The sequence below is a fragment of the Rhodococcus sp. NPDC057529 genome, from assembly GCF_042802055.1.
In the GTDB taxonomy this organism is placed as follows: Bacteria; Actinomycetota; Actinomycetes; order Mycobacteriales; family Mycobacteriaceae; genus Rhodococcus_F.
In genome coordinates this window covers 40871-97820 of record NZ_JBHVEY010000021.1, presented here as the reverse complement: position 1 = coordinate 97820, position 56950 = coordinate 40871, and the positions used below count along the sequence as shown (strand labels likewise).

Here is a 56950-nt window from a genome sequence, read left to right as displayed (position 1 = left end):
GAATACCTGTGGGACGCCGAGACGCTGCACTGGGAACTCGTCCCGGACGGCAGCGGCGGCTGCTGGCTGACGCTCACCCACACCGTGGAGGAAGAAGAATCCGCGTACGCGCACGCCGCCGGCTGGCACGCGGGGCTCGAGGTCGTCGAAGCGCAACTGGACGGCCGCGAAGTCGACTGGTCGCTGTGGGACCGGGCCGACGAACTGGCCGAGTCCTACCGCAAGACGTCCTGACCACTCGAATTCACCGACCACCCGAATTCCCCGACGGTAGGGAGTGCGTATCCCGGGCAGCACCACGACACCGGCAGCGACCTTCGTGAAGGAGGTCACCGGCGAGGCGACGCGGCGATGGGGTGTGTACGGCACCGACCTCGGCTGTCCGGTGCGCCTGGCCGACGGCCGGGTCGCGTTCTTCTTCGGCGACACGTTCAGCTCCCGCGGCCGGAGCAGCAGAGGGTGGCGCAGTCCCGTGATGTTGCGCTCCGCCACAACCGATCTCCGCGCCGGCATCGAGTTCGACTCCGCGGCAGGCGGCCGGACGGCGAGGGAGATCCTCCCGAACGCGCACGACGTCGGCGAATCACCCCACCGGGAGTCGGCGGGCAGCGAGTTCACCGTGGTTCCCGCGGACGCCGTCACGATCGGCGACCGGACCTACCTGTCCGTCGTCAGTGTGCATTCGTGGGCGTCGCACGCGTGGCCGACGAACTTCACGTATCTCGCCTGGTCCGACGACGGCGGCGAGCACTGGCACCGGACACGCGCCCGGTGGGACAACCGCGGCGGGTCGCTCGACCAACTGTGGACCATGGAACGGCACGACGGCTACGTCTACGTCGTCTCGAGCGCATTCGACCGCACCAATCCGGGGGGAATGATCCTGCGCCGGGTCCCCGAGGCGCGGATCCTCGAACCGGGAGCCTACGAACACTGGGGCTGGGACCGTGGCACCGGGTGGGCGTGGGGACAGCCCGCGACCCCGATCCTGCCGGGACCCGTCGGGGAGATGTGCCTGCGGCGGATCGACGGCACCTGGGTCCTCGCCTACTTCGACCCCACCGCCTACGCGATCGTCACCCGCACGGCGCAGCGCATCGACGGACTGTGGTCGGAACCGACCGTGCAGGTCGCCGGCGGCGACTGGGGAGCCACGGACGGCACGTGGGCACAGATCTACGGCGGATACATCCACCCGGCGTCCACGGTGGACGAACTGCACCTTCTTGTGTCGCAATGGAACACGACGACCGGGGACCCGTACCGGGTGCTGCAGTTCACCACCCGGCTGGACGCGCCCGTCACCCCACGAGCTCCGACTCCGTCCACCGACCTTCCCCTTCGAGTTCCACACCACGGGAATGGAATTGGTTGAGGGTGCTGCGGTGTCCCACGCTCACCACGATGCTGTCCGGGAGTTCGGCCCTGAGCAGGGTGTAGAGCGTGTGTTCGAGGCCCTCGTCGATCGCCGACGTGGCCTCGTCGAGGAAGATCACCGCGGGACGGGCGATCAGCACCCGTGCGAACGCGAGGCGTTGCTGCTCGCCCGGCGACAGGATGCGCGTCCAGTCCGCGGTCTCGTCGAGACGATCACCCAGATTGCCCAGCGACACCCTCGACAGCGCACCACGCACGACGTCGTCGGACGCCGTCGGCTCCTTCGGGTAGGCCAGCGCGGTGCGCAGCGACCCGAGCGGCAGGTACGGCCGCTGGGACAGGAAGATGGCCTCCCCCGAAGGCCGCGACACCGTGCCGTCGGCGTACGGCCACAGGTCCGCGAGGGTGCGGAGCAACGTGGTCTTGCCCGAGCCGGACGGCCCCTTGACCAGTAGCGACTGCCCCGGCGTCACGGTGAGCGCGAGGCCTTCGATGAGGGTCTCTCCCGTCGGGATGCGCACGTCCAGATTCTCGACCTGCAGATCGTCGCCCGACTTGCCGGTCTCGAGGACCGGAAGTTCTGCAGCGTGCTGGTTGTCGTTGGCCAGACCGTTGAGGCGGATGAGGGTCGCGCGGAAACTGGCGAAGTCGGCGTACGACTCACGGAAGAAGGACAGCGAGTCGTGGACCTGACCGAAGGCCTGCGACGTCTGCATCACGTCACCGAGCGAGACCTGGCCGGTGAACAGCCGCGGCCCCTGCACGAGGAACGGGAAGATGACGGCCGTCTGGTTGACGGCGAGGTTCCAGCCACTGAACTTCAACGTCCGGAAGACGATCTGCCACATGTTCCGGATGACGTCCGCGAACCGTCCGGCGAGGGTGCGACGCTCGACGTTCTCGCCGCGATAGAACGCGATGCTCTCGCCGTACTCCCGCACCCGGATCAGCGCGTAGCGGAAGTTGGCGCCGAGTTTCTCGTTGAGGAAGTTCAGCTTGATGAGGGGCTTGCCGATCCAGAACGCCACCACCGTGGTCACCAGCACGTAGATGTAGACGAGGAAGATCATCGCCCGGGAGATCTCGACGCCGAACACGGTCATCGGGCCGGACAGATCCCACAGGATTCCCGTGAACGACACGATCGACAGCACCGCGGTCACCGCGCCCATCGACAGCGAGCGGGACGTGGTCACGAAGTTGGTGATGTCGGCCTGGATGCGCTGATCCGGGTTGTCGATCGCGTCGCCGAGGAACCGGTCGCGGTAGTAGGCGCGGCTGTCGAGCCAGTCGTCGACGAGATGGTGGTTGAGCCAGGTCCGCCAGTCGATGTCGAGGGTCTGCCCGATCAGGTACTCGACGAGGGCCCGCACCACGTGGACCGTCGCGAGGATGGCGAACACACGGAGGAAGTGCCAGAACGCCGACTGGTCCAGATTCTGGATCGAATCGTAGAAGTCGTTGTACCAGTAGGAGAACAGGACCGTCATGCGCACCGCGAAGACCGTCGACAGCAGCAGCACCGCCAGGATGATCAACGGCTTGAGGCTGCGCCGCGGATTGAAGTACGGCGCGGCGAAGCGCCAGAACTGCCTACCCCATTTGGTGAACCGCGCGAGCAGTATCACCACGACGACGAACGCGACGACAGTCATGACGTATGCCTTGAGCAGCCACATCGAGCTGTCCCATACGACGTTGTTCCAGTCCACGACCCATATCCCCGATCACGAGGTGAAACTCACCAGAAAAGATGGCGAAGTCTAACCCCGGACGCCGGTGATGGGCGAGAGATCCGCGCAGGACACGCGCCGGGGCGGAGACGCAGCCCCCGGAGAGGCGACGGGGATGCTACGAGTCCTTCTCGGATTCAGGCTCTTTCAGATTGCCGTCGTCGTCGACGTAGTCGTCGAAGGCGGTGCCCGACACGGTGCCGTCGGAGCCGGGCAGGACGACCGTCTCGCGGGCGCCCGGCTCGTAGCGGGCGTCGATCTCCTCCACCTTCTTCCTGGCTTCGGCGAGCGCCTCGTCGTCGGGCACGGGAACTTCGCTCTCGGCCTGGCGGCCGGTCTTCTTCTGCTCGGGTTCGTCTGCGCTCATGGTGCACGTCCGTTCCGTCTCGGAGATTCCAGACCGACCATACGCCGCGGCCACCGGTTGAACTACCGTTCAAAGCCGTTCGGTGGCAACGGAATGGCAGCGCCGCTATTGCTTCGGCGGGAAGTGCCGGATGAGGCCCTCCTGGACCACGGTGGCCAGCAACTCCCCCTCGAGGGAGAAGAAGCGCCCGGTCGCGAGACCGCGGGACCCCGCCGCGACCGGCGACTCGGTGGCGTACAACGTCCAGTCGTCGAAGCGGAACGGCCGGTGGAACCAGATGGAATGGTTCACGGTGGCCGCGACGATCCGGTCCAGCCCCCACGACAGTCCGTGGGTGGTGATGATGGAGTCCAGGACCGTGGTGTCCGACGAGTACCCCATGACGGCCACGTGAATGAGTGGGTCGTCCGGAAGGTCGCCGTCCGATTTCATCCAGACCCGGTTGTGGGTGAGTTTCTCCCCCGTGCCCTTCATGATCCACGACGGGTCGTTCGCGTAGCGCATGTCGATCGGCTTGAGCGCGTCGACGAACATCTTCAACCGGTCTTCGTAACCCTGGAAGTGGTCGCCGAGCGGCGGCAGCGTGTCCGGGAACGGGACGTCGGGCACCTCGACCGCATGCTCGAGACCCTTGCCCCAGTCCTGGAACGCCGCCAGCATGACGAACAGTTCCTGACCGTTCTGCAGCGCCGTGACCTGTCGGTTTGCGAATGCCCGACCGTCGCGGTGCCGCTCGACGCGGTACTCGATGGGTTCCTTGACGTTTCCGCCGCGGATGAAGTGGGCGTTGACCGCGTGCACGGCGCGCTCGCCGCTGACGGTGCGGCCGGCGGCGACCAGTGCCTGGGAGATCAACTGGCCGCCGAACGTCCGGCTCCCCACCTGCGCGGGATGCCGACCTCGGTACGTGTCCTCCCCGGTCCTCTCGAGATCGAGAAGTTCGAGCAGGGTCTGGAGATCGGTCTTCGCCGCGACTTCGCTCACCTAGTGGTCCTCTTCGCCGATTCTGTGGACGTGGATCAGGTTGGTCGAGCCTACGGTGCCGGGCGGCGACCCCGCCACGATGACCACGAGTTCACCCTTCTGGTACCGGCCCAGCCCCAGCAACGCGTTGTCGACCTGCCGCACCATCGCATCCGTACTGTCCACCGGATCGACGATGAACGTCTCCGTCCCCCACGTCAACGACAACTGGCTGCGCACCTCCGGCAACGGCGTGAACGCCAGCAACGGCAACGGCGTGTGCAACCGCGCCAACCGCCGCACCGTATCCCCCGACTGCGTGAACGCCACCAACGCCTTCGCATCCAACCGCTCCCCGATGTCGCGGGCCGCGTACGAGATCACCCCCCGCTTGGTCCGCGGCACGTGCGTCAGCGGCGGCACCTGCGTCGACTCGTTCTCCACCGCCTCCACGATCCGCGCCATCGTGCGCACCGTCTCCATCACGTACTTCCCCACCGACGTCTCACCGGACAGCATCACCGCATCCGCACCGTCGAGCACCGCGTTCGCGACATCCGACGCCTCTGCCCGGGTCGGCCGCGAATTCTCGATCATCGACTCCAGCATCTGCGTCGCCACGATCACCGGCTTCGCGTTCTCCCGGGCGATCTGAATCGCCCGCTTCTGCACCAGCGGCACCTGCTCGAGCGGCAACTCCACACCCAGATCACCACGCGCGACCATCACCGCATCGAACGCCAGCACGATCGCCTCGAGGTTGTCGATCGCCTCCGGCTTCTCCAGCTTCGCGATCACCGGGATCCGCCGGCCCACCCGGTCCATCACCGCGTGCACCAACTCCACATCCGCCGGCGACCGCACGAACGACAACGCGATGAAATCGACACCGAGCGCGAGCGCGAACTCCAGGTCGGCGATGTCCTTCTCCGACAACGCCGGAACCGACACGTTCATCCCCGGCAGCGACACACCCTTGTTATTCGACACCGGGCCGCCCTCGGTGACCCGGCAGATCACGTCGTTGCCCTCCACCCCGGAGACGACGAGACCGACCTTGCCGTCGTCCACCAGCAGCCGGTCACCGGGCTTGGCGTCCTCCGCCAATTGCTTGTACGTGGTCGAGACCCGGTCGTGGGTGCCCTCGCACTCGTCGACGGTGATCCGCACCTCCTCACCGTTGGCCCACGTGGTGCGCCCCTCCGCGAACCGGCCCAGCCGGATCTTCGGGCCCTGCAGATCGGCGAGGACACCGACCGCCTTGCCCGTCGCGTCCGAGGCCGCCCTCACGCGTTTGTAGTTCTCCTCGTGGTCGGCGTGCTCGCCGTGGCTGAAATTCAGCCGCGCCACGTCCATACCGCTCTCGACGAGCTCGCGAATACGGTCACCGGTGGCGGTAGCAGGTCCAAGTGTGCATACGATCTTCGTGCGTCGGTTCACGGCCTCGAGCCTAGTCGCCCCGCGCGCCCTTCTCCATTTAGACGACTGCCAGCGGAAGCGCCGTCGGATGCACCGGCGACGGCAGGTCGGACGCCCCGGTCAGGTACACGTCGACGGCGTGCGCCGCGGACCGGCCCTCCGCGATCGCCCACACCACGAGCGACGCGCCGCGATGCGCGTCCCCGCAGACGAAGACCCCGGGTGCGGTGGTCTGCCAGTCCGGGCCGCAGGAGAGCGCACCCCGCCGGGTCGGCGACAACCCGTAGTCGTCGAGCAGCGGACCGAGATCGACGCCCTCGAAGCCGATCGCGAAAAGCGCCAGTTCGCACGGCAATTCGATCTCCTCACCGACCGGTGTGATGATGCGTTTGCCGTCCTCACGGGTGACTTCGACCTCGGCGAGCACCATGGACCGGACGTTCCCGTTCGCGTCGCCGAGGAACCGCTGCACCGCGACCTGGTACCGGCGGACACCGCCCTCCGCGTGCGCGGGCGACGTCCGGAGCACCATCGGCCACGCCGGCCACGGCGTCGCGGCCTCGTCCCGCTCCGTCGGCAACTCCGGGTTGTAGTCCAGTTGGGTCACCGACAGCGCACCCTGACGGTGCGCCGTCCCGAGGCAGTCGGCGCCGGTGTCGCCGCCGCCGATGATGACGACGTGCTTGCCCTTGGCGGTGATGGCCGCGGGACCGTCGCCCTCGCATTCCTTGTTCGAGGTGACGAGATGTTCCATCGCGAGATGGATCCCGTTCAGCTCCCGGCCCTCGACGGTGGTGTTGTCGCGGGCCCGCAGCGCACCGATCGCGAGCACGACCGCGTCGAAGTTCGCGCTCATCTGCTCCACCGTGAGGTCGACTCCGACCTCGCAGTCGGTGACGAAGTGGGTTCCCTCGGCGCGCATCTGCATCAGACGCTGATCGAGAATTGCCTTCTCCATCTTGAATTCCGGGATGCCGTACCGCAGCAGTCCACCGAGCCGGTCGTCGCGCTCGTACACGGTGACGTCGTGCCCCGCCCGGGTCAGCTGCTGAGCCGCCGCCAGACCGGCCGGGCCGGAACCGACCACCGCGACCTTCCGCCCCGTGGAGATCATCGGCGGTGTGGGCACCACCGTGCCCGACTCCCACGCGACGTCCGCGATGGCCTGCTCGATCCGCTCGATCGTGACACTGCCCGTCGTGTGCGTGTCGGCGAGCGAGAGCACACACGCCGACTCGCACGGCGCCGGACACACCCGGCCCGTGAACTCCGGGAAGTTGTTGGTGGCGTGCAGCCGCTCGCTCGCCGCCGACCAGCGGCCGCGTCGCACGAGGTCGTTCCACTCCGGGATCAGGTTGCCCAGCGGGCAGCCCGCACTTCCCGAGTGGCAGAACGGGATTCCGCAGTCCATGCACCGTGCGGCCTGCTCGGACACTTCGGCGGCCCGCTCCGCGGAACTCTGCGGCGCGTACACCTCGTTCCAGTCGTGTATCCGCTCCGCGACCGGACGCTTGCGCGCCTCCTTCTTCACGATGTGCAGAAAGCCCTGGGGATCAGCCACGTGCCGCCTCCATGATCGCAGTGTCGACGTCGAGTCCCTCCGCCTTCGCCATCCGGGTCGCGTCCAGCACCCGCTGGTAGTCCACCGGCATCACCTTGGTGAACAGCGTGGACCGGCGGGGCCAGTCGGCGAGCACCGACGCGGCCACCGCGGAACCGGTCCACCGGTGGTGCCGGGTGACGGCGCCGCGCAACCAGTCCAGGTCGTCGGGGTCTGGTTGCATCAACTTCACCATCGCCGGGTTCACGTCCTCCGGGTCCAGGTCGAGGACGTACGCGATGCCGCCGGACATCCCGGCCGCCATGTTCCGTCCGGTCGGCCCCAGGATCACGACCCGCCCGCCCGTCATGTACTCGCAGGCGTGGTCGCCGACACCCTCCACGACGGCCGACGCACCGGAATTGCGCACCGAGAAGCGTTCACCGACGCGTCCCCGCAGATAGACCTCCCCCGAAGTGGCGCCGTAGAGCAGGGTGTTGCCCGCGATCACCTGCGTCTCCGGGACGAACAGCACGTCGTCGGCGGGACGGACCACGATCCGCCCGCCCGACAATCCCTTCCCGACGTAGTCGTTGGCGTCCCCGGTCAGGTCGACGGTGATGCCCGGCGGCAGGAACGCGCCGAGCGACTGCCCGGCCGAACCGGTGAACGTGAGCCGGATCGTGTCGTCCGGCAGCCCGGCGGCGCCGTAGCGGCGGGTGACCTCCGCGCCCAGCAGCGTGCCGACGGTCCGGTTGACGTTGCGCACCGGCATCTCGATCTCCACGGCGTGGGCGTCCTCGAGGGCACCCTCCGCCAACTGGATGAGCGTGCGGTCCAGCGCCCGGTCCAGTCCGTGGTCCTGGTCGCGGTCCCGGCGCCGCTGCGACAGCGGCTCCCCGTCCGGCCCGGTGGGCACGGCGAAGATCGGGGTGAGGTCGAGGCCGCGGTTCTTCCAGTGGGCGATCCCCTGCGCGGTCTCGAGGACGTCGGCGTGACCGACGGCCTCGTCGATGCTGCGGAACCCGAGGTCCGCCAGGTACCGGCGCACGTCCTCGGCGACGAACCGGAAGAACTCCTCCACGAACTCCGGTTTGCCGGTGTACCGCTTGCGCAGTTCCGGGTTCTGGGTGGCGACGCCGACCGGGCAGGTGTCGAGGTGGCACACCCGCATCATGATGCAGCCCGCCACGATCAGCGGGGCCGTGGAGAATCCGAACTCCTCCGCACCCAGCAGTGCCGCGACCACGACGTCCCGTCCGGTGCGCATCCCGCCGTCGCACTGGACCGTGATGCGGTCGCGGAGCCCGTTGAGCACGAGTGTCTGCTGGGCGTCGGCCAGCCCGATCTCCCACGGCGCCCCCGCATGCTTCATCGACGTCAGCGGGGTGGCCCCGGTACCGCCGTCGTTGCCGGAGATGAGGACCACGTCGGCGTGCGCCTTGCTGACGCCGGCGGCGACGGTTCCCACCCCCACCGAGCTGACCAGCTTCACGTGGACCCGGGCCCGATCGTTGGCGTTCTTCAGATCGTGGATCAGCTGCGCGAGATCCTCGATCGAGTAGATGTCGTGGTGCGGCGGCGGGGAGATCAGCCCGACCCCCGGCGTCGAGTGCCGGGTCTCCGCGACCCACGGGTACACCTTGTACGCCGGCAACTGGCCGCCCTCGCCGGGCTTGGCGCCCTGCGCCATCTTGATCTGGATGTCGCTGGCGTTGATCAGGTAGTCGCTGGTGACGCCGAACCGCCCGCTCGCCACCTGCTTGACGGCGCTGCGCCGTGACGGATCGTAGAGCCGGTCGACGTTCTCGCCGCCCTCCCCGGAGTTGGAGCGTCCGCCGAGATTGTTCATCGCGACGGCCATCGTCTCGTGGGCCTCGGCGGAGATGGAGCCGTAGCTCATCGCGCCCGTGTTGAACCGGGTGACGATCCGCTCGACCGGTTCCACCTCGTCCAGCGGCACCGGCGGCCGCACCCCCGCGCGGAACGTGAACAGGCCGCGCAGGGCGCCACCGGCCTCGGCGAGACGATTCACCTCGTCGCTGTACTTGGCGAACACCTCGTGCCGACCGGTGCGGGTGGCGTGCTGCAGCAGGAACACCGTCTCCGGGGTGAACAGGTGCAGTTCGCCGTCGCGGCGGAACTGGTACTCGCCGCCGTCCTCGAGGCGCCGGTGGGCGAACTCGGCCGGGTTGTCCGGGTACGCCTGCCGGTGGCGGACGGTGACCTCGCGGGCGATCTCGTCGAGACCGGCGCCGCCCAGCTTGCTGACCGTGCCCGTGAAGTACTCCTGGACGAGGTCGCGGTCCAGGCCGATCGCCTCGAACACCTGCGCCGCGGTGTACGAGCCGACGGTGGAGATGCCCATCTTCGACATCACCTTGAGCACACCCTTGCCGAGCGCGGTGAGGTAGTTCCGGACGGCGATCGTGTGCTCGACGCCGGTGAGTTCGCCCTCGGACACGAGGTCCTCGATCGACTCCATCGCGAGGTAGGGGTTGACGGCGGCGGCGCCGTACCCGATGAGCAACGCCAGGTGGTGGACCTCGCGGGCGTCACCGGATTCGACGACCAGCGCCACCTTGGTGCGTTCCTTGGTCCGCACCAGGTGGTGGTGCACCGCGGCCACCGCGAGCAGTGACGGGATCGGCGCCCGCGTGTGGTCGGAGTCCCGGTCCGAGATCACCAGCGTCCGGTAGCCGTCCGCGATGGCGGCGCTCGCCTGCGCCCGCAACTCCTCGATCGCCTCGGCCATCCCCGCACCGCCGCGCTCCACGTCGTACAGCGCGCGCAGCACCGCCGCGGCGAGACCGGGATGGTTGCCGTCCGCGTTCACGTGGATGATCTTGTTCAGCTCTTCGTTGTCGAGCACCGGCCACGGCAGCACGATCTGCCTGCACGACGCGGCGGTCGGCTCGAGCAGATTCTGCTCCGGACCCATGACCCGCGACAGCGACGTGACGATCTCCTCGCGGATCGCGTCGAGCGGCGGATTCGTGACCTGCGCGAACAGTTCGACGAAGTAGTCGTAGAGCAGCCGCGACCGCTGCGACATGACGGCGATCGGCGTGTCAGTCCCCATCGAACCGAGAGGCTCGCCGCCGGACGTGGCCATCGGGGCGAGCAGGATGCGCAGATCCTCCTCGGTGTACCCGAACGCCACCTGCCGCCGCACCACCGACTCGTGGTTGTGCTGCGCGTGCGGACGATCCGGCAGCGTCTTCAGTTCGAGCAGCCCGGCGTACAGCCACTCGGCGTACGGCCGCTCCGCCGCGAGCCGCATCTTGATCTCCTCGTCGGGCACGATGCGGCCTTCCGACGTGTCGACCAGGAACATCTGCCCCGGCTCGAGGCGGCCCTTGGCCACCACCTCCGACTGCGGGACGTCGAGGACACCGCTCTCGCTCGCGAGGACCACCCGCCCGTCGACGGTCTGCCACCAGCGTCCCGGGCGCAGGCCGTTGCGGTCCAGCACGGCGCCGACGACGGTCCCGTCGGTGAACGTCACACACGCGGGCCCGTCCCACGCCTCCATCAGCGACGCGTGGAACTGGTAGAACGCCCGACGGTCCGGGCACATCGACGTGTCGTTCTCCCACGCCTCCGGCACCATCATCATCACGACGTGCGGCACGCTGCGGCCCGCGAGGTGCAGCAATTCGAGCACCTCGTCGAACGACGCCGAATCCGAGGCGTCGGGGGTGCAGATCGGATAGACCCTGCGCAGGTCGCCCGGGATCACCGCACTCGACAGCAACGCCTCACGGGCCCGCATGCGGTTCCGGTTGCCGCGGACCGTGTTGATCTCCCCGTTGTGCGCCACGAACCGGAACGGATGCGCGAGCGGCCAGGACGGGAACGTGTTGGTCGAGAACCGGCTGTGCACGATCGCGATCGCGCTCGCCATCCGCGGGTCGCGCAGGTCCGGGAAGTACCGCGCCAACTGGGACGTGGTGAGCATTCCCTTGTAGACGATCGTCCGGCTCGACAGCGACGGGAAGTACACGCCGCTGCCCTCCGCCTCGATGTCGTCGGTGACCTGCTCGGCCCGCTTGCGCAGCGGGTAGACGAGGCGGTCGAGGTCGAGCCCGCCGGGCCGGATCCCGCCGACGGCGGGTGCGGCGACGAACAACTGGCTCATGTGCGGGGCGCACGCGCGGGCCGTGGAGCCGACGTCCGCACCGTCCGGATCGACGGGCACCGGACGCCAGCCGAGGATCTGGAGACCCTCCTCGTCCGCGAGGTCGGACACGCGTCGTTGCGCGGCCGCCCGTGCCTGCGGGTCCTGTGGGAGGAAGCAGATGCCCGCCGCGTACGTGCTGCTGCCGTCGTCCAGGGGCGCCGGGAGGTCGAACGGGGCGAGAGCCCCGAAGAATTCGGTGGGGAGTTGGAGCAGGATGCCGGCGCCGTCGCCGCTGTTCGGTTCGGATCCCGCCGCGCCGCGGTGCTCGAGATTCTCGAGAGCGAGGAGGCCGTCGGAGACGATGGAGTGGGAGCGGCGGCCGTGCACGTCCGCGACCATGGCGACACCGCAGGAATCGGCTTCCTGGTCCGGGTCGTACAAGCCCTGGGGACCGGGCAACTGAGAGAACAGCACCGATATACCTCCACATCGGCCGGGAAGACCACCAGTGTGTGCGCTCCGCACGTGCTGTCGGCGGCCTCCGCTAGCGGGGTCGCCACGACGGGCGCTAACTGCTTTTCGGGGGTCTACCGGGACAGCATCGGCCCGTGAAGGTTGTAACCGGACATGCATCCGGCGCGCTCAGCTTACCAGGACCGATACCCGGCAAGATATGCCGAATCGGGCCCGCAACGGGCGGTGGCCCGTGTCGCATCAGCAACACGGGCCACACGGTGTCCGGGGATCGTCACTGGTCCCGCAAGGGCCGTCCGTACTGGTCCTTCACACTCCCGGTCAGCATCATGATGCCGTCGACCAGCGGCCAGATGCCGCCGATTCCACAGGTCAGCCACGTCACGGCGATCTGCGCCACGGCGATGCCGGGCTGGTTGAGGTAGAACCGCCCGACGCCGAACGCGCCGAGGAAGATCTGCAGCAGCCCGGCAGTCAACTTGGACTTGTCGGAGTACGGCTCACCCGTCAGCGGATGCCTGCCGAACGGCGCCGACGGATCGGCGTACGCGTTGTAGCCGGGGGCGTACCCGGGCGGCGGGTACCCCTGCTGGGGGTAACCCTGCTGCTGTCCGTACCCCGGCTGCTGGTACCCGGGCTGCTGGTAGTCCTGCGGCGATTGCGGAGCCGCCCCGTACTGCGCGCCGTAATTCGGATCCGGCGCCCCGTACGTCGGACCGTCCGGCTGCTGGGGCTTCTGGTACCCGGAGTACGGCGCGGTCGGCGACGTCGACTCGCCCACATTCGGGAACGGGGCCGTCGGCTCGGTTCCGCCCGGCGACGGGTAGGTGGGCGTCGACCCCCAGCCCGGGCCGTTACCGACACCCGAATAGGTGTCCCAGCCCGGTCCCGTCCCGGACGACCCCGGTGACGGCGTCGCGTCGGACGTGGCGGGCGGCTGGGACAGCGAGGCCTCGGCGGTGGCGTCGTAGTCGAAGGGCGAGCCGAATTCCGGCGGCAGGCTCGAGTCGCTGCTGCTCTCGGTGCCGTCGCTGCTCTTCCCCAGGTCGACCTTGTGTGCGTCCTCGGATGCACCCGTGCCGGAATCGTCGGATGCTTTCCCCGGTTCACTCATTCGCGTCATCCTTCTTGCTGTCGATGGTCTTCGTGCCCGCGTCGCCGCCTGCACTCGCAGTACTCGCGGCCTTGTCGTCCGATACCGACTCCGATGCAGACGCCTTCCCGTCCTCGTCCCTGCCCTCGACCTTCTTCTCCCCCACCGGTGCGGGCTCGTCCGCGACCGGTTCGCCGTCGGCTGGCCGCAGGTCCGCCGGATCCTCGCGCCCCTTCGTGGCGGCGAAGAAATACACCACGGCCGCGACGAACACCAGGGCGGAGGTGAACGAGTTCACACGGACACCGGCGATGAGGCTCGCGTGGTCGCTGCGCATCAGTTCGATCCAGAAGCGCCCGGCGCAGTACCCGGCCACGTACAGGGCGAAGAGGCGGCCGTGCCCGATGCGGAACCGGCGATCGACCCACACGAGCAGGATCACGATCAGCACGTTCCACAACGCCTCGTACAGGAACGTCGGATGCACCACGAACGCGACCTCGCCGGTGGACACCCCGTCGATCAGCTGCGGCGACACCTGTCCGACGTCGTTGCGGCGGTCGAATATCTCGAGCCCCCACGGAACCTCGGTCTCGCGACCGTAGAGTTCCTGGTTGAAGTAGTTTCCGAGCCGCCCGATCGCTTGCGCGAGCAGGATCGCCGGCGCGACCGCGTCGCCCAGCGCCGGCAGGGGGATGCCGCGGCGACGGCACCCGATCCAGGCGCCGACACCGCCGAGCGCCACGGCGCCCCAGATGCCGAGGCCGCCCTGCCACACCTTCAGGGCGTCGACGGGATCGCCGCCCTCCCCGAAATACGTCGGCCAGTCGGTCATCACGTGGTAGAGGCGGCCGCCGATCAGGCCGAACGGCACCGCCCAGATGGCGATGTCGAGGACGGTGCCCTTCTCGCCGCCGCGGGCGACCCAGCGACGGTCGCCCCACACGATCGCGACGACGATCCCGACGATGATGAACAGCGCGTACGCGCGCAGGGCCACCGGTCCGACATACCAGACACCTTGGGGCGGACTCGGAATGTAGGCCAGTACGTCCACAGTGGAAGTCACGACGCCACGGTAGCGGAGCGAACGCCCTCGGCGAGTTCCTCCGTCAGCGAGCGCACCGCGTCCAGACCACTCTCCGCGGCGGTGACCAGCGCGGATCCGACGATGACCGCGTCTGCGTAGGCGGCGATCTCGGCTGCCTGCGCACCGGAGCGGACACCCAGTCCGACACCCACCGGAATGTCCGAGTGGGCGCGGATGCGGGCCGTCAGTTCGGGTGCCATCGACGACACGGCGTCACGGGCGCCGGTGACGCCCATCGTGGACGCGGCATAGACGAACCCGCTGCTGGCGTCGAGGGTGATCGCGAGACGCTCCTCCGTCGACGACGGCGCGACGAGGAAGATCCGGTCGAGGTCGTGTTCCTTCGACGCGGCGATCCACTCACCCGCTTCCTCGGGGATGAGGTTGGGGGTGATCAGGCCGAGACCGCCTGCGCCGGCCAGATCGCGGGCGAACTTGTCGACGCCGTACTGCAGAACCGGATTCCAGTACGTCATCACGACGGCCTTGCCGCCGACGGAGGCGATCGCCTCGACGACCGTGAACACGTCACGCACCCGGACACCGTTCTGCAGCGCCGTCTCCGCCGCCGCCTGAATCGTGGGTCCGTCCATCACCGGGTCGGAGTAGGCGATGCCGACCTCGACGATGTCGCAACCGGATTCGACCATCGCCGTGAACACGTCGATGGATTCCTGCACGGTGGGGAACCCGGCCGGGAGGTACCCGACGAGCGCGGCGCGCTTCTCCTCGCGGCACTGCGCGAACGTCGGGGCGAGGCGCGAGAGTCGTTCGCTCACTTGGCCGAACCTTCCTTGTCAGTCGTGGTGGTCTCGGTCGAGTCGTCCGGATCGAACAGCCCGAACCACTTGGCCGCCGTGTCCATGTCCTTGTCGCCGCGCCCGGACAGGCTGACGACGATGATCGCGCCCTCCCCCAGTTCGCGGCCCAGTCGCAGTGCACCGGCGACGGCGTGGGCGGACTCGATGGCCGGGATGATGCCCTCACGCTCGGACAGCAGACGAAGCGCGTCCATGGCCTCCGAGTCGGTGACCGGCTCGTAGGTGGCGCGGCCGATGTCCTTGAGGAGCGCATGTTCCGGGCCGACCCCGGGGTAGTCGAGTCCCGCGGAGATGGAGTGTGACTCGATGGTCTGGCCGTCCTCGTCCTGCAGCAGGTACGAGTACGCGCCCTGGAACGCGCCCGGGGTGCCTCCCGCGAACGTGGCGGCGTGCCTTCCGGTCTCGACGCCGTCACCGGCGGCCTCGTATCCGACCAGCCGCACGGACGGGTCGTCGAGGAAGGCGTGGAAGATGCCGATGGCGTTGGAGCCGCCGCCGACGCATGCGGTCACGGCGTCGGGCAGCCTGCCCGTCAGCGCCTGCACCTGGACTCGCGTCTCCAGACCGACGACGCGCTGGAAGTCGCGGACGATGGTCGGGAACGGGTGCGGTCCGGCGGCGGTGCCAAAGCAGTAGTAGGTGTTGTGGGCGTTGGTGACCCAGTCGCGCAGCGCCTCGTTGATCGCGTCCTTCAGGGTCCTCGACCCCGACTCGACGGACACCACGGCCGATCCGAGCAGCCGCATGCGGGCGACGTTCAGTGCCTGCCGCTCGGTGTCGACGGCGCCCATGTAGATGATGCATTCCAGACCGAGGAGCGCGCAGGCGGTGGCGGTGGCCACGCCGTGCTGGCCGGCACCGGTCTCCGCGATGATGCGGGTCTTGCCCATGCGCTTGGCGAGCAGCACCTGCCCGAGCACGTTGTTGATCTTGTGCGAGCCGGTGTGGTTGAGATCTTCGCGCTTGAGGATCAGCCGCGCCCCGCCGGCGAATTCGCTCATCCGCGTCGCCTCGAAGATCGGGGACGGACGGCCGGTGTAGTCGCGCTGGAGGCGATCGAGTTCGTTCAGGAACGATTCGTCGCCGCGCGCCTTCTCGTACTCGGCGGTGACCTCCTCGATCACCGCCATCAGGGCCTCCGGCACGTGCCGTCCGCCGTACACGCCGAAGTGCCCTCCGGCATCGGGGTCGTGCGTGGTGCGCTCGGCGATTCCGGCGCTGGCAGTCGGCAGATTGCCACCCTTGAAGACGGTTTCCTGATTACGTGAAGTCACAGGTCCAGTCTGCCTCGAGGCCGGGTTCCGCCGCCGTCCGGGTCAGGTCCGCCGGGGCTACCTCAGCGCGACGGCTTGGGGCAGGACGGGTGCGCGCCTGCGTTGACCAGATCGGCCACCGCCTTGCGCGGATCACCGCTGGTGACGAGGCCTTCGCCGACCAGTACCGCGTCGGCTCCCGCACCGGCGTACGCCAGCAGGTCGGCCGTGCCGCGCACCCCGGACTCCGCGATCTTGATGATCTCGGTGGGGAGCCCGGGAGCGATCTCGCCGAACGTGTTCTTGTCGACCTCGAGCGTCTTGAGGTTGCGCGCGTTGACACCGATGACCTTGGCGCCCGCCTCGATCGCCCGGTTCGCTTCTTCCTCGGTGTGGACCTCGACGAGGGCCGTCATTCCCAGCGACTCCGTCCGGTCGATCAGCGACGCGAGCGCGTCCTGCTCGAGGGCGGCGACGATGAGCAGCACCATGTCGGCGCCGTGCGCGCGGGCCTCGTGGATCTGATACGGCCCGACGATGAAGTCCTTGCGGAGGATCGGGATGCTCACCGCGCGGCGGACGGCGTCGAGGTCCGCGAGGGACCCCTGGAACCGGCGCTCCTCGGTGAGCACGCTGATCACGCGGGCGCCACCGGCCTGGTAGGCGGCGGCCAGTTCGGCGGGATCGGCGATGTCGGCGAGCGCACCCTTCGAGGGGCTGGCGCGCTTGACCTCGGCGATGACTCCGATGCCCGGCTCGAGCAGGGCGGCCGCGGCATCCAGGGCCGGCGGTGCGGCGGCGGCGGCAGCCTTGACTGCGGCGAAGTCAAGGACGGCTTCGCGGGCGGCGACGTCGGCGCGCACCCCGTCGAGAATCGAGTCGAGAACGGTCATCGTGGCCCGAGTCCTTTCTGGGCAGAAACCCGATGTGAGGAACATCATCAGGGGTGAAGCCAGCCTAGATGGCACTCTGATTGTGTTTACGTCCGGGTACCCGGGTCCTCGTCCGAACCGTCAACTTGGTCGACAGGTTCGGTCCTCTTGTCGTCCACCGTGGGGTCCTCCCCCGCGTCCAGGGCGTCCCAGAGCATGCGCTGGGTGACGGGACCGTCGGCCGAATCGGCACCGGCCTTCTTCGCCGCCTCACGTCGCGCACCGGGGCTGTCGTACTTGGAGGACAGCCCCGCCCGCACCCGCGGCCTGCGGACCAGTTCCACCGCGGCGGCGAGCGCCGCCAGGGCCCCCACCAGCACGAGAACCGCCGGTCCGGCGTGCACCGACACCGACTGGACCTCGGCCCGGCCCGGCAACTCGGCCAGCCGCGCCGCCTCGTCGTCGGAGGCGCCGGACACGAGCAACCCCACCGCCGGGACCGCGGCCGCGACGGCCACCACCGCGACGAGCACACCCAGCACGCGCAGGGCCCAGCCCTTCACGGCGAACGACGCGGCGATCGCGGCGACCAGGGTCAGCGCCAGCGGCGTGAGCGCCGCCGCCCACGTGCCGCCCACGAGCACCGACGTGCGCTCCTCGCCGAGCCCGTCGGAGGAGGTGACCTCCACCCACGTCATCCGTGAGGCGCCCCACAGGCTGACTGCGGCGACCGCGAGGAGCAGCACCGCGAACATCGATCGGCGACGCCCCGCCCGCGCGGGGTCCCGGGCCGGCTCCGACGAGTCGCTCACTGCGTGTCGCCTCCCAGGGTCTTCAGCGTGTGCGCCGCCGCGATCGCGCTGAGCACCGCCATCGCCTTGTTCCGCGCCTCGGTGTCCTCGTATTCGGGGTTCGAGTCGGCGACGACGCCCGCGCCCGCCTGGACGTACCCGATGCCGTCCTTGATCAGGGCGGTGCGGATCGCGATGGCCGTGTCGGCGTCACCGGCGAAGTCGAGGTACCCGATGATGCCGCCGTAGATGCCGCGGCGGGTGGGTTCGAGTTCCTCGATCAGCTGCATCGCCCGGACCTTCGGCGCGCCCGACAGGGTGCCGGCCGGGAAGCAGGCGGTGACGGCGTCGAGGGCCTGCTTGCCGTCCGCGAGGTGACCGGTGACGGTGGAGACGAGATGCATCACGTGGCTGTACCGCTCGATGTGGCGGTAGTCGTGGACCTTCACCGTGCCCGGTTCGCAGACGCGGCCGAGGTCGTTGCGGCCCAGGTCCACGAGCATCAGGTGCTCCGCGTTCTCCTTCTCGTCGGCGAGCAGGTCCTTCTCGAGGAGGATGTCCTCCTCCTCGGTGTGCCCGCGCCACCGGGTGCCCGCGATCGGGTGCGTGGTGGCCACACCTTCCGACACGGTCACCAGCGCCTCCGGGCTCGATCCGACGATCGAGAACGCGGTCTCGTCGTCACCGTTCGGCACGTTGAGGAGGTACATGTACGGGCTGGGGTTGGACGCGCGCAGCATCCGGTAGACGTCGATCGGGTCGGCGGTGCAGTCGATCTCGAAGCGCTGCGACAGCACCACCTGGAAGGCCTCGCCGGCCTCGATGTCGCCGACGAGTTTCTGCACGTCGGCGCCGAACCCCTCGGTGGTGCGCTGACGGCGGTAGTCGGGGGCGGGTTTCGCGAACGTGGACACGGTCGACGACGCCGGGGCCGACAGGGCGCGCGTCATCCGGTCCAGCCGCTCCACCGCGGAGTCGTAGGCCTCGTCGACGCGTTCGTCCGTGCCGTCCCAGTTGACGGCGTTGGCGATCAGGGTGATGGCACCCTCGTGGTGGTCGACGGCCGCGAGATCCGTCGCCAGCAGCATCACCATCTCGGGGATCTGCAGGTCGTCGGTGGCGTGCTCGCCGATGCGCTCGATGCGCCGCACCGCGTCGTATCCGAGGAAGCCGACCATGCCGCCGGTCAGCGGCGGCAGGTCGGGCAGCCGCTCGCTGCGCAGCAGTTCGAGGGTCTGGCCGAGCGCGGCGATCGGATCGCCGCCGGACGGCGCGCCTGCGGGAACGTTGCCGTACCAGGCGGCTTCACCGTCGACGACGGTCAGCGCGGCGGGGCTGCCCGCGCCGATGAACGACCATCGGGACCACGATCGGCCGTTCTCCGCCGACTCGAGCAGGAAGGTGCCGGGCCGGTTCGCCGCCAGTTTGGTGTAGGCGGACAGCGGTGTTTCCGCGTCTGCCAGCACCTTGCGCGTCACCGGAACGACCCGGTGTTCGGCGGCGAGAGCGTGGAACTGCTCACGTGTGGTGGTCGAGTCGGACCCGCCGTCGGCCGGGGTGGCGGCGGACTCGGGTGCGGGAATCGTGGTGGGCTCGCCGTGCATGCCGACCATCATCCCAGGCGCACTCGTACCGCCTGCGTGCGCGGGTAGCCTCGGCACCCATGAAGCCAGGTCAGCTCGCACCGGAATTCACCCTGCCCGATCAGGACGGCATCGCACGATCGCTGTCGAGCCTCCTCGAGGACGGCCCCCTGGTGCTGTTCTTCTACCCCGCGGCGTCGACGCCCGTCTGCACCGCCGAGGCCTGCCACTTCCGGGACCTCGGAACGGAGTTCTCCGCCGTGGGAGCGTCGCGGGCCGGAATCAGCACCGATGCGGTGGCGAAGCAGGCGACGTTCGCGCAGGCGCAGTCCTTCGACTACCCGCTGCTGTCGGACGCCGACGGAGCCGTCGCGGAGAAGTTCGGTGTCCGCCGCGGACTGCTCGGCAAACTCGCCCCCGTCAAGCGGTCGACGTTCGTCATCGACACCGACCGCACCGTGCTCGAGGTCATCTCGAGCGAGTTCCGCGCCAACACGCACGGCGATCAGGCACTGGCCTTCCTCCGGACGCGTCAGGCCACCTGAATCGATCGCTTGGCCAGCCCCATCCAGAAACCGTCGATCACCTGCCGGGGAATCTGCTCGGGGTCGCTCGACGCGCCGAGCGTGACGAAGAGCGGCGCGAAGTGCTCGATCGTCGGGTGTGCGTACGGCATGCCCGGCGCGAGCGAGCGGAAATCGATCAGCGAATCCACGTCGCCCGCGGCGAGACGCTCGTCCGCCCAGGCGTCGAACTCCGAGGACCAGCCCGGTGCCTTCGCGTCGGGTGACGGGTCGCGCAGGAACGGCAGTCCGTGGGTGGTGAATCCGGAGCCGACGATCAGCACGCCCTGCTCGCGCAGGGGACGCAGCCGCTCTCCGAGGTGCAGCAGTCGTTGCGGGTCGAGCGTCGGTAGCGAGATCTGGAGGACCGGGATGTCGGCGTCGGGGTACATGACCGTCAACGGCACGTAGGCGCCGTGGTCGAGGCCGCGATGCGGCTGGTGCGACACGGTCTCGTCGTCCGGCATCAGGGACACGACCTGCGCCGCGAGTTCGGGGGCGCCGGGCGACTCGTACGTGGTCCGGTAGAACCGTTCGGGAAAGCCCCCGAAGTCGTAGACGAGGGGGGTGCCGGTGGTCGTGGATCCGATGGTGAGCGGCGCCGATTCCCAATGCGCCGACACCATGAGAATGGCCTTGGGCCGCGGCAGGTCGCCCGCCCACTTCGCCAGCTGCGACACCCACAGGTCGCTGTCCACCAGCGGCGGCGCACCATGGCTGAGGAACAGGGCGGGCATGGGGTTGGTCATCGCGACTCCTTCGGATCGAGGTCCCGCATCGACGAAGAAGCGAACTCGTCACCCGCCGCAATGTTGAACCTTCAAGTTACTATAGGAGTCAACATGCGGGCGCGGCAACTATTCCCCGGGCACGAATCGGCCCCGCGGCGTGCTAACTATGGAGGACACGCTGCACACGCGTGGATCGACGTACGGACGGAGGACACCACCGATGAGTGGCAACGACGAGGGCAAGCCGGACCAGCCCGGCACCCGATGGCTCGACGCAGAGCAGCAGGAGGCCTGGCTCACCCTCATCGCACTGGTCACCCGGCTCCCCGCCGCACTCGACACCCAGCTCCAACGCGACTCCGCACTCACCCACTTCGAATACTTCGTCCTCGCCTCCCTCTCCGGCGAAGCGAACCGGCGCCTGCAGCTGTCCCTGCTCGCCCAGCGCGCCAACGCGTCACTCTCCCGGCTGTCCCACGTCGTCACCAAAATGGAGAAAGCCGGCTGGGTGCGCCGCGAAAGCATCCGCGGCAGCCGCGGCTCCGACGCCGTCCTCACCGACGAAGGCATGGCCAAGGTCGTCGAAGCAGCGCCGCCGCACGTCGAATCCGTCCGGTCACTGATCTTCGACGGCCTCTCCCCCGACCAGGTCCGTCAACTGTCCGAACTGTCCGGCGCCATGCTCACCCAACTCGACAAGAGCATCGCCTCGGGAACCGGCAAAGCCTGACCACCACTCACCCCAGCGGCATCCCGACAGCTCACCCCAGCGGCATCCCGACAGCTCACCCCAGCGGCGTCCCGCCGACACCCCAGCTGTCGCGCGGCACCTCCGTGATCGTCACCCACACCGACGCCGCATTCTTTCCCGTCGCGTCGGCGTACGCCTTCGTGACGGCCTCGATCGTGGCGCGCTTCTGCTCCGCCGTGAGCCCCGGCGTCTGACTGATCTGAATAAGTGGCATGCGGACATCCTGCCCGAGGGCAAACGAACATCCCGCCGAGGGCCGCCGCGTCAGTCGGCGGCGAGCAGGACGTCCGAGTCGAAGCAGGTGTGCGTGCCCGTGTGGCACGCCGCCCCCTCCTGGTCGACGACGAGCAGCACCGTGTCGCCGTCGCAGTCGAGCCGCACCTCGTGGACGTACTGCGTGTGACCGGACGTCTCGCCCTTCACCCAGTACTGCTGACGGGAGCGGGAATAGTACGTGCCCTTACGGGTCTCGAGGGTGCGCGCGAGGGCCTCGTCGTCCATCCACGCCACCATCAGGACGTCGCCCGTCGACCGCTCCTGCGCGACGGCACTGAACAGTCCCGCCTCGTTGCGCTTGAGCCGTGACGCGATGGCCGGGTCGAGACTCATCGGACGGTGATCCCTTCTGCACGCATGGACTTCTTGACGTCGCCGATCGTCATGTCGCCGAAGTGGAAGACGCTGGCGGCGAGGACGGCGTCCGCGCCGGCCCCGACGGCGGGCGCGAAGTGCTCGACGGCGCCCGCTCCCCCGCTGGCGATCACCGGCACGTGCACGGCAGCGCGGACCGCGCGGATCATCGGCAGGTCGAAACCGGCCTTCGTGCCGTCCGCGTCCATCGAGTTGAGCAGGATCTCCCCGACGCCCAGTTCGGCGCCGCGGACCGCCCACTCGACCGCGTCGATGCCGGTGCCGCGCTTGCCGCCGTGGGTCGTGACCTCCCACCCCGACGGAGTGTCCGGTTGGCCCTGCGGCACGGTGCGCGCGTCCACCGACAGCACGATGCACTGGGAGCCGAAGCGTTCGCTCAGTTCGCGGAGCAACTCGGGCCGCGCGATCGCCGCCGTGTTGACGCTCACCTTGTCGGCGCCGGCACGCAGCAACCGGTCGACGTCCTCGACGGTGCGGACACCGCCGCCGACCGTGAGCGGGATGAACACCTGTTCCGCCGTCCGGCTGACCACGTCGAGCATGGTGCCCCGGTCCGCGGTCGACGCGGTGACGTCGAGGAACGTGAGCTCGTCGGCGCCCTGGGCGTCGTACGCGGCCGCCAGTTCGACGGGGTCGCCCGCGTCCCGCAGGTTCTCGAAGTTGACGCCCTTGACGACGCGTCCGGCATCGACGTCCAGACACGGGATCACTCGAACCGCCAGAGTCATTGCGTACGCCCTCCTGAAGGCTCGGAACGGGGATCACCCAGTGATCCGAGGATATCGAGAATTTCGCCGTGCACCCCGGGCGCTCCGGCAAGCACCGAATCGGACGTCACCGTCCAGGGCTTGCCGCCCAGATCGGTCACCACACCGCCCGCGGCGCGCACCAGCGCCACACCGGCCGCGTTGTCCCACGCATTGTGGCCGAACACCACCGCACCACCGAGTATTCCGGCCGCGGTGAACGCGAGGTCGACGCCGGTGGATCCGTGGATCCGGATCCGCGAGGACACCCGGCTGAGCTGCGCGAGGACCTGCAACCGGTACGCGCCGGGGATACGCCCGCGACTGTCGATGTTCAGCGCCCCCAAGCCCACGATCGACGACGCCAGCGACGTGCGGCCGAGCCTCGGCAGCGGCTGACCGCCCTCGAGCAGCGGGCCGTCCGCGACGGCCGCGTAGCGCCGCCCGACGAGCGGCAGCCACGTGAGGCCGAGAACGGGAACCCCGTCGTCGAGGAGCGCGAGCAGCGTGCCCGCGGTGGGCAGACCCGCCGAATAGTTGAAGGTGCCGTCGATGGGGTCGAGCACCCAGACGGGTCCGCTGTCGAGGTCGGGTCCGCCGAACTCCTCGCCGTGGACGTCGATGCCGGTCCGGTCACGCAGTTCGCCGGTCAACCGCTTCTCGAGCTCGAGGTCGACGGCGGTCGCGAAATCGTCGGGGCCCTTGTGGACGGCGCTGGGCGCACCCACCCCGGAGACGAACCGGTCGTGCACTCCGTCGAGCAGCTCACTGGCGACGGCGAGGAGTTCCCGGGGATCGCGGGACAGGACCATGGCGCGAACTCAGCCCGAGACCGCGGCGAGCGCCTCGGGGAGGGTGAACCGCCCCGCGTACAGCGCCTTGCCGACGATGGATCCCTCGACGCCCTGGTCGACGAGTCCGGCGATCGCCCGGAGGTCGTCGATGGTGGACACACCACCCGACGCGACGACGGGCGCGTCGGTGGCCGCGCAGACCTGCGCGAGGAGTTCGAGATTGGGGCCGGTGAGGGTGCCGTCCTTGCTCACGTCGGTGACGACGTAGCGGGAGCAACCGTCCTTGTCGAGCCGGGCGAGGGTCTCCCACAGGTTCCCGCCCTCGGTGACCCAGCCGCGGCCGCGAAGCTGGTATTCGCCGTCGACGAGGCGCACGTCGAGACCGACGGCGATCTTCTCGCCGTACTTGGCGATGGCGCGCGCACACCACTCGGGGTTCTCGATGGCGGCGGTGCCGAGGTTGACGCGACCGCAGCCGGTGGCCAGTGCGGCCTCGAGCGACGCGTCGTCGCGGATTCCGCCGGACAGTTCCACCTGGACGTCGAGTTCCCCCACCACGTCCGCGAGGAGTTCGCGGTTCGAGCCGCGACCGAAGGCGGCGTCGAGGTCGACGATGTGGACCCACTCGGCACCGTCGTTCTGCCATGCGAGGGCGGCATCACGAGGCGAGCCGTATCCGGTCTCGCTTCCTGCCTCCCCCTGGACGAGGCGAACAGCTTCACCGTTGACGACATCTACAGCAGGCAAAAGGACCAGGCTCACGTGCGACAACCCTAGTCGCTCAGCGGTCGGAACCCGGCTTCGGGTCCTCGGGGTCGCGGCCGTAGGCGTTGCGGGTCATGCGTTTCGACACGTAACCCATGGCGGCGATCGCACCGGCGACGCCGAGCAGCCCGACGATCAGCCCGAGGACGGGGCCCGGTTTCAGCACCAGAATGATCGCGGTCGCGAGGACCAGGACCGCGGTGGCGGCACCCATCGCGTACACGGCGAGCCTGCCGATCGACAGGTCGCCGCGCCCGTCCCCGGGTTCGGTCACAGACTGCGAACCCAGTTGCGGAGCAGTTCCGCGCCCGCGTCGCCGGACTTCTCGGGGTGGAACTGGGTGGCGGACAGCGCGCCGTTCTCGACGGCGGCGAGGAACTTGCCGCCGTGATCGGCCCAGGTCAGGGCGGGCGGCGCCAGCCGCTCCGGCGTCGGCAGTTCCCAGGTCTGGGCCGCGTAGGAGTGGACGAAGTAGAACCGGGTGTCGGGATCGATACCGGCGAACAGCGTGCTGTCGGCCGGTGCCTCGACGGTGTTCCACCCCATGTGCGGCAGCACGTCGGCCTGGAGCCGTTCGACGGTGCCGGGCCATTCGCCGCAGCCTTCCGCCTCGACGCCGAACTCGACGCCGCGTTCGAAGAGGATCTGCATGCCGACGCAGATCCCGAGGACCGGCCGCCCGCCGGCCAGACGCTGACCGATGATCCGCTCCCCCCGCACCGCGCGGAGCCCCTCCATACACGCCGAGAAGGCGCCGACGCCGGGGACGACGAGACCGTCGGCCGCGAGTGCGACCTTGTGATCGGACGTGACCTCGACGCGCGCGCCGGTCCGGGCCAGAGCGCGGGTGGCCGAATGCAGGTTGCCGGAGCCGTAGTCGAGGACGGCAATCGTGGAGACGGTCATGACACAACCTTATCCGGCGGCCGAACGACGCCGGAGGGCGCGGCCGACGACCGTTCCGGCGGCCGGGACCACCGCGACCGCCGTCGCCGCGACCCCGAACACCCAGGAATACCCGGCCACCGACGCGACGGCGCCGAGCGCGAGGGAACCGAACCCCGTGCCGGCGTCGAACCCGATGTTCCATCCGGCGCTCGCCGAGCCGAATCGGGCCGGTCCCGCGGCGGTGAAGATCATGACGAGCGACTCGTTCTGCACCGCGCCGAACCCGAATCCGAATGCCAGCGCCGCGCACACCAGGACAGGCACGGGCGCCGCTGTCGCCGCGGCGACGGCGAACAGGACCAGACCGAAGCACACGAACGTCAGGGCGGGAATCAGGGCACGACCCACCCCGAGCCGGTCGGAGAACGATCCCGCGGCGTACCGCCCGATCAGCGTCGCCCCGCTCGACACGGCGAGGATCACCCCGGCGAGCGACGCCCGCTCCGAGATCGCGATCGGCAGCAGGCTGGACAGACCGCCGAACGCGGCCGCCACGATCGCGATCGACAGCCACGGGGTCAGCACGGCGGCGAGCGGGATGCGATCGTGCGACGCGCGGTCCGCGGGGGCGCGGATCGCGGGGAGTCGCGTGACCGCGACGACCGCGAGCGCGGGAATGAGAGCGCCGATCACGAAGACGGGGGTCGCGGACCAGTGCGCCATGATCGCGAGCCCCGCCGGCAGCCCGACCATCTGCGCGGCGGCCACCGCGATTCCCTGCGCACCCGTTGCGCGGCCGAGCATCTGCCGCGGAACGAGTTCCGCGACCAGCGCACTGCTTGCGACGGTGAGCATGCCGAAGCCCGACCCGCGGACCGCCGATACCGCCAGCACCGGAATCGCCTCGGTGGAGAGCAGGAGGAGAAGCGACGGCGGCCCCAGCAGAATGCAGCCGGCGGCGAGCACCCAGCGGTGCCCCCACCGGCGCAGGAGCCGGGGCACGCCGAGTTGGGTGGCGACGGTCGCGGCCATGAACACGGCCGTCACGCTGCCGGCGAGCGTGTCCGAGCCGCCGGACAGCGAGACGATCAGCGGAACGACGGGCAGGAGCACCGCCCAGCCGCCGAACGCCGCGGCGCCCATCAGCATCGCGGTGGGCAGACCGCGGGTGCGGAGCAGGCCGCGGCGCTCCCCCACTGCGACCGGCACTACATCAACCTGAGAACGCCCGCCACGGCTGCCAGCACCGCCAGTGCCAGCAGCACGCCCGAGGCCAGTTTGTTGAACTTCCACATGGAGTACGCGCCGCCCGCCGCGATACCCGCGGCGATGAACAGGACGTAGACGAGGACGACGCTCACGAATGCGTCCGGTTCACAGGCTGCCCTTGGTGGACGGCACGCCCGTGACGCGGGGATCGGGTTCGACGGCCTCACGCAGTGCACGGGCGACGGCCTTGAACTCGGCCTCGGTGATGTGGTGCTGATCGCGCCCGTAGAGCACGCGCACGTGCAGGGCGATGCGCGCGTTGAGCGCGATCGACTCGAACACGTGCCGGTTGATCACGGTCGCGTACGGCACCCCCGGGTATCCGCCGATGACGGCGTGCAGCAGGTGCTCCGGTTCGCCGGTGTGGACGCAGTACGGTCGCCCGGACACGTCGACCGACGCGTGGGCGAGCGTCTCGTCCATCGGGATGAACGCGTCACCGAACCGGCGGATGCCCTTCTTGTCGCCGAGGGCCTGACCGAGCGCCTGTCCGAGCACGATCGACGTGTCCTCCACCGTGTGGTGCGCCTCGATCTCGATGTCGCCCTTCGCGTGGACGGTGAGGTCGAAACTCGCGTGGGAGCCGAGCGCGGTCAGCATGTGGTCGAAGAACGGAACCCCGGTGGAGACGTCGACGATGCCGGTGCCGTCGAGGTTCAGTTCGACGGTGATGCTCGATTCCTTGGTGGTGCGCTCCACGCGGGCGATGCGGTCGGTCATCCTCGGTCTCCTGAGCTGGTGAGTTCGGTGGCGGCGATCTCGTCGCTCGCCACGATGAAGGCGTCGTTCTCGGAGGCCAGCCCGACGGTGGCGCGCAGGTATCCGGGGATCCCGACGTCCCGGATCAGCACTCCGCGGTCGAGGTAGGCCTGCCAGGCGCGGGCACTGTCGGTGAACTCACCGAACAGGATGAAGTTCGCGTCGCTGGGGATGACGTGGAAACCCGTGTCCTCCAATGCCTTCGACACCCGCACCCGCTCCGCGGCGAGGGCGTGCACGCTGGCGAGCGTCTCGTTCGCGTGCCGCAGCGCCGCGCGGGCAGCGGCCTGGGTGACCACCGACAGGTGGTACGGCAGCCGGACCAGGAGCAGTGCCTCGATGAAGGCCGGTGCGGCCGCGAGGTATCCGAGCCTGCCGCCGGCGAACGCGAACGCCTTGCTCATCGTCCGCGACACCACCAGCTTCGACGGGTACTCGTCGATCAGCGTCAGGGCGCTCGGCGCGTCGGAGAATTCGGCGTACGCCTCGTCGACGATCACGATGCCCGGCGCGGCGTCGAGGACCCGGCGCAGTTCCGCGATGCCGACGCTGTGCCCGGTCGGGTTGTTGGGGCTGGTGACGAACACGACGTCCGGCCTGCGTTCGGCGATCGCCGCGGTCGCGGCGTCCACGTCGAGTGCGAAGTCGGCGCGCCGGAAGATCGGCAGCCACTCGGTCTCGGTGCCGTCCGCGATGATCGGGTGCATCGAGTACGACGGCACGAAGCCCATCGCGCTGCGACCGGGACCGCCGAACGCCTGCAGCAGCTGCTGCAGGATCTCGTTGGACCCGTTGGCCGCCCACACGTTGTCGACCGTGACCGGCACCCCGGTCTGGCGGACGAGGTACGCGGCGAGGTCGGTGCGCAGCGCCACCGCGTCGCGGTCCGGGTAGCGGTGCAGTTCGCGTGCGGCCTCCCGCACGGACTCTGCGACGTCGTCGACGAGCGCCTTCGTCGGCGGGTGCGGGTTCTCGTTGGTGTTCAGCTGAACGGGGACCGTCAGCTGCGGTGCCCCGTACGCCGACTTGCCGCGCAGATTCTCCCGGATCGGCAGGGCATCGACCCCGATCGACGAACCGGGCACGTTCGCGGCGGTCACCGCAGCGCCTCGAACCGCAGCCGCACGGCCTCACCGTGTGCGGGCAGGTCCTCGGCGTTCGCGAGCGTGATGACGTGACCGGAGACCTCCTTCAGCGCGGATTCGGAGTAGTCGACCACGTGGATGCCGCGCAGGAACGTCTGCACGCTCAGGCCCGAGGAGTGCCGGGCGCAGCCCGCGGTGGGCAGGACGTGGTTGGACCCGGCGCAGTAGTCGCCGAGGCTGACCGGCGCCCACGGCCCGACGAACACCGCGCCCGCACTGGTCACCTTCGCTGCGACGGCGGTGGCGTTCTCGGTCTGGATCTCGAGGTGCTCGGCGGCGTAGGCGTTGACCACCCGCAGCCCGGCCTCGACGTCGGAGACCAGGACGATGCCCGACTGGGTGCCGGACAGCGCCGCGGTGACGCGCTCCTTGTGCTTGGTGATCTCGAGCTGCGCGGCCAGCGCGGTGTCGACGGCGTCGGCGAGTTCGACGCTGGACGTGACGAGCACGCTCGCGGCCATCACGTCGTGCTCGGCCTGGCTGATCATGTCTGCCGCGACGTGCACCGGGTCGGCGGTGTGGTCGGCGAGGATCGCGATCTCGGTGGGGCCCGCCTCGGCGTCGATGCCGACGAGGCCGCGGCAGAGGCGCTTGGCGGCGGTGACGTAGATATTGCCGGGGCCGGTGATGAGGTCGACGGGGGCGAGTTCGGCACCGTTCGTGTCGGTGCCGCCGTAGGTGAGCAGCGCGACGGCCTGACCGCCGCCGACGGCCCACACCTCGTCGACACCCAGCAGGGCGGCCGCGGCGAGGATCGTCGGGTGCGGCAGACCACCGAACTCGGACTGCGGCGGCGACGCCACCACGAGCGAGCGGACGCCGGCTGCCTGCGCGGGCACCACGTTCATCACGACGCTGGACGGGTAGACGGCGTTGCCGCCCGGGACGTACAGCCCGACGCGGTCGACGGGCACCCAGCGTTCGGTGACGGTGCCGCCCGGGACGACCTCGGTGGTGGTGTCGGTGCGGCGCTGGTCGGCGTGGACCTTTCGGGTGCGTTCGATCGCGACCTCGAGGGCGGCGCGGACTGCGGGGTCGAGTTCGTGGAGGGCGCGGTCCAGTTCGGCCTGGGGCACCCGCACCTGCGCGGGGCGGACGCCGTCGAACTTCTCACTGTATTCGAGGGCGGCGTCGGCGCCGCGTTCACGGACCGCCTCGACGACGGGGCGAACCTGATGCAGGACCGCGTCCACATCCACTCCACCTCGAGGAAGTGCGGCGCGAAGTTCGGCCGTGGAAGGGGTACGACCACGAAGGTCGGTGCGGGCGAGCATGAGAGGTCCTCTCTGCGACTGTCGGGACACGGTGTCTCGGACGAGCGGACTGTTCTGCGGAGAACAGGGCTCGACACCGATTATCCAGGATAGGCGCACCCCGTTTTCACCGGTCGGCGGCCGACCGGGTTTCACGTCGGCGGCTGTGCAAGCAACGGCACCCGCCGGCGTCGTGACGCCGGCGGGTGCCGCGCTGTGCTGCGCGTCGTCCCGGCCGCGGGAGGCCTAGAGGCGGGTCGAGTGCAGGAACCTCCTCGCCAGGTTCTCCTCGGTCGACGCGCCCGGCGTCCACTCGGTGATCCAGGGGCCGGTGCCTTCGCTGGGGTCGACCACTCCCCGCTCCAGCCACGCGTACCGTCCTTCGAGGATCGAGTGCGCGACCTGCTTGTCGGCGTCGTCGGTGTTGTGCCACAGACCGTCGAACAACTTCTCGACCCGCAGCGCCGCCTGTCGGCAGAACACGTCGGCGAGTTCGTAGGCCGCGGCGCCCTCGGCCTCGTTCTCCTCCCGCTGCATCTCCGCCTTGACGCAGGTGGCGGACATCGCGAACAGTTCGGCGCCGATGTCGACGACCCGGCCGAGGAAACCCTGCTGCTTCTCCAGTGCAGCCTGCCACCGGGCCATGCCGTAGAACGTGGAGCGGGCCAGCTTGCGGGAGTGCCGCTCGACGAAACGCAGGTGCTTGGCCAGGACGCCGAATTCGCCGAACGACGTCGGCACCTGCCCCTTGCCCGCCACGAGTTGCGGCAGCCACTTCGCGTAGAAGCCGCTCGCCTTCGCCGCCGCTCGCGCCTTTGCACCGGTGTCGGCGTGCGGGTCGGCGAGATCGCCCGCCGCCGTGAGGTGGGCGTCCACGGCCTCGCGCGCGACCAGCAGTCGCATGATCTCGCTCGACCCCTCGAAGATCCGGTTGATGCGCAGGTCGCGGTCCAGCTGTTCCACCGGCACCGCCCGTTCACCGCGGGCGGCCAGCGACGCCGCCGTCTCGTATCCGCGACCGCCGCGGACCTGGATCAGCTCGTCGGAGATGACGCAGGCCATCTCGGACGACCACAGCTTGGCGAGCGCCGCCTCGATCCGGATGTCGTTGCGACCCTCGTCGTTCATCTGCGCCGACAGGTCCACGACCGCCTCGAGCGCGTACGTGGTCGCGGCCATGAACGACAGCTTGTTGGCGACGGCCGCATGCTCGGCGATGGCTTTGCCCCACTGGACGCGGATACCGGACCATTCGCGGGCGATCTTCAGCGACCACTTGCCTGCGCCCGCGCACATCGCCGGAATCGCAAGCCGGCCGGCGTTGAGGGTGGTGAGTGCGATCTTCAGTCCGTCGCCCTCCCGCCCGATCAGGTTCTCCCGCGGAACGCGCACCTTGTACATGCGGGTAACGCCGTTCTCGATCCCGTGCAGCCCCATGAACGCGTTGCGTCGTTCCACGGTGATGCCCGGGGTGTCGGCCTCGACGACGAAGGCGGAGATGCCGCCGCGATGGCCTTCGCTCTTCGGTACCCGCGCCATGACGACGAGCAGTTCCGCGACGACGCCGTTGGTCGTCCACAGCTTCACGCCGTCCAGTTCGTAGGCGGCACCGCCCTCGATGGGGACCGCCGAGGACGCCAGCCGCGCCGGGTCGGACCCGACGTCGGGTTCGGTGAGGAGGAACGCGGAGATGGCGCCGCGGGCGCAGCGCGGCAGGAATTCGCGCTTCTGTTCGGGGGTGCCTGCCAGCTTGAGCGGTTCGGGGACGCCGATCGACTGATGGGCCGACAGCAGCGCGCCGAGGCTCGGGTGCACCGACGCGACGAGCATCAACGCCCGGTTGTACGCGACCTGGGAGAGTCCGAGGCCGCCGTACTCCTCCGAGATCTTCAGGCCGAAGCACCCGAGGTCGGCGAGGCCGCGGACGTAGTCGTCGGGAATGCGGGACTGCGATTCGATGACACTGCCGTCCATCTCCTCGCAATATGCGCGGAGGCGGACGAGGAATTCTTCGGCCTTGGCGGCGTCCTCGGCAGCCGGCCGTGGGAAGGGATGAACCAGATCCAGCCGGAACCGTCCGAGAAACAGTTCTTTCGCGAAGGAGGGTTTGTCCCAGCCGGATTCCCTCGCCTCCTCTGCGACTGCTCGTGCTTCTGCCTCGGTGACCTTCGGAGCTGAGGTGTCGACCATGACGCGCCTCCTACTGGCGGGTAGTCCTACTCGCCAGTATCCCCCAATCGGAGCACTCGGGACAGCGTTTCCGCTACTGTTCGGCCGGTGCGGACCCCCACACGACTCCTGGGTGCCGGCGCGGTCCTGCTGTGCTTGCTGAGCCCCGCCGCCGCGGTGCGTGCCGCCCCTCTCCCCGACGACTTCCTGTGGGGTGTGGCGACGTCCGGTTTCCAGTCGGAGGGTTCCTCCCCGGACAGCAACTGGCGGCGATATTCCGACTCCGGCCGCACCCACGACGCGATCGGCACTTCCGTCGACTTCCGGCACCGGTACGCCGAGGACATCACCAGCGCAGCGGACCTGGGTGTCGACGTCTTCCGGTTCGGCGTCGAGTGGGCGCGCCTGCAGCCCGCGCCGGGCGTGTGGGACGAGACGGAGCTGCGGTACTACGACGACGTCGTCCGCGAGATCACCGGCCGCGGCATGACCCCGATGATCACACTCGACCACTGGGTGTACCCCGGGTGGGTCGCCGACCGGGGCGGGTGGGCGAACCCGGAGATCGTCGACGACTGGCTCGCGAACGCGCAGAAGGTGGTCGAGCGCTATGCCGGTGTGGGCGCGCTTTGGATCACGGTCAACGAGCCGACCGTGTACGTGCAGAAGGAACTGATGTTCGGCGGCATCGGCCCCGACCGGGCGCCGCAGATGCTCGACCGGCTCGTCGAGGTCCACCGCCGCGCGTACGACCTGATCCACGAGAACGACCCGGGCGCCCGGGTGAGCAGCAATCTCGCCTACGTCCCGGCCGCCATGGACGCGCTGGACGCCACGTTCGTCGACCGCGTCCGCGACAAGCTCGACTTCCTCGGCGTCGACTACTACTACGGCCTGTCCTTCGACAACCTCACCGCGGTGAACGCGGTCACCGACGCCTTCTACGACATCAGTCCCCAGCCGGACGGCATCTACCACGCCCTGATGCGGTACACCCGCACGTTCCCGGGACTACCGCTGTACGTCGTGGAGAACGGCATGCCCACCGATGACGGGACACCCCGACCGGACGGCTACACCCGGTCCGATCATCTCCGCGATCACCTCTACTGGATGGAGCGGGCGCGGGCCGACGGCGCACCGGTGATCGGATACAACTACTGGTCGATCACCGACAACTACGAGTGGGGCACGTTCCGTCCCCGGTTCGGCCTGTTCACCGTCGACGCTCTGACCGACCCCACCCTCACGCGGCGGCCGACCGATGCGGTGGCGACCTACCGGGACGTCGTCGCGAACGGCCTCCCACAAGGCTACGAACCCCGCCGTCGCGCCGGAATCTGTTCCCTCGTCGATCCGCCCCTCAGCTGCGCGAATCCCCCGTAACGGGAACACCGCGGGACGCGACGTACGATCAGCTCGTGTCGTGGCAGATGTGGTGTGCAGTGCTCGGGGCGTCCTGCGTGATCAGCCTGTCGCCGGGTGCGGGCGCGATCGCGTCGATGGCCACCGGAATGCGATTCGGGTTGCGGCGCGGCTACTGGAACATCGCCGGTCTCCAGCTGGGGTTGCTGTTGCAGATCGCGGTGGTCGCCGCGGGGCTCGGGGCACTGCTCGCGAACTCGACCCTCGCGTTCACCGTGATCAAGTGGTTCGGCGTCGCGTACCTGGTGTATCTCGGCGTCCGGCAGTGGCGGGCGAGCGCAACCGATATGTCCGGCGTCGGCGGCGAGGTCGCCGAGACCAGCGGGCCCGCGATGACACTGCGCGGTTTCCTCATCAACGCCAGCAACCCCAAGGCCGTCGTCTTCATGCTGGCGGTGCTCCCGCAGTTCATCACCCCGTCGGCGCCGCTGCTCCCCCAGTACCTGATCATCGCCGCCACCATGGTGGCGGTCGACGTCGCCGTCATGACCGGCTATACCGGCCTGGCGTCGAAGGTCCTGCGGCTGATGCGCTCACCGCGCCAGCAGCGGGCCACCAACCGGACGTTCTCCGGGTTGTTCTTCGTCGCGGCCACGTTCCTGGCGACGATTCGCCGTGCCGTCTGACCCGTGAGTACTTGTTAACCGCCGGCGGTTGACAAGTACTCACGGGTGGGGTCACATGTCGAGGCCGAGATCCAGCACGGTGACCGAATGGGTGAGCGCACCGACCGCGAGGTAGTCGACTCCGGTCGCGGCGTACTCGGCCGCGACGTCCAGCGTGAGACCGCCCGACGATTCCAGCTTGGTGCCGGGGGCGTTTGCGTCGCGGCGCTGCACGGCGATCTGCGTCTGCCACAGCGGGAAGTTGTCGAGCAGCACCAGTTCCACGTTCTCGGCCAGCACCTCGTCGAGTTGCGCGAGGCTGTCGACCTCCACCTCGCATTCGATGTCCGGTGCCGCGGCGCGCACGGCCCGCAGCGCCGCCACCACCGAACCCGCGGCGGCGACGTGGTTGTCCTTGATCAACGCGGCGTCGCCGAGGCCCATGCGGTGGTTGACGCCGCCACCCACCCGGACGGCGTACTTCTGCAGGCCGCGCAGTCCCGGCAGCGTCTTGCGGCTGTCGCGGATCTTCGCCCCGGTGCCCTCGACCGCATCCACCCACGCGGATGTGGCGGTTGCGATGCCGGACAGGTGGCAGACCAGGTTGAGCATCGTCCGTTCCGCGGTGAGCAGTCCCTGCGTGGGCGCGGACACCGTCAGCACGGCCTGGCCGGGCACGATCCGGGTGCCGTCGGCGACCCTGTCGAGGACCTCGTAGCGGCCCGCCCCGATCACCTCGTCGAGCACCAGCAGTCCGACGTCGAGGCCGGCGACGGTGCCGTGCGCGCGGGAGACCACGGATGCCTTGGCGACCGCGTCGGCCGGGACCGTGGCCGCGGACGTCACGTCGGGTCCGTACCGCAGGTCCTCGTCCAGGGCGAGGCGCACGAGCGTACGGACCTCGTCCGCGTCCAGACCGCCCGGAAGGACGTGGTCGGCCATCACAGCACTCCTGTCAGTTGGGGTTGGAGAAGCTCGAGTTCGCCGTCGCGCAGGCGCACGTGCGTGCTGCGGCGCCACTCGCCGGACGTCTCCGGGTGGTCGCTGCGGGTGTGGCATCCGCGACTTTCGGTGCGCGCGCCCGCGGCGAGCACGAGCGCTGCCGCCGTCAGGGTCAGCGCGGCGTCTTCGAGCGCGGTCTGTCCCTCGGGCACCGTGCGCGGCGCGGCGGCGAGTGCGGCGGTGACCGCCTCGAGACCTGCGCCGTCCCGGACGACGGAGGCGTTGACGGTCATCCACTGCTGCACCAGGTCCCGCGGCGCGGACGGCAGTACGTGGCGGCCGGGATCGGCCGCCTCGACGCGCAGATCGGCGCGTTCGACGGCTGCGGCGCCGGCCCGTTCGCCGACCACCAGGCCTTCGAGGAGACTGTTGGAGGCCAGCCGGTTCGCGCCGTGCAGCCCGGTGCGGGCCACCTCCCCCGCCGCGTAGAGGCCGGGGACGGCGGTGCGTCCGTCGACGTCGGTCACCACGCCGCCGCACGAGTAGTGGGCGGCAGGGGCGACCGGAACCAGTTGTTCGCGCGGGTCGATCCCGGCGTCCAGGCAGGATGCCGTCACGGTCGGGAACCGCTGCGCGAACCCGGGCAGCTGACGGGCGTCCAGGTAGACGTGGTCGTGTCCCAGTTCCCGCAGCCGCGACGCGATGGCCCGCGACACGACGTCGCGGGGTGCCAGGTCGCCGCGCGGATGCACGCCGGCGGTCACCGAATCGCCGTTGGCGTCGACGAGGATCGCGCCCTCGCCGCGGACGGCCTCGCTGATCAGCGGACGCCGGCCGAGACCGCCGGGGGTGAACAGCACGGTCGGGTGGAACTGCACGAACTCGAGATCGGCGACGGCCGCGCCGGCGTCGAGTGCGAGCGCGATGCCGTCGGCGGTGGCGCCGGGCGGGTTGGTACTGCAGGCGTACAACTGCCCGAGTCCGCCGGTCGCCAGGAGAACGGCGGGTGTGTGGATCACGCCGAGGCCGCGCGGGGAGTCGACGAGCACGCCGGTGACGCCGCGCGCATCGGTGAGCACGCGGACGGCGGAACTGTCGAACAGGACCGGAAGCCCGGCCGCGCCCAGCGCGCGCTGCACCTCCGCGCCGGTGGCATCGCCGCCGGCGTGGATGATCCGCCGGGTGCTGTGCCCGCCCTCGCGGGTGCGTGACACGGTGCCGTCGCGGCCGCGGTCGAACACCGCACCCAGATCGGTCAATGCGGCCACGGCGTCGCGGCCGCCGGCCACGATCGACCGCACGGCCTCCTCGTCGCACAGGCCGACGCCGGCCTCGCACGTGTCGGCGACGTGCGAGTCCACCGAATCGGTGACGGCGTCACCGACCACGGCGATGCCGCCCTGCGCGTACTGCGTCGCGGTGTCCGTCGTCCCACCCTTGCTGACGGTGAGCACGGTCAGCCCGCGCAGTGAGGCGGTGCGTGCGGCTGTCAGTCCGGCCACACCACCGCCCACCACGACGAGGTCGGCGTGCTCTTCCCAGGAAATCCCCCGGGCCGGGCTGCTCACTCGCCGCCGCCCGGGTTTCCGATCTCGATCATCCGCTGCACCGACTTGCGGGCACGCTCGGCGGTCGCGAGATCGACGTGAACCTCGTCCTTGCCCTCGAGCAGGCAGCGGAGCAGGGCGGCGGGGGTGATCATCTTCATGTACGGGCAGGACGCGCGGTCGTTGACGGCCTGGAAGTCGACCTCCGGCGCGGCCTTGCGCAGCTGGTGCAGCATCCCGACCTCGGTGGCCACCAGAACCTGCGTGGCCCCGGTGGCGCGGGCGGCGTCGAGCATGCCGCCCGTCGACAGGATCTTCACCTTGTCCTCGGGCACGAATCCCTCACCGGCGAGGTAGAGCGCCGAGGTGGCGCAACCGCACTCGGGGTGGACGAACAATTCGGCGCCGGGGTGCGCCTTGGCCTGCGCCGTGAGCTCGTCGCCGTTGATGCCGGCGTGGACGTGGCACTCGCCGGCCCAGATCTGCATGTTCTTGCGACCGGTGACGCGCTTGACGTGGGCGCCGAGGAACTGGTCGGGCAGGAACAGGACCTCGCGGTCGGGGTCGATCGACGCGACCACGTCGACGGCGTTGGACGACGTGCAGCAGATGTCCGTCAGACCCTTCACCTCGGCGGTGGTGTTGACGTACGACACGACGACGGCGTCGGGGTACTCGGCCTTCCACTCGCGCAGCTGATCGGCGGTGATCGAGTCGGCCAGCGAGCAGCCCGCGCGCTCGTCCGGGATCAGCACCGTCTTGGCGGGGCTGAGGATCTTCGCGGTCTCGGCCATGAAGTGCACGCCGCAGAACACGATCGTGTCTTCGGGGGCCTCGGCCGCGATGCGCGAGAGTGCCAGGGAGTCTCCGACGTGGTCGGCGACGTCCTGGATGGCGGGCAGCTGGTAATTGTGCGCGAGGAGGGTCGCTCCCCGCTCGCGTGCCAGCCGTTTGATCTCGGCAGCCCACTCTTCGCTCGCCTCGACGCCCGCGTATCCGCCGGGACCGTCCTGAATCTGCGGGTTGGTACCCGCCCACAACGTCGTGGTCGTCATGGCTTGCTCCTTCACCGTGAACTCGGGCGGGCTGGCCCGAATTTCCGAAATCGAGGTTTTCGACTTAGGATCGAAAACATGCCCAATAGTAACACCACGCATGAAGTGCTTACCGCGGTGTTCCAGGTTCGCCACTTCCCCGGCTATATCGACGCAGGTCACAGCGGTGATATGCGTCACGCGGGAGGCACCGGCGAGCTCGCCGTGCTGCTGTGGCAACGGGCCCTCGATCCGCAAGCCGGCGCGTGGTCGCTGCCCGGCGGACTCCTCCGCGAAGACGAGGACCTCACGACGTCCGCGCGACGCCAGCTCGCCGAGAAGGTGGACGTGCAGGAGGTCTCCCACCTCGAGCAGCTGTCGGTGTTCAGCGATCCGCGTCGGGTGCCCGGGCCGCGCACCATCGCGTCGACGTTCCTGGGGCTCGTCCCGCTTCCCGCCGACCCGCAGTTGCCGCCGGACACAGCGTGGCACCCGGTGTCCGCGCTGCCCGAGATGGCGTTCGACCACGGCACCGTCGTCCGGCACGCGCGGACCCGCCTCGCGGCCAAGCTCTCCTACACCAACATCGCGTTCGGTCTGGCGCCCGACGAGTTCTCCATGTCGACGCTGCGCGAGATCTACTGCGCCGCACTCGGGTACCAGGTGGATGCGACCAATCTCCAGCGCGTCCTCGGACGCCGCGGGGTGCTGACCCCCACCGGCAACACGGCACCGTCCGGCCGCACCGGCGGTCGCCCGGCCGCCCTCTACCGCTTCACCGACTCCACCCTGCGGGTGACGGACGAGTTCGCGGCCCTTCGACCGCCGAGCTGAATCCGATCGTCAGGCGGCCGCGGATCCACCTGCCTGCGTGGTGCGCCGCCGCCACGCCGACGCGACCGAGGGCTCCGCGCCGAGCACCGAATCGATGCGGCCGAAGCGGCCGAGAACGCGGTCGAGAAACTGCTCGACCTGGCGGGGGTCGTCCGGATCGGCGGCGACCGCGAGGAGTCGGTGACCGGACATGCCCGGCATGATCCGGGCCAGTTCCGCGACCGTGCGTGCGGTGACCGCAACGCACCAGCCCGAATCGAGCAACTCCTGCGCGGTGCGCCTGCCCTGCTCGCTGCCTGCGGCAGTCACCACCACGACACCACGGGCCGAGCCGGCTTCGTCGGTACGCATCATCTTCGCCTCCTGGGGATCGACATTTCCGACTCCAGGTAAGCGCCGGTACTCGAGACCGCGACGGGAGTGCGCTGTGAGATCGCCGGGAGCGGGCGAGTGCTCGGCGACGTGCGAATTCGAGCCTCGGTCACGAAGTAACGGTCGCGTCGCGCTCTTCCGGCTCGTCGAGTTCGACCGGAGCATCACCGACACCGAGATCGTCGTACGGGTTGAGCGCGGCGAGCACCAACGTCACGACGCACGCGACGAGCGGCTGGAAGATCAGCACGAGCGGAGTCCCGATCCCCGGCGCGACCGCCACGACGGCACCGGCCGTCGAGGTGTCGGGGTCGGGGAAACGCAGGGCCGCCACGCCGATTCCGCCGAGTGCCATCACGCAGGCCCCGACGACACTGCCGGCGAGTACGGCGCCCAGCGCCACCGGGCCGCGACTTCTCCGCGCCGTCCATGCGGCGACCGCGGTGAGGATCCCCACCACCAGGCCGGCACAGGCGAACATCCCGATCGCGTCGAACCGGTGCACGCTCTCCCCCGTCAGCGACACCCCGCGGTCGGCGGACACCACCAGCAGATGTTCGGGCGGTGCCAGGAGCCCCCACAGCACCCCGGCGAGTGCGCTCGCCACCACCGTCCCGCAGAAGATTCCGGCGGCAGATCGAAGCCTGAAGCCCGGGAGCGTGGTCACGCGTCCGACGCTACCGCCGTCCGCGGCAGATCGAGTCGAACACACCGTGGCGGGAACATTTCGCCCACCAGCCGTCGGGACTGATCTGCACCACCATCCGGCGGCCGCACGCCTCGCAGAAGCGAGGCGGTTCCAGCCCGAGCTGCGCGGCGGTGGGGACCGTGTCGTCCACACCGGCCACCACGCGGCGGCCGGTGTACGGGTTGTAGCGCTCCTCCAGACCGTCGGCGTCGCCCGCGGTCGTCTCCGTGGTCGTCACAGGGTGTCGTTCAGGGCCTTGATCGGCATCTGCAGATCGACGAGCAGGTCGAGGTCCTGTTCGGCCGGGCGGCCGAGGGTCGTCAGGTAGTTGCCGACGATGACGGCGTTGATGCCGCCGAGGATGCCCTGCTTGGCCCCGAGATCGCCGAGGGTGATCTCGCGGCCGCCCGCGAAGCGGAGGATGGTGCGGGGCAGCGCGAGCCGGAAGGCGGCCACCGACTTGAGTGCCTCGCTCGCCGGCAGCACCTCGAGGTCGCCGAACGGGGTTCCCGGACGCGGGTTGAGGAAGTTCAGCGGAACCTCGTCGGGTTCGAGTTCGGCCAGGTTGGCGGCGAACTCGGCGCGCTGCTCGAGGCTCTCCCCCATGCCGAGGATGCCGCCGCAGCACACCTCCATGCCGGCCTCGCGGACCATGCGGAGGGTGTTCCAGCGTTCGTCCCACGTGTGGGTGGTGACGACGTTCGGGAAATGGGACTTCGACGTCTCCAGGTTGTGGTTGTAGCGGTGCACGCCCATCGCGGCGAGCTGGTCGACCTGCTCCTGGGTGAGCATGCCCAGCGAGCACGCGATCTGGATGTCGACCTCGTTGCGGATCGCTTCGATTCCGGCGGCGACCTGGGCGAGCAGCCGCTCGTCGGGCCCGCGGACGGCGGCGACGATGCAGAATTCGCTGGCGCCGGACTTCGCGGTCTGCTTGGCGGCCTCGACGAGCGAGGGGATGTCGAGCCATGCCGCGCGCACCGGCGACTGGAACAGCCCGGACTGAGAGCAGAAGTGGCAGTCCTCGGGGCAGCCGCCGGTCTTGAGGCTGATGATGCCCTCGACCTCGACCTCGGGACCGCACCACTTCATTCGCACGTCGTGGGCGAGGGCGAGCAGGTCCTCGAGCCGGTCGTCGGGAAGTTGCAGGACTTCGAGCACCTGGCTCTCGTTGAGCGCTTCGCCGCGCTCGAGAACCTGCTCACGCGCGAGGTCGAGGATGTCTGTCTGCACCGGGGCCGAGGTCACACGTATCTCCTGGAAAACGGGCCGATCACGTGCCGTGAGTCGACGAATCCAAAAATTGAACACCGTACAAGTTGAACGGTGTTCACGTTAGATCCGTGATGGAATACTGTCAAAGCCGGAGCAAGCTTTTTCGACGAGATTGGGAGATCACACCGTGCAATTGCGACGCGGCGACGTACTCGACGGCGCAATGGCCATCCTCGACGAGTTCGGCCTCGCCGACCTCACGATGCGCAGACTCGCGACGGCCCTCGGCGTGCAGCCCGGCGCCCTGTACTGGCACTTTCCCAACAAGCAGACGTTGCTCGGCGCCCTCGCCGACAAGATCCTCGAGGACGTCGACGCCCCGGTCACAGCGCCCGGATGGGACGCGGAGTTCACGGAACTGGCGCATCGGATGCGCACCGCGCTGCTCGCCCACCGTGACGGCGCCGAACTGGTCTCCGCCACCTACGCGTCCCGCATGACCAACTCCCGGGTCCGGGAAAGCTTCGCGGCGGTGGGTCTGCGATCGGGGCTGTCCCGCGAACACGCCGAACTGTCGTCCTACTCGCTGCTCTACTACGTCCTCGGCCATACGGTCGACGAGCAGTCGCGGGCGCAGATGGAATCGGCGGGCGCCCTCACCCGCGCCGCACTCTCCCCCGACGCCCCGCAGTCGCAGATCGCGGCGTACGACGAGGATCTCCTCGACGGCGATCCGGCGGTCCGGTTCGACTTCGGGTTGTCGCTGTTCGTGGACGGAATTCGCGCGCGACTGAAAGACTCCGCACACCGCCCCTGAGCGGGCACAATTGAGTGGACGCCGCGCCGGCCACTCGCGGCGCCTCCGACGGCCCAGGGACGAACGCAATGACGTCTTCGCTCGGCCGCCGCACCGGAACGGTTCTCGCGGCGGCACTCGCACTGTCGCTCCTCGGCGCGCCGGCGCCGGCGCAGACCGCGGGGGGCGATCCCGGTGTCGTCGTCGCCGCGACACCGGTGGCGCCGGACGCGCGGCCGCCGGGCGTCGCCGAGGCCACGTACGTCACCTACTGGACGACGGGGCCGATGGACGCACCCGCGCTCAGCACCGGTGCGGTCCTACTACCGCCCGGTGACGCGCCGCCCGGCGGGTGGCCCGTGGTGTCCTGGGCCCACGGAACGGTCGGCATCGCGGACGCGTGCGCGCCGACGGTGACGGGGAAAATCGTCGGACCGTACGTCCGGGCCTGGCTCGACCAGGGTTACGCCATCGTCGCAACGGATTACGTCGGCCTCGGCACACCCGGCGTGCACCCCTACCTCGACGGTCCGACCGAGGCGCACAGCGTGATCGACATGGTGCGCGCGGCGCGGGCCGTCACGCCGTCCCTGTCCGACCGGTGGGTCGCGATCGGTCAATCGCAAGGCGGTCACGCCGCTCTGGTCGCCGCCTCGATGGCCACCACCTACGCACCCGAGCTCGACTTCCGCGGCACCGTCGCCACCGGCGCCCCGTCCAATCTGGAGAACCTCGCGCCCCTCGTCGGCCCCGGGTTCCCGCAGATCCCCCTCACCGGGAGCACGGTGTTCGTCGCGTACGCGCTCGCGGGACTGCGCGCGTCGCGGCCCGACCTGGACGTCGACAGCTACCTCACCCCGCTCGGCGTGGACGTCCTGCATCGCGTCGAGTCGCTCTGCTACGAGGAGGCGGCCCCGCAACTCGCCGGCATCACCATCGGACAGTTGATGTCGCGCCCCCTCGACGACCCGGCAGTCCTGGCGGCGCTGCACACCACGCTCGGGGTCCCCGTCCAGGGCTACGACCGACCGTTGTTCATTGGGCAGGGACTGTTCGACGACGTCGTCCCCATCGCTCTTACCTGGAAGTTCACTGCCGACCTCACCGCGAACGGGCAGCAGTTCCTCTTCCGGACGTATCCGACGGGCCACCTCACGACCATGCCCGCGTCGCTGCCCGACACGACCGCGTTCGTCCGGAGCGCGTTCAGCTGAGCCCACTGGTAAGACCACTTGACCTCTTACCTGTCGCGGTTCTAGTGTCGGGGCCATGATGTTCGAGCCGATCGCGCGGAAATCCGCCTCCACCGAAGTCTTCGACCAGATCACCGCGCGCGTACTCGGCGGCGACCTCGCCGCCGGCGAGGCCCTGCCCAGCGAGCGGCGCCTGGCCGAGGCGTTCGGGGTGTCCCGGCCCGCGGTCCGGGAAGCGATCCAGAAACTCGCCCAGGCCGGGCTCGTCGAGGTCCGGCAGGGCGACGCCACCTCGGTCCGCGACTTTCGGCAGCACGGCGGGCCCGAACTGCTGTCCCAGCTGCTGATCCGCGGCGGTGAACCCGACTGGGCGGTGGTCCGCAGCGTGCTCGAGGCCCGGCGGATGATCGGCGTGCAGGTCGCCCGGCTCGCCGCCGACCGGGCCACCGAGAAGTCGGCCGCAGCTCTCCGCGAGGCCGTGGATCACCTCGCCTCCGACACCGACCCGGTCGCGCAGCAGGTCGCCGCGCTGGCGTTCTGGGAACGCGTCGTCGACACGGCCGATTCCATCGCGTTCCGGCTCATCTTCAACAGCCTCCGCAACGCGTACGAACCGACCATGACGGCGATGGCCGCCGTCATGGTCGCGGAGGTCGGCCGCACCGACCTGTACCACCAGCTGGCGGACGCCATCGCCGCACACGACGAAGTCCGCGCGGCACACACCGCGACCACCCTGCTCGACCTCGGGACGGCGGCCGTGACCGCCGTGATCGACACACTGCAACAACACGATTCGGAGAAGGACACATGACCACGACACCTCCCGCAGATCGCCGCCACCGCAGGTCGATCACCCTCCGCGACGCCGCGGACCAGTTCCGCCGCCACCCGTCACCGTGGATGATCGGCGGCATGCTGGCCGCCGCCGCGGTCGCCCGCCTCGCCGTCGGCGACTGGCAGGTCACCGACGCCGTCGTGCCGCTGGTGATGCTGGCCGTGTTCCCGTTCGCCGAATGGGTCATCCACGTCTGCATCCTGCACTGGAAGCCACGGAAGGTCCTGGGCCTGACCGTCGATTCGCTCCTCGCCCGCAAGCATCGCGAGCACCACGTCGATCCCCGCGACGTGCCGCTCGTCTTCATTCCGTGGCAAACCCTCACGTGGCTGATCCCGGTTCTCGTGGCGCTCGCGCTGTTCGCGTTCCCGCGCACCGGACTGGGACTGACGTTCCTCGTGGTGCTGAGCGTCCTGGGCGTCCTCTACGAATGGACGCACTACCTCATCCACAGCGACTACAAGCCGAACTCCCGCCTGTACCGCGCGATCTGGCGCAACCACCGCCATCACCACTACAAGAACGAGCACTACTGGTTCACCGTCACCACCTCGGGAACGGCCGACCGGGTCCTGGGCACCGACCCGGACCCCGAATCGGTCGAGAAGTCTCCCACCGCCCGCAACCTCCACACGATGCGCTGACGCACCCGTGAGTACTTATCAACCGCCCGCGGTTAACAAGTACTCACGGGCGGCGACGCCGCAGTTTGTTGCCCAACCAGACGATCGGGTCGTACCGCCGGTCGACCACCCGTTCCTTCATCGGAATGATGGCGTTGTCGGTGATCTTGATTCCTTCGGGGCACACCTCGGTGCAGCATTTGGTGATGTTGCACAGACCGAGACCGAAGTCTTCCTGCGCCGCGTCACGACGGTCCGCCGTGTCCAGGGGATGCATCTCCAGTTCGGCGACGCGGATGAAGAAGCGGGGACCGGAGAACGCCGGCTTGTTGTCGTCGTGATCACGGATGACGTGACACGTGTTTTGGCAGAGGAAGCATTCGATGCACTTGCGGAATTCCTGCGACCGTTCGACATCGATCTGCTGCATCCGGTACTCGCCCGGTCCGAGCCCCGGCGGCGGGGTGAACGACGGGATCTCCCTGGCCTTCTCGTAATTGAACGACACATCGGTGACGAGGTCCCGGATGACGGGGAACGCCCGCAGCGGTGTCACCGTCACCACCTCGTCCTCCGTGAACGTCGACATCCGGGTCATGCACATCAGCCGCGGCTGACCGTTGATCTCCGCGGAACACGACCCGCACTTGCCCGCCTTGCAGTTCCATCGCACCGCCAGGTCCGGGGTCTGCGTCGCCTGCAGCCGGTGGATGATGTCGAGCACCACCTCACCCTCGTTGACGGGGATGGAGTAGTCCTCGAGGGCGCCGCCGTCGGCGTCGCCGCGCCATACCCGGAACTGCGCGTCGTATCCCATCTCAGGCCTTCCTTCCCGGATGTTCCGCGAGTTCGGCGTCGGTGTAGTACTTGGCCAGTTCGTCGATGTCGAACAGCTCCAGCAGTTCCGGTCGCATCGGAAGCTGCGGCTCGCGGGTGACCGTGACGTCCGGGACCACGGAATCGGGGTGCGCCGACATGTCGCCGACGACGCTGCACACCAGCAGGGTGTTGCGCCACTCCGCCTCCATGTTCGGGTGGTCGTCGCGGGTGTGCCCGCCGCGACTTTCCGTGCGCAGCAGGGCCGCCTGCGCGACGCATTCGCTGACCAGCACCATGTTCCGCAGATCGACCGCGAGGTGCCAGCCGGGGTTGAACTGGCGGTGCCCCTCCACCTCGACGCCCCCGATCCGGCCCTTGATCTCGGTGAGTTTCTCCAGGGCGCGCGCGATCTCGTCTTCCTTCCGGATGATGCCGACGAGGTCGTTCATGGTCTGTTGCAGCTCGGTGTGGAGCGTGTACGGATTCTCGGTGGTACCGCCCTCCCCGACCGCGGGATCGAACGGCGACAACAACATCCGGGCCGCCGCGTCCACCGCGTCGGCGGAGACGATCGGCCGCTCCTGCAGCGACTTCACGTATTCCGCGGCCCCGAGTCCCGCGCGACGGCCGAACACGAGGAGGTCGGACAGGGAGTTGCCGCCGAGCCGGTTGGAGCCGTGCATCCCGCCCGAGCACTCGCCCGCGGCGAACAGACCGGCGACGCTGGACGATCCGCTGTCGGGGTCGACCTCGATGCCTCCCATCACGTAGTGGCAGGTGGGTCCGACCTCCATCTGCTCCTTCGTGATGTCGACGTCCGCGAGTTCCTTGAACTGGTGGTACATCGAAGGCAGGCGCCGGACGATCTCGTCGGCGGGCATCCGGGAGGCGATGTCGAGGTACACGCCGCCGTGCGGGGTGTGCCGTCCCGCCTTGACCTCGGAATTGATGGCACGGGCCACCTCGTCGCGGGGCAGCAGGTCCGGTGTGCGGCGGTTGTTGTCGGAATCCTCGTACCAGCCGTCGGCCTCTTCCTCGGTCTCCGCGTACTGCCCTTTGAAGACGGGCGGGATGTACGAGAACATGAACCGCTCACCCTCGGAGTTCTTCAGCACCCCGCCGTCGCCGCGGACACCCTCGGTCACGAGGATCCCCTTGACGCTGGGCGGCCACACCATGCCGGTGGGGTGGAACTGCACGAATTCCATGTTGATGAGGTTGGCGCCGGCGCGCAGGGCGAGGGCGTGCCCGTCGCCGGTGTACTCCCACGAGTTCGACGTCACCTTGAACGACTTCCCGATTCCGCCCGTGGCCATCACCACGGCGGGCGCCTCGAACAGCACGAAACGTCCACTCTCGCGCCAGTATCCGAAGGCGCCCGAGATCCGGTCGCCGTCCTTGGTGAGTTCGGAGACGGTGCACTCGGCGAAGATCTTGATGCGGGCCTCGTAGTCGCCGGTGGCGGCGAAGTCTTCCTGCTGCAGCGACACGATCTTCTGCTGCATGGTGCGGATCAGTTCGAGTCCGGTGCGGTCACCGACGTGCGCGAGCCGCGGATAGGTGTGACCGCCGAAGTTGCGCTGGCTGATCCGGCCGTCGGGGGTCCGGTCGAACAGGGCCCCGTACGTTTCGAGTTCCCACACCCGGTCGGGGGCCTCCCGGGCGTGCAGCTCGGCCATCCGCCAGTTGTTGAGGAATTTGCCGCCGCGCATCGTGTCCTGGAAATGGGTCTGCCACGTGTCCTTCTCGTTGGCGTTTCCCATCGCGGCGGCGCAACCGCCCTCCGCCATGACGGTGTGTGCCTTGCCGAACAGCGACTTGCAGACCACGGCCACGGACAGGCCCTGTTCCCGGGCCTCGATGACGGCTCGCAGTCCGGCACCCCCGGCACCGATGACCACGACGTCGTACTGGTGCCGTTCGACTTCCGTCATTCCACTCCCTCTTCGGTGAAGTCAGTTGATCAGGCGCAGGTCGGAGATGGTGCCGCTGGCCACGAGCATCACGTAGAAGTCCGTGACGATCAGTGTGGCGAGGGTGGTCCAGGCGAGCTGCATGTGCCGCGTGTTCAGTTTGCTGACCCCGGTCCAGAGCCGGTAGCGGATCGGGTGCCGGGAGAAGTGGGTCAGCCGGCCGCCCGTGACGTGCCTGCAGGAATGGCACGAGACGGTGTACGCCCAGAGCAGGATCACGTTGCCGACCATGATGAGCGTGCCGAGCCCGATTCCGAATCCGCCGTCGGCGCCGTGGAACGCGCGGATCGCGTCGTACGTGTTGATCAGCGACACGACGAGTGCGACGTAGAAGAAGTAGCGGTGCGCGTTCTGGACGATCAGCGGCAGCCGCGTCTCCCCCGTGTACTTGCCGTGCGGTTCCGCGACCGCGCACGCGGGCGGCGAGAACCACACCGACCGGTAGTAGGCCTTGCGGTAGTAGTAGCACGTGAGCCGGAAGCCGAGCAGGAACGGCAGCACCAGGAACCCCAGCGGGATGATCATCGGCAACTCGCCGATGGGTGTCCCGAAGTCACTCGAACCGGGCACGCACGAATCGCTCAGGCACGGCGAGTAGAACGGGGTCAGGTAGTGGTACTCCTCGACGAAGTACGCGGTGCGAACCCACGACCGGACCGAGGCGTACACCACGAAGACCGACAGGCCCAGCACCGTCAGCAGCGGCGCCAGCCACCACCGGTCGGTGCGGAGCGTGCGTTCCGCGATCCGGGCACGCGTCGGCGCCCCCACACCGGCACTTTCGGAATTCTTCGGCGGCGCGCTCATCCGCGCTCGTAGTGGAGCCCGCCCAGCCCCTCGTCATCGATACCGAGCCACATCGACGCGTCGTACGGGGTGTCCGACACCTTGATTCGCTCCACCGGTTCGCGGTGGACGACGTTCGGTGGCGAGGCGTCGAGATCTCGCGCGTCGATCTCGAGGCGCTCCAGATCATTGCTCAGTCGCCGCACGGATGCGGCGTCGCCGTACATCGTTCGCAACGAACCGACAGCGCGCCGAAGGCGGTCGATCGTGCGATTCAATTCGAGCATTTCGGAGGTCGACATGTGACCCCTCCCAACCCAGCCGGATGTAGCCGTGACCTGAATCACACTACCGATATTCCGGGGAACCGGGGCAGCTTTCGGCCCCCGGAAAACCGGGGGCGATGAATTTCGCCGGGCGGCCGAGTCGATACCTGTAGGACCACCGAAACCGAACCCCACCGGGAGGAAATCATGGCCGACGCCACGATCGGAAGCATCCTGCTCGCCAGCACACACCCGGAACGATTGCGTGACTGGTACACGGCCGCGTTCTCGCCGAAGGTCGACCGCACGCCCGGCGAACCGGGCTACGACGTCCTCGATTTCGACGGTTTCTCCATCATGCTCGACCGGCGCGACGACGTCGGCGACACGAATCCCGAACCCGGGCGTGTCCTCCTCAATTTCGAGGTCGCCGACGCCAGCGCCGCGGCCGGCCGCCTCGACGACCTCGGGGCCACGTGGTTGTCCCCGCTCGAGGATCGTGACGGCAGCTGGTTCGGCACCGCCGTCGACCCCGACGGCAACTACGTTCAGATAATCCAGCTCAGCGCGCAGGCGCGAGCCGAGATGTCCTGACCCACCGGCAGGAAAGAGACAGAGCCATGTTGAACAACGCGAGAGCATTCAGCGGATTCGCCGTCGACGACATCGCCGCGGCCAAATCCTTCTACAGCGACATCCTGGGGCTCGAGGTCACCGAGGAGGAGATGGGCCTGCTGGGCCTGCACCTCCCCAAGGGTCCCGTGGTGCTGATCTACCCGAAACCCGATCACACGCCTGCGACGTTCACGATCCTGAACTTCGCGGTCGGCGACGTCGAGAAGGCCGTCGACGCGCTCACCGAACGTGGGATCCGGTTCGCGCGATACGACGGTTTCGAGCAGGACGACAAGGGAATCATGCGCGGCAACGGGCCGGACATCGCGTGGTTCACCGACCCGGCAGGCAACGTGCTGTCGGTGCTCGCGGAATCCTGACCGACCGGGTCAGCCGGCCGTGACCGTCGCCTTCAGCCACGTGCCGTCGAACCACGTGGACGCGGCCGCGGCGAACGACGCCGGGTCGAGGCGGCCGCTGCCCGCCGGGATCGAGCCGGCCAGGTCGACACCCGTCACGGCGGGCAGGTCGTCCAGATTGCACCGCTCGGCGAGCCCGGGCTCGTCCGGCCACGACCCGATCACCGTGCCTGCGCAGGCGACGCCGGCCGCCGCCAGTGCCCGGGTCGTGAGTTCGGTGTGGTTGAGCGTGCCGAGTCCGGCCGCCGCGACCACGACAGCCGGTGCGCCGAGAGCGAGCGCGAGATCGACGAGCGTGAAGCCCTCGGCGCCCATCCGCACCAGCAACCCGCCCGCACCTTCGACGAGGACCAGATCGTGCCGGTCGGCGAGCGCGCGGACCGCCTCGACGACGTCGTCGCACCGCAGCATCGGCAAACCGCTGCGCCGTGCGGCGGTGTCGGGGGCCAGCGGTTCGGGGTAGCGGGCGAGTTCCACCACCGCGGTGACGCCGCACAGCCGGGTCACCTCCGCAAGATCGCCCGGTTCTCCCGGCGCGACCCCGGTCTGCGCGGGCTTGCACACCGCGACGGACAGCCCCGCCTCGCGCGCGGCCGCCGCGAGCGCCGCCGTCACCACCGTCTTGCCGACGTCCGTCGACGTTCCGGTGACCATCAGGATGCTCATGCCGACGCCCCAGTCAGGACGTCGGTGAGCACGGACTCGATCCGCGCCAGTTCGTCCGGATCGAGCGTCGCGCGGGCGGTGAGCCGCAGCCGCGACGTGCCCTCGGGCACCGACGGCGGCCGGAAGCAGCCGACGTGCAGCCCCTGCTCGCGGCAGGCGGCCGCGGCGTCGAAGGCGCGTTGCGGGTCCCCGAGGATCACCGAGACCACGGCGGACTCGGGTGCCGCGGCACCGGTGAACCGCGCGAGATCCCGGGCGCGGTCCAGGACGGAGTCGGCGCGGTGCGGTTCACGCCGCAGAACTGCGAGGGCGGCCCGGGCCGCACCGACGGCGGCCGGGGCCAGTCCGGTGTCGAAGATGAACGTGCGCGCGGCGTCGACGAGATGTGCGCGCACCTTCTCCGACGCCAGCACCACACCGCCCTGGCTGGCCAACGACTTCGACAGCGTGGCCGTGACGACGATGTCGGGTTCGCCTGCGAGCCCCACCTCGTGCACGAGTCCGCGGCCCCCTGCGCCGCGGACTCCGACACCGTGGGCCTCGTCCACCACGAGAAACGCGCCGTACTCGCGGCACACCCGGTGCAGCTCGACGAGGGGCGCGAGATCACCGTCCGCGCTGAACACCGAATCGGTGACGACCAGCGCCCGCTCCTCCGGCCGGGTGGCCAGTGCGCTGCGGACGAAGTCGAGATCGGCGTGCGGTGCGACGGCCACCCGGGCCCGGGACAGCCTGCAGGCGTCGACCAGCGACGCGTGACTGCCCGCGTCGGAGACGATCAGCGATCCGGCGCCGGACAGCGCGGTGACGGCGCCGAGATTGGCGGTGTACCCGGAGGAGAACACCAGCCCGGCATCGGCGCCGACGAACTCCGCCAGTTCCGTTTCGAGCAGTTCGTGCTCGGTGGTCGAACCGGTGACCAGTCGCGAGCCGGTGGCCCCGGCGCCCCACCGCCGCAGCGCGGTCATCGCGCCGTACAGCACCTCGGGGTGCCGTACGAGCCCGAGGTAGTCGTTGGACGCCAGATCGATGAGCGCGTTGCCCGGCGTGCGTGGACGCAGCTCGCGGCGCAGTCCCGCAGCGCGCCGCCGCTCCTCGACATCGTCGAGCCAGGTGGTGAAGGTGTGGTCGGTACTCACACCCGGCACCATACTCGACTTGAACGGTGTTCAACCCGGGTGGACCCGCTTTTCCTCGGATGGCTAGGGTCGAGACCGTGATCACCCCGAGCCTGTCCGCCGACGACATCACCTCCCTCGACGCCTCCCTGCTCTGGCATCCGTACGGCGCCTTTCCCGCCACGACCACCCCGCTCGTGGTGGCCGAGGCGAGCGGAACCCGCCTCACACTCGCCGACGGACGCGAACTCGTCGACGGCATGAGTTCGTGGTGGGCAGCGGTCCACGGCTACCGGCATCCCGTCCTCGACGCGGCGGCGACCGCGCAGCTCGGCCGGATGAGCCACGTGATGTTCGGCGGGCTGACCCACGAACCGGCGGCGCGGCTCGCCCAGTTGCTCGTGGAGATCACCCCGGACGGACTCGACAAGGTGTTCCTCGCCGATTCCGGTTCGGTGTCCGTCGAGGTCGCCGTCAAGATGTGCCTGCAGTACTGGCGCAGCCGCGGCAGGCCGGAGCGGCATCGGCTGCTGACCTGGCGCGGCGGCTATCACGGCGACACGTTCGCGCCGATGAGCGTGTGCGACCCGGACGGCGGCATGCATTCCCTGTGGACGGACGTCCTGGCACGGCAGGTGTTCGCGGGACCCCCGCCGCGTGAGTTCGACCCGCAGTACGTCGCGGAGTTCGAGCGCCTGGTGGCCGCGCACACCGGTGAACTGGCGGCCGTCATCGTGGAGCCGGTGGTGCAGGGCGCCGGAGGCATGCGCTTCCACGACCCCCGGTACCTGTCGGAACTGCGTCGCATCTGCGACGAGCACGGGCTCCTCCTGGTGTTCGACGAGATCGCCACGGGCTTCGGCCGCACCGGCGAACTGTTCGCCGCGGATCACACCGGGACCCGCCCCGACATCATGTGCGTCGGCAAGGCCCTCACCGGCGGATACCTGACCCTCGCCGCGACGCTCTGCTCCTCCGACGTCGCCGAGACGATCAGCGCCGGCGACGCGGGCGGGCTGATGCACGGCCCGACGTTCATGGCGAACCCACTGGCCTGCGCCGTCGCGGTGGCGTCGATCGAACTCCTGCGCTCGCGCGACTGGCGGGGTGAGGTCGAGGACGTGCGCCGCGGGCTCGAATCGGGTCTCGCGCCTGCCCGGGAACTGCCCGGCGTCCGGGATGTCCGGGTGCTCGGCGCGATCGGCGTGATCGAACTCTCCGAGCCCGTCGACATGCGGGCCGCGACCGACGCCGCGGTGGCGGCCGGCGCCTGGTTGCGGCCTTTCCGCAACCTGATCTACGCGATGCCGCCGTACGTGTGCACCAGCGCGGACGTGCGGAAGATCACAACCGGAATGCTCGCTGCCGCACGGTCCTCCGCCCCGCGCTGACGGTGCGCTCTCGTCGGGCTGAGAGCCACGCGAACGCGGGCTAGTGTTCTCGATATGGAAGCGAGCGAGTCGACCGGCACCACGCCCATTCCCGTGTGGCCCGGCAGCGCCTACCCACTGGGCGCCACCTACGACGGGGCCGGGACGAACTTCTCCTTGTTTTCCGAGGTCGCCGAGGCGGTCGATCTGTGCCTCATCGCGAAGGACGGCACGGAGACCCGGGTGCGCCTCGACGAGGTCGACGGCTACGTGTGGCACGCCTACCTGCCGACCGTCGTGCCCGGGCAACGGTACGGGTACCGGATCCACGGACCGTGGGACCCTTCGGCCGGGCACCGCTGCGACCCCAGCAAGCTCCTCCTCGACCCCTACGGCAAGGCGTTCGACGGCGAATTCGACGGCGACCGGTCCCTGTTCTCCTACGACATCGACGCGTCCGCGGAGGACGCCGCCGAGGATGCCGGGGACGACGAATACGGGGATGCCGCCCTGATCGTCGACACCGACGACGACATCGAGGCGGAGGACGCCGAGGACGCACTCGAAGCGGAAGCCGAGGACGACTCGGCGCCGGGACTGCCCGGACACGATTCGCTCGGCCACACGATGACGACGGTCGTGATCAACCCGTTCTTCGACTGGGCCGCCGACCGCGCACCCAAGCACCCGTACCACGACACGGTGATCTACGAGGCCCACGTCAAGGGCATGACGGCGACGCATCCCGGTGTGCCGGAAGAACTTCGCGGCACGTACGCGGGTCTCGCGCATCCGGTGATCATCGACCACCTCGTCGACCTCGGCGTCACCGCCATCGAACTGATGCCCGTGCACCAGTTCATGCACGATCAGACCCTGCTCGACAAGGGGCTGCGGAACTACTGGGGCTACAACACGTTCGGCTTCCTGGCCCCGCACACCGGGTATTCGTCGGCGGAGAAGCCGGGCGCCGCGGTGTCGGAGTTCAAGGCGATGGTCCGCTCGTTCCACGAGGCGGGCATCGAAGTGATCCTCGACGTCGTCTACAACCACACCGCCGAGGGCAACCATCTCGGTCCGACCATCTCGTTCCGCGGCATCGACAACGCCGCCTACTACCGGCTCGTCGACGGCGACGCCGAGCACTACATGGACTACACGGGCACCGGGAACAGCCTCAACGCCCGGCACCCGCACACGCTGCAGCTGATCATGGACTCGCTGCGCTACTGGGTCACCGAGATGCACGTCGACGGTTTCCGCTTCGACCTCGCATCGACACTCGCCCGCGAACTGCACGACGTCGACCGGCTCTCCGCGTTCTTCGACCTCGTGCAGCAGGATCCGATCGTCAGCCAGGTCAAGCTCATCGCCGAACCGTGGGACATCGGCGAGGGCGGTTACCAGGTGGGCAACTTCCCCGGCCTGTGGACGGAGTGGAACGGCAAGTACCGGGACACCGTCCGCGACTACTGGCGGGGCGAACCGGCGACGCTCGGCGAATTCGCGTCCCGGCTCACCGGCTCCTCCGACCTCTACGAGGCGACCGGCCGCCGCCCCGGCGCGAGCATCAATTTCGTCATCGCCCACGACGGGTTCACCCTGCACGATCTGGTGTCGTACAACGAGAAGCACAACGAGGCCAACGGCGAGGACAACAACGACGGCGAGAGCCACAACCGGTCCTGGAACTGCGGCGTCGAGGGGCCCACGGACGATCCGGAGATCCTCGCTCTGCGCGGGCGGCAGAGCCGCAACATCCTGGCCACCCTCCTGCTCAGCCAGGGGACACCGATGCTCGCGCACGGCGACGAGATGGGCCGCACCCAGCAGGGCAACAACAACGTGTACTGCCAGGACTCGGAACTGTCGTGGATGGACTGGTCGCTCGCCGACTCCAACGCCGACCTCGTCGAGTTCACCAAACGGGTCATCGCACTGCGGATGAAGAACCCCGTGTTCCGCCGTCGCCGGTTCTTCGAGGGCACCCCCATCCGCAGCGGCGACCAGACCCGCGACATCGCCTGGCTCACCCCGTCCGGCGAGGAGATGACCCCCGAGGACTGGGACAGCGGTTTCGGGAAGTCCCTCGCAGTGTTCCTCAACGGCGAGGGCATCCCCGAACCCAACCACCGCGGCGAGCGGGTGGTCGGCGACTCGTTCCTACTGTGTTTCAACGCGCACGACGAGGAGATCGAGTTCTCCACGCCGAACTCCGATTACGCCGACGAGTGGGCGGTCGTGCTCGACACCGCCGTGCCGACGGGGGCGAAGGACGCGGTGATCAAGGCCGGGAATTCGATGCAGGTCGAGGCCCGGTCGCTGGTCGTGCTGCGCCGGACCGCCTGAGCCGGGGACGACGATGGCGATCACGGCGACCTACCGGCTGCAACTGCGCGGAGACTGCTTCACCCTGACGGACGCCGCCGCCGTCGCCGACTATCTGGACGACCTCGGGATCTCCCACGTCTACCTGTCGCCGATCCTGACGGCCACCACCGGTTCGACCCACGGTTACGACGTCACCGACGTGACCCGCGTGTCCCCCGCACTCGGTGGCCGGGAGGCCCTGACCGCGCTGGCGCGGGCGTTGCGCGGCCGCGGCATGGGCATCGTCGTCGACCTGGTCCCCAACCATGTGGGGGTCGCGAATCCGCGGGAGAACGCCTGGTGGTGGGACGTTCTCACGCACGGTCGCGGCTCCGGGTACGCCGACTTCTTCGACATCGACTGGAGCGAAGACAACGGCGCGGGCGGACGGCTCGCGCTGCCCGTCCTCGGGTCGGACGCCGACCTCGAGTCGCTGGCCGTCGACCGCTCGGGACCGGAGCCGCTGCTCGCGTTCTACGAGCACCGGTTCCCCATCGCCCCCGGCACGGACGCGACCGAGCCGGCGTCGGTGCACGACGCGCAGTCGTACCGCCTGGTCCCGTGGAACTCCGGGCTCATCGGGTACCGCCGGTTCTTCGCGGTCAGCGAACTGGCCGGGATCCGTCAGGAAGACCCCCGCGTGTTCGAGGAATCGCATCGCGAACTGCGGAGCTGGGTGGCGGACGGGCTGATCGACGGCGTGCGCATCGACCACCCGGACGGGTTGTCCGATCCGGCCGAATACCTCGACCGGCTGCGCGGTGTGATCGGCGCGGACCGCTGGCTCGTGATCGAGAAGATCCTCGGCCACACCGAACCCCTCGACGACCACCTGCCGATCGAGGGCACCACCGGCTACGACGCGCTCGCCGAGCTCGGCGGCGTGTTCGTCGACCCGTCGGGCGCCCCCGCGCTCACCGCCCTGTCGGCGTCGCGCACGGGCGACCGGGGCGACGCGGCCTGGATCCACGGGCACGAAACCGCGATCAAACGCGACGTCGCGGGCACCGGCCTCGCCCCGGAGGTCCGGCGCCTCGTCCGCGCGATCCGCGCGGCGACCCGCACCGACTGCAGCGACGCCGACCTGCGCGACGCAGTCGTGGACGTCGTTGCGGCGATGCCCGTGTACCGGTCCGACTACAGCCCGCTCGCCGGGCTCGCGGCCCGTGTGATCGGTGACGCCGCGCGGCGCGAACCGGGGCGGTCCGCGGCGCTGTCCGCCCTCGCCGCCGCCCTCATCGCCGGCGGTGAGGCGGCCACCCGCTTCCAGCAGGTGTGCGGCGCGGTGATGGCGAAATCCGTCGAGGACTGCCTGTTCTACCGCACGGCCCGGCTGGTGTCGCTGCAGGAGGTGGGCGGCAACCCCGCGAACGTCGGGATCTCCCCCGCCGAATTCCACCTCGCCGCCGCCGAGCGCGCCGACCGGTGGCCACGGGCGATGACGACGCTCTCGACGCACGACACCAAACGCGGCGAGGACGTCCGCGCCCGGATCGGCATCCTGTCGCAGGTGCCGGACCTGTGGGCCGAATGCGTCGACCAGTGGGAGCGCATCGCCCCCAGCCCCGATCCCGCCACCGGACTGTTCCTGTGGCAGAACCTGTTCGGTGTGTGGCCGGTCGACGGCCGCGCCGCGGGCGACGTGCCCGACTTCCGCGACCGCGTCCACGCGTACGCGGAGAAGGCCGTCCGGGAAGCCGGGACCCGGACGTCGTGGAACGACGTGAACGAGGACTTCGAGCGCGACCTCCACCGCTGGCTCGACACGGTGATCGACGGCACCGTCGGTAGGGCACTCGGGTCGCTGTGCACGCAACTGGCACCGCACGCCTGGTCGGACTCGCTCGGCCAGAAGCTCCTCCAGCTGTGCGGACCGGGGATCCCGGACGTGTACCAGGGCACCGAACTGTGGGAGGACTCGCTCGTCGACCCCGACAATCGCCGCCCCGTCGACTACGACGTGCGGCGGACTGTGCTCGCGGGACTCGGCACTCCTCCGCTCGACGCCACCGGCGCGGCGAAGATGCACGTCGTGCGGACGGCCTTGCGCCTGCGCCGGGACCGTCCGGACAGTTTCGTCGGCGGAACCTACACGCCGGTCTTCGCATCGGGGACCGCGGCCGGGCACCTGATCGGATTCGCCCGCGGGCCCCGGGGGTCGGCGCCGGACGTCGTGGCCCTGGCCACCCGGCACAGCGTCGGGTTGCACCAGGACGGCTGGGGCGACACCGCGGTGACCCTGCCGGACGGCAGGTGGACCGACCTGCTCACCTCCGCGACGCACCCCGGCGGCCGCGTCCACACGTCCACCCTGTTCGCCCGGTACCCCGTGGCGCTGCTGGCCCCGGGGGGGGTTTTCCCCCCCCCACCGGTTGGGAATGCTCCCCGGGGGGCGGGTCTTGGGGTTATCCCGGGGGGTTTCCCGGGGTGCGAAGGGAAGGAGGTTCTCCCCG

At 69.4% G+C, this 56950-nt stretch carries 56 protein-coding genes (1 of these 56 only partly in view); 16 read left to right on the top strand and 40 right to left on the bottom strand.

Annotated elements, in window-relative coordinates; translation table 11 throughout:
• Together ACFU5V_RS32715 and ACFU5V_RS32710 are read left to right on the top strand one after the other, a co-directional pair.
• A protein-coding gene (locus ACFU5V_RS32715; protein ID WP_378431315.1) for an SRPBCC family protein crosses the window boundary here: on the top strand, positions 1-234 show its final stretch. 270 nt of this gene lie to the left of the window's left edge; the window shows 234 of its 504 coding nt (coding positions 271-504); the start codon falls outside the window, past its left edge; the stop codon is at positions 232-234.
• A 43-nt stretch (positions 235-277) separates the two neighbouring features.
• Positions 278-1375, top strand: a complete 1098-nt coding sequence (locus tag ACFU5V_RS32710) for a DUF4185 domain-containing protein (protein ID WP_378704097.1) — start codon at positions 278-280, stop codon at positions 1373-1375.
• On the opposite strand, the gene ACFU5V_RS32705 is transcribed toward ACFU5V_RS32710, so the two are convergent.
• The 13 genes from ACFU5V_RS32705 to ACFU5V_RS32645 form a co-directional block, all read right to left on the bottom strand.
• On the bottom strand, positions 1302-3089 hold the full coding sequence (locus ACFU5V_RS32705; RefSeq protein ID WP_378431317.1) for an ABC transporter ATP-binding protein/permease: 1788 nt from the start codon (positions 3087-3089) through the stop codon (positions 1302-1304). The genes ACFU5V_RS32710 and ACFU5V_RS32705 overlap by 74 nt on opposite strands.
• A 139-nt stretch (positions 3090-3228) precedes the next feature.
• Positions 3229-3477 (bottom strand): hypothetical protein, encoded by a 249-nt coding sequence (locus tag ACFU5V_RS32700; protein WP_378704095.1) that lies wholly within the window; start codon positions 3475-3477, stop codon positions 3229-3231.
• A 105-nt stretch (positions 3478-3582) separates the two neighbouring features.
• A complete protein-coding gene (locus ACFU5V_RS32695; RefSeq protein ID WP_378431319.1) occupies positions 3583-4461 on the bottom strand; it encodes an acyl-CoA thioesterase in 879 nt (292 codons plus the stop codon).
• A complete protein-coding gene (gene pyk / locus ACFU5V_RS32690) occupies positions 4462-5880 on the bottom strand; it encodes a pyruvate kinase (protein WP_378704094.1) in 1419 nt (472 codons plus the stop codon).
• A 37-nt stretch (positions 5881-5917) separates the two neighbouring features.
• Positions 5918-7420, bottom strand: a complete 1503-nt coding sequence (locus ACFU5V_RS32685; RefSeq protein WP_378704093.1) for a glutamate synthase subunit beta — start codon at positions 7418-7420, stop codon at positions 5918-5920.
• Positions 7413-11996, bottom strand: coding sequence for a glutamate synthase large subunit (gene gltB / locus ACFU5V_RS32680; protein WP_378704091.1), 4584 nt, complete (start codon positions 11994-11996; stop codon positions 7413-7415). Before gltB ends, ACFU5V_RS32685 begins: the two co-directional genes overlap by 8 nt.
• Before the next feature lie 274 nt (positions 11997-12270).
• Entirely contained in the window at positions 12271-13110 is an 840-nt protein-coding gene (locus ACFU5V_RS32675; protein WP_378704090.1) for an NINE protein, read from the bottom strand.
• Positions 13103-14158, bottom strand: a complete 1056-nt coding sequence (gene lgt, locus ACFU5V_RS32670) for a prolipoprotein diacylglyceryl transferase (RefSeq protein WP_378704089.1) — start codon at positions 14156-14158, stop codon at positions 13103-13105. Before lgt ends, ACFU5V_RS32675 begins: the two co-directional genes overlap by 8 nt.
• On the bottom strand, positions 14155-14958 hold the full coding sequence (gene trpA, locus ACFU5V_RS32665) for a tryptophan synthase subunit alpha (protein ID WP_378431324.1): 804 nt from the start codon (positions 14956-14958) through the stop codon (positions 14155-14157). Before trpA ends, lgt begins: the two co-directional genes overlap by 4 nt.
• Positions 14955-16274, bottom strand: a complete 1320-nt coding sequence (gene trpB, locus ACFU5V_RS32660; RefSeq protein WP_087556303.1) for a tryptophan synthase subunit beta — start codon at positions 16272-16274, stop codon at positions 14955-14957. The genes trpA and trpB overlap by 4 nt, the downstream gene beginning before the upstream one ends.
• 62 nt (positions 16275-16336) lie before the next feature.
• Positions 16337-17146, bottom strand: coding sequence for an indole-3-glycerol phosphate synthase TrpC (gene trpC / locus ACFU5V_RS32655; RefSeq protein ID WP_012687986.1), 810 nt, complete (start codon positions 17144-17146; stop codon positions 16337-16339).
• Positions 17147-17232: 86 nt separating this feature from the next.
• The gene (locus tag ACFU5V_RS32650) at positions 17233-17937 is read right to left on the bottom strand and encodes a TIGR02234 family membrane protein (protein ID WP_378704088.1); all 705 of its coding nucleotides are present in this window, start codon (positions 17935-17937) and stop codon (positions 17233-17235) included.
• A complete protein-coding gene (locus ACFU5V_RS32645) occupies positions 17934-19520 on the bottom strand; it encodes an anthranilate synthase component I (RefSeq protein ID WP_378704087.1) in 1587 nt (528 codons plus the stop codon). The genes ACFU5V_RS32650 and ACFU5V_RS32645 overlap by 4 nt, the downstream gene beginning before the upstream one ends.
• Before the next feature lie 59 nt (positions 19521-19579).
• On the opposite strand from ACFU5V_RS32645, the gene ACFU5V_RS32640 reads away from it, so the two are divergent.
• Positions 19580-20044 (top strand): peroxiredoxin, encoded by a 465-nt coding sequence (locus ACFU5V_RS32640; protein ID WP_378704085.1) that lies wholly within the window; start codon positions 19580-19582, stop codon positions 20042-20044.
• On the opposite strand, the gene ACFU5V_RS32635 is transcribed toward ACFU5V_RS32640, so the two are convergent.
• Complete coding sequence (locus ACFU5V_RS32635) at positions 20032-20811, bottom strand: dioxygenase (protein WP_276137718.1); 780 nt, start codon at positions 20809-20811, stop codon at positions 20032-20034. The two genes, ACFU5V_RS32640 and ACFU5V_RS32635, sit on opposite strands and share 13 nt — an antisense overlap.
• A 202-nt stretch (positions 20812-21013) precedes the next feature.
• Between ACFU5V_RS32635 and ACFU5V_RS32630 the strand changes: the two genes are divergently transcribed.
• A complete protein-coding gene (locus tag ACFU5V_RS32630) occupies positions 21014-21523 on the top strand; it encodes a MarR family winged helix-turn-helix transcriptional regulator (RefSeq protein ID WP_378431330.1) in 510 nt (169 codons plus the stop codon).
• Between the two features lie 55 nt (positions 21524-21578).
• Here the strand turns inward: ACFU5V_RS32630 and ACFU5V_RS32625 are convergent, their stop codons facing one another.
• The 13 genes from ACFU5V_RS32625 to ACFU5V_RS32565 all read right to left on the bottom strand — a co-directional run bounded on the left by ACFU5V_RS32625 (position 21579) and on the right by ACFU5V_RS32565 (position 32004).
• Positions 21579-21758, bottom strand: a complete 180-nt coding sequence (locus ACFU5V_RS32625; protein ID WP_378704083.1) for a 4-oxalocrotonate tautomerase family protein — start codon at positions 21756-21758, stop codon at positions 21579-21581.
• A 50-nt stretch (positions 21759-21808) separates the two neighbouring features.
• The gene (hisI, locus tag ACFU5V_RS32620) at positions 21809-22153 is read right to left on the bottom strand and encodes a phosphoribosyl-AMP cyclohydrolase (protein ID WP_095865270.1); all 345 of its coding nucleotides are present in this window, start codon (positions 22151-22153) and stop codon (positions 21809-21811) included.
• On the bottom strand, positions 22150-22923 hold the full coding sequence (gene hisF / locus ACFU5V_RS32615; RefSeq protein ID WP_012687994.1) for an imidazole glycerol phosphate synthase subunit HisF: 774 nt from the start codon (positions 22921-22923) through the stop codon (positions 22150-22152). The genes hisI and hisF overlap by 4 nt, the downstream gene beginning before the upstream one ends.
• Entirely contained in the window at positions 22920-23753 is an 834-nt protein-coding gene (locus ACFU5V_RS32610; protein ID WP_378431333.1) for an inositol monophosphatase family protein, read from the bottom strand. The genes hisF and ACFU5V_RS32610 overlap by 4 nt, the downstream gene beginning before the upstream one ends.
• Before the next feature lie 9 nt (positions 23754-23762).
• Positions 23763-24497 (bottom strand): bifunctional 1-(5-phosphoribosyl)-5-((5-phosphoribosylamino)methylideneamino)imidazole-4-carboxamide isomerase/phosphoribosylanthranilate isomerase PriA, encoded by a 735-nt coding sequence (gene priA, locus ACFU5V_RS32605; protein WP_005247511.1) that lies wholly within the window; start codon positions 24495-24497, stop codon positions 23763-23765.
• A 19-nt stretch (positions 24498-24516) separates the two neighbouring features.
• Positions 24517-24774: a hypothetical protein gene (locus ACFU5V_RS32600; RefSeq protein ID WP_378704081.1), complete on the bottom strand. Its 258-nt coding sequence runs from the start codon at positions 24772-24774 to the stop codon at positions 24517-24519.
• Complete coding sequence (hisH, locus tag ACFU5V_RS32595) at positions 24771-25406, bottom strand: imidazole glycerol phosphate synthase subunit HisH (RefSeq protein ID WP_378704079.1); 636 nt, start codon at positions 25404-25406, stop codon at positions 24771-24773. The genes ACFU5V_RS32600 and hisH overlap by 4 nt, the downstream gene beginning before the upstream one ends.
• 9 nt (positions 25407-25415) lie before the next feature.
• On the bottom strand, positions 25416-26597 hold the full coding sequence (locus ACFU5V_RS32590; RefSeq protein ID WP_378704077.1) for an MFS transporter: 1182 nt from the start codon (positions 26595-26597) through the stop codon (positions 25416-25418).
• Entirely contained in the window at positions 26597-26749 is a 153-nt protein-coding gene (locus ACFU5V_RS32585; RefSeq protein WP_007297398.1) for a hypothetical protein, read from the bottom strand. The genes ACFU5V_RS32590 and ACFU5V_RS32585 overlap by 1 nt, the downstream gene beginning before the upstream one ends.
• 13 nt (positions 26750-26762) lie before the next feature.
• On the bottom strand, positions 26763-27377 hold the full coding sequence (hisB, locus tag ACFU5V_RS32580; protein ID WP_005247522.1) for an imidazoleglycerol-phosphate dehydratase HisB: 615 nt from the start codon (positions 27375-27377) through the stop codon (positions 26763-26765).
• On the bottom strand, positions 27374-28516 hold the full coding sequence (locus tag ACFU5V_RS32575) for a histidinol-phosphate transaminase (RefSeq protein ID WP_378704075.1): 1143 nt from the start codon (positions 28514-28516) through the stop codon (positions 27374-27376). Before ACFU5V_RS32575 ends, hisB begins: the two co-directional genes overlap by 4 nt.
• Entirely contained in the window at positions 28513-29835 is a 1323-nt protein-coding gene (gene hisD / locus ACFU5V_RS32570; RefSeq protein WP_378704074.1) for a histidinol dehydrogenase, read from the bottom strand. The genes ACFU5V_RS32575 and hisD overlap by 4 nt, the downstream gene beginning before the upstream one ends.
• Before the next feature lie 225 nt (positions 29836-30060).
• Positions 30061-32004: an acyl-CoA dehydrogenase family protein gene (locus ACFU5V_RS32565; protein ID WP_378704073.1), complete on the bottom strand. Its 1944-nt coding sequence runs from the start codon at positions 32002-32004 to the stop codon at positions 30061-30063.
• 87 nt (positions 32005-32091) lie between these two features.
• Between ACFU5V_RS32565 and ACFU5V_RS32560 the strand changes: the two genes are divergently transcribed.
• Both ACFU5V_RS32560 and ACFU5V_RS32555 read left to right on the top strand, forming a co-directional pair.
• Positions 32092-33369, top strand: coding sequence for a glycoside hydrolase family 1 protein (locus ACFU5V_RS32560; protein ID WP_378704071.1), 1278 nt, complete (start codon positions 32092-32094; stop codon positions 33367-33369).
• A 35-nt stretch (positions 33370-33404) separates the two neighbouring features.
• Positions 33405-34034, top strand: a complete 630-nt coding sequence (locus ACFU5V_RS32555) for a LysE family transporter (RefSeq protein WP_378704069.1) — start codon at positions 33405-33407, stop codon at positions 34032-34034.
• A gap of 51 nt (positions 34035-34085) precedes the next feature.
• Here the strand turns inward: ACFU5V_RS32555 and nadC are convergent, their stop codons facing one another.
• From nadC to nadA, 3 genes are read right to left on the bottom strand one after another with little or no spacing between them, the layout of a single operon-like run.
• Positions 34086-34955 (bottom strand): carboxylating nicotinate-nucleotide diphosphorylase, encoded by an 870-nt coding sequence (gene nadC, locus ACFU5V_RS32550; protein ID WP_378704067.1) that lies wholly within the window; start codon positions 34953-34955, stop codon positions 34086-34088.
• Positions 34955-36523, bottom strand: a complete 1569-nt coding sequence (locus ACFU5V_RS32545) for an L-aspartate oxidase (RefSeq protein ID WP_378704065.1) — start codon at positions 36521-36523, stop codon at positions 34955-34957. The genes nadC and ACFU5V_RS32545 overlap by 1 nt, the downstream gene beginning before the upstream one ends.
• Positions 36520-37557 carry a quinolinate synthase NadA gene (gene nadA, locus ACFU5V_RS32540; protein WP_378433735.1) on the bottom strand — a complete coding sequence of 346 codons (1038 nt, stop codon included), beginning with the start codon at positions 37555-37557 and terminating at the stop codon, positions 36520-36522. Before nadA ends, ACFU5V_RS32545 begins: the two co-directional genes overlap by 4 nt.
• A 78-nt stretch (positions 37558-37635) precedes the next feature.
• Here nadA and ACFU5V_RS32535 point away from each other — a divergent pair, with 78 nt between their 5' ends.
• Complete coding sequence (locus ACFU5V_RS32535) at positions 37636-38370, top strand: NUDIX domain-containing protein (RefSeq protein ID WP_124390009.1); 735 nt, start codon at positions 37636-37638, stop codon at positions 38368-38370.
• A 9-nt stretch (positions 38371-38379) separates the two neighbouring features.
• On the opposite strand, the gene ACFU5V_RS32530 is transcribed toward ACFU5V_RS32535, so the two are convergent.
• From ACFU5V_RS32530 to bioB, 4 genes are all read right to left on the bottom strand, one after another.
• Positions 38380-38724: an SDR family NAD(P)-dependent oxidoreductase gene (locus ACFU5V_RS32530; RefSeq protein ID WP_378433734.1), complete on the bottom strand. Its 345-nt coding sequence runs from the start codon at positions 38722-38724 to the stop codon at positions 38380-38382.
• A 127-nt stretch (positions 38725-38851) separates the two neighbouring features.
• Positions 38852-39409, bottom strand: a complete 558-nt coding sequence (locus ACFU5V_RS32525) for a DUF2567 domain-containing protein (protein WP_378704064.1) — start codon at positions 39407-39409, stop codon at positions 38852-38854.
• A 10-nt stretch (positions 39410-39419) separates the two neighbouring features.
• Positions 39420-39668 carry a hypothetical protein gene (locus ACFU5V_RS32520; protein WP_378704063.1) on the bottom strand — a complete coding sequence of 83 codons (249 nt, stop codon included), beginning with the start codon at positions 39666-39668 and terminating at the stop codon, positions 39420-39422.
• Complete coding sequence (gene bioB, locus ACFU5V_RS32515; protein WP_378433731.1) at positions 39665-40678, bottom strand: biotin synthase BioB; 1014 nt, start codon at positions 40676-40678, stop codon at positions 39665-39667. Before bioB ends, ACFU5V_RS32520 begins: the two co-directional genes overlap by 4 nt.
• A gap of 154 nt (positions 40679-40832) precedes the next feature.
• On the opposite strand from bioB, the gene ACFU5V_RS32510 reads away from it, so the two are divergent.
• From ACFU5V_RS32510 to ACFU5V_RS32495, 4 genes are all read left to right on the top strand, one after another.
• Complete coding sequence (locus tag ACFU5V_RS32510) at positions 40833-41462, top strand: TetR/AcrR family transcriptional regulator C-terminal domain-containing protein (RefSeq protein WP_378433730.1); 630 nt, start codon at positions 40833-40835, stop codon at positions 41460-41462.
• A gap of 68 nt (positions 41463-41530) precedes the next feature.
• On the top strand, positions 41531-42655 hold the full coding sequence (locus ACFU5V_RS32505) for a lipase family protein (RefSeq protein WP_378704061.1): 1125 nt from the start codon (positions 41531-41533) through the stop codon (positions 42653-42655).
• Between the two features lie 55 nt (positions 42656-42710).
• The gene (locus ACFU5V_RS32500) at positions 42711-43448 is read left to right on the top strand and encodes a FadR/GntR family transcriptional regulator (RefSeq protein WP_378704060.1); all 738 of its coding nucleotides are present in this window, start codon (positions 42711-42713) and stop codon (positions 43446-43448) included.
• A complete protein-coding gene (locus ACFU5V_RS32495; protein ID WP_378433727.1) occupies positions 43445-44116 on the top strand; it encodes a sterol desaturase family protein in 672 nt (223 codons plus the stop codon). The genes ACFU5V_RS32500 and ACFU5V_RS32495 overlap by 4 nt, the downstream gene beginning before the upstream one ends.
• 43 nt (positions 44117-44159) lie before the next feature.
• On the opposite strand, the gene ACFU5V_RS32490 is transcribed toward ACFU5V_RS32495, so the two are convergent.
• The 4 genes from ACFU5V_RS32490 to ACFU5V_RS32475 are packed head-to-tail and all read right to left on the bottom strand — an operon-like array spanning position 44160 to position 47975.
• Positions 44160-44912: a succinate dehydrogenase/fumarate reductase iron-sulfur subunit gene (locus ACFU5V_RS32490; protein ID WP_124389999.1), complete on the bottom strand. Its 753-nt coding sequence runs from the start codon at positions 44910-44912 to the stop codon at positions 44160-44162.
• A gap of 1 nt (position 44913) precedes the next feature.
• The gene (locus tag ACFU5V_RS32485) at positions 44914-46848 is read right to left on the bottom strand and encodes a fumarate reductase/succinate dehydrogenase flavoprotein subunit (protein WP_378704059.1); all 1935 of its coding nucleotides are present in this window, start codon (positions 46846-46848) and stop codon (positions 44914-44916) included.
• A 21-nt stretch (positions 46849-46869) separates the two neighbouring features.
• The gene (locus tag ACFU5V_RS32480; protein ID WP_378433725.1) at positions 46870-47694 is read right to left on the bottom strand and encodes a hypothetical protein; all 825 of its coding nucleotides are present in this window, start codon (positions 47692-47694) and stop codon (positions 46870-46872) included.
• Complete coding sequence (locus ACFU5V_RS32475; RefSeq protein ID WP_012688022.1) at positions 47691-47975, bottom strand: hypothetical protein; 285 nt, start codon at positions 47973-47975, stop codon at positions 47691-47693. Before ACFU5V_RS32475 ends, ACFU5V_RS32480 begins: the two co-directional genes overlap by 4 nt.
• 171 nt (positions 47976-48146) lie before the next feature.
• Between ACFU5V_RS32475 and ACFU5V_RS32470 the strand changes: the two genes are divergently transcribed.
• Positions 48147-48533: a VOC family protein gene (locus tag ACFU5V_RS32470; RefSeq protein WP_378704058.1), complete on the top strand. Its 387-nt coding sequence runs from the start codon at positions 48147-48149 to the stop codon at positions 48531-48533.
• Positions 48534-48559: 26 nt separating this feature from the next.
• A complete protein-coding gene (locus ACFU5V_RS32465) occupies positions 48560-48934 on the top strand; it encodes a VOC family protein (protein ID WP_378704057.1) in 375 nt (124 codons plus the stop codon).
• A gap of 9 nt (positions 48935-48943) precedes the next feature.
• Here the strand turns inward: ACFU5V_RS32465 and bioD are convergent, their stop codons facing one another.
• Positions 48944-49639: a dethiobiotin synthase gene (gene bioD / locus ACFU5V_RS32460; RefSeq protein WP_378433722.1), complete on the bottom strand. Its 696-nt coding sequence runs from the start codon at positions 49637-49639 to the stop codon at positions 48944-48946.
• Entirely contained in the window at positions 49636-50790 is a 1155-nt protein-coding gene (locus ACFU5V_RS32455) for an 8-amino-7-oxononanoate synthase (protein ID WP_378704055.1), read from the bottom strand. The genes bioD and ACFU5V_RS32455 overlap by 4 nt, the downstream gene beginning before the upstream one ends.
• Positions 50791-50855: 65 nt before the next feature.
• On the opposite strand from ACFU5V_RS32455, the gene ACFU5V_RS32450 reads away from it, so the two are divergent.
• From ACFU5V_RS32450 to treY, 3 genes are all read left to right on the top strand, one after another.
• Positions 50856-52148, top strand: a complete 1293-nt coding sequence (locus tag ACFU5V_RS32450) for an adenosylmethionine--8-amino-7-oxononanoate transaminase (RefSeq protein ID WP_378704054.1) — start codon at positions 50856-50858, stop codon at positions 52146-52148.
• Positions 52149-52202: 54 nt separating this feature from the next.
• Entirely contained in the window at positions 52203-54476 is a 2274-nt protein-coding gene (gene glgX / locus ACFU5V_RS32445) for a glycogen debranching protein GlgX (protein ID WP_378704052.1), read from the top strand.
• A gap of 13 nt (positions 54477-54489) precedes the next feature.
• Positions 54490-56950, top strand: a 2461-nt coding sequence (gene treY, locus ACFU5V_RS32440; protein ID WP_378704050.1) for a malto-oligosyltrehalose synthase, incomplete at its 3' end; no start/stop codon positions are given.

Bases quoted from the DNA above. Each gene is read 5' to 3' on its own strand.
- ACFU5V_RS32700 (WP_378704095.1), bottom strand. From the start codon at position 3,477: ATGAGCGCAGACGAACCCGAGCAGAAGAAGACCGGCCGCCAGGCCGAG.
- ACFU5V_RS32675 (WP_378704090.1), bottom strand. From the start codon at position 13,110: ATGAGTGAACCGGGGAAAGCATCCGACGATTCCGGCACGGGTGCATCC.
- trpC (WP_012687986.1), bottom strand. From the start codon at position 17,146: ATGACCGTTCTCGACTCGATTCTCGACGGGGTGCGCGCCGACGTCGCC.
- ACFU5V_RS32645 (WP_378704087.1), bottom strand. From the start codon at position 19,520: ATGCACGGCGAGCCCACCACGATTCCCGCACCCGAGTCCGCCGCCACC.
- ACFU5V_RS32640 (WP_378704085.1), top strand. From the start codon at position 19,580: ATGAAGCCAGGTCAGCTCGCACCGGAATTCACCCTGCCCGATCAGGAC.
- ACFU5V_RS32635 (WP_276137718.1), bottom strand. From the start codon at position 20,811: ATGACCAACCCCATGCCCGCCCTGTTCCTCAGCCATGGTGCGCCGCCG.
- ACFU5V_RS32630 (WP_378431330.1), top strand. From the start codon at position 21,014: ATGAGTGGCAACGACGAGGGCAAGCCGGACCAGCCCGGCACCCGATGG.
- ACFU5V_RS32625 (WP_378704083.1), bottom strand. From the start codon at position 21,758: ATGCCACTTATTCAGATCAGTCAGACGCCGGGGCTCACGGCGGAGCAG.
- hisI (WP_095865270.1), bottom strand. From the start codon at position 22,153: ATGAGTCTCGACCCGGCCATCGCGTCACGGCTCAAGCGCAACGAGGCG.
- hisF (WP_012687994.1), bottom strand. From the start codon at position 22,923: ATGACTCTGGCGGTTCGAGTGATCCCGTGTCTGGACGTCGATGCCGGA.
- ACFU5V_RS32610 (WP_378431333.1), bottom strand. From the start codon at position 23,753: ATGGTCCTGTCCCGCGATCCCCGGGAACTCCTCGCCGTCGCCAGTGAG.
- hisH (WP_378704079.1), bottom strand. From the start codon at position 25,406: ATGACCGTCTCCACGATTGCCGTCCTCGACTACGGCTCCGGCAACCTG.
- hisB (WP_005247522.1), bottom strand. From the start codon at position 27,377: ATGACCGACCGCATCGCCCGCGTGGAGCGCACCACCAAGGAATCGAGC.
- hisD (WP_378704074.1), bottom strand. From the start codon at position 29,835: ATGCTCGCCCGCACCGACCTTCGTGGTCGTACCCCTTCCACGGCCGAA.
- ACFU5V_RS32565 (WP_378704073.1), bottom strand. From the start codon at position 32,004: ATGGTCGACACCTCAGCTCCGAAGGTCACCGAGGCAGAAGCACGAGCA.
- nadC (WP_378704067.1), bottom strand. From the start codon at position 34,955: ATGGCCGACCACGTCCTTCCGGGCGGTCTGGACGCGGACGAGGTCCGT.
- nadA (WP_378433735.1), bottom strand. From the start codon at position 37,557: ATGACGACCACGACGTTGTGGGCGGGTACCAACCCGCAGATTCAGGAC.
- ACFU5V_RS32535 (WP_124390009.1), top strand. From the start codon at position 37,636: ATGCCCAATAGTAACACCACGCATGAAGTGCTTACCGCGGTGTTCCAG.
- ACFU5V_RS32530 (WP_378433734.1), bottom strand. From the start codon at position 38,724: ATGATGCGTACCGACGAAGCCGGCTCGGCCCGTGGTGTCGTGGTGGTG.
- ACFU5V_RS32505 (WP_378704061.1), top strand. From the start codon at position 41,531: ATGACGTCTTCGCTCGGCCGCCGCACCGGAACGGTTCTCGCGGCGGCA.
- ACFU5V_RS32500 (WP_378704060.1), top strand. From the start codon at position 42,711: ATGATGTTCGAGCCGATCGCGCGGAAATCCGCCTCCACCGAAGTCTTC.
- ACFU5V_RS32495 (WP_378433727.1), top strand. From the start codon at position 43,445: ATGACCACGACACCTCCCGCAGATCGCCGCCACCGCAGGTCGATCACC.
- ACFU5V_RS32490 (WP_124389999.1), bottom strand. From the start codon at position 44,912: ATGGGATACGACGCGCAGTTCCGGGTATGGCGCGGCGACGCCGACGGC.
- ACFU5V_RS32485 (WP_378704059.1), bottom strand. From the start codon at position 46,848: ATGACGGAAGTCGAACGGCACCAGTACGACGTCGTGGTCATCGGTGCC.
- ACFU5V_RS32480 (WP_378433725.1), bottom strand. From the start codon at position 47,694: ATGAGCGCGCCGCCGAAGAATTCCGAAAGTGCCGGTGTGGGGGCGCCG.
- ACFU5V_RS32475 (WP_012688022.1), bottom strand. From the start codon at position 47,975: ATGTCGACCTCCGAAATGCTCGAATTGAATCGCACGATCGACCGCCTT.
- ACFU5V_RS32470 (WP_378704058.1), top strand. From the start codon at position 48,147: ATGGCCGACGCCACGATCGGAAGCATCCTGCTCGCCAGCACACACCCG.
- ACFU5V_RS32465 (WP_378704057.1), top strand. From the start codon at position 48,560: ATGTTGAACAACGCGAGAGCATTCAGCGGATTCGCCGTCGACGACATC.
- bioD (WP_378433722.1), bottom strand. From the start codon at position 49,639: ATGAGCATCCTGATGGTCACCGGAACGTCGACGGACGTCGGCAAGACG.
- ACFU5V_RS32455 (WP_378704055.1), bottom strand. From the start codon at position 50,790: ATGGTGCCGGGTGTGAGTACCGACCACACCTTCACCACCTGGCTCGAC.
- glgX (WP_378704052.1), top strand. From the start codon at position 52,203: ATGGAAGCGAGCGAGTCGACCGGCACCACGCCCATTCCCGTGTGGCCC.